Raw genomic sequence first — 49,498 nt, forward strand, 5'->3', positions numbered from 1 at the left:
GTTTTGCCCCCCGCGCCGCCCGGTCCCCCGCGGATCGTGCGGCTGCCCTACGAGGGACCGGACCCGGCGGAACCGCTGCGCGTCCGACTCGCCTCGGCCCGTTCTTCTGCCGACCAATTAACCGCCGCGGTTCGAGCCGCGGAGGCCGAGCGCACCGCCGCCGCATCCCGAGCCGAAGCGACGCGCATGGCCGCCGCGGAGGCGACCGCGGCCCTCGCCGCCGCCCAAGCGCGATTCCGGGCCTTGGAGCGTTCTCGCGTCGAGGAGGAAGCGGCCGCGGCCCGAGCGGCGGGGGATGTCGCGGGTTTTCAGTCGGAGATCGAAGCGGCGGCGAACGACGATTCGCCCCGGTCGTTGCTGCCCGTGATCCGCACCGCCGACGGCGTGACGGCGGACCGGCCGATCCTGGTCGAGTGCATTGCCGCCGGGGCGACGCTGCACCCGTACGGCATCACGATCCCCACGGAGGTCGCCGGCCCCGCCCCGAACGACCTCGCCCCGATCGTCGCGGGAGTCAAAGCGGCCTCGGCGGCGACCGGCGAAAGCTACGTCCTGTTGATCGTGCGCCCGGACGGGCTGCCGGCGTTCTATCGCGTCGCCACGGCGCTCTCCGCCGCGAACGTGCCCTTCGGCTATGAGTTGCTGGACGAAGAGGCCGAGATCGCCTGGGGCGACGCGTCCCCCGACGCCTCCACGGCGGTCGCCGCTGCGGTCCGCGACGCGATGCGACGCGTCCCCGCGGTCCCCGTCGCCGTCGGCGGCTTCGTCAACGGTTCGCAGACACGTTTCCCGGGGGCCAAAGGCGGACCCGGTTCCTCGCAGGGGTCCGGCATTCACGACGGACCCGGTCCGTTCGTAGACGGCGAGGCGGACGTCGCGACCGGTGGGGGGCGCGGCGTCCCTGGAGCTGACAGACAGGGCATCGCCGCCAACGGAACGCCGGGGAGCGGCAATGGGAACTTCGCCCCGTTCGGCCCCGGACTCGAAGCCTCCGGCGCGAGCAGCGGTCGTGCTGGCCGTGGCGATCTCTCGAAGAACTTCCCCGGCGGCTCCCCCGCGGATCGCCTCTCGGTGGCCGGCCCTATCCCCGGGCCTCCGGCACGCCCTCAGCCGATGCCCCGCCCCGCGGGCCGACCGGGCGGGGGCGGCTCGAACCCGCCGACCTCGGATCGAGCCGGCTCGACCGAAGTGCCGCCCGGCGGTTGGCCTGCGTCCGACGACCCGTTCTCTCCGCCGGCCGGTGTGGCAAGGAATGGCGGGGAAAATCTCGCAACCGACGCTAGCGCCGGTGGAGCCGGTGGAGCGGGTCCGAGCGGACGGTCGCGCAGCGGAAACGTCGCCCCAGACGGCGAAGCCGGCCGCAGCCAACCACGCGACAGTTCTTCTCGCGACGGCACCTCGGATAGTCGGGCCGATAGCGGTCGCGTCTCGGACGGCAGCGCCCCGAGGGGCAGCGCGTCCGGCGCTCGGGCCGCGGGCGAAAGTCGTGGGCCCGGGGGCGGTCGCGGCGGGGGAGCGAGCGGCACTGACAATCGCATTCGATTCCTGGTGCGGACGTCCGCGACGGTCGCGGCGTCGCATCTGTGGATCGGCGGCCGCTGGGCGCCGCTGCCGGAGAACGACGATCAACTCGCCTCCATGTTGCGGGGAGAACTCGACCGCGTTCTGGCGGACCGCGGCGAGCCGCCCGCGGGGTTCCGCTGGAGTCCGGAACTCCGCTTGAGCGTTCGATCCGACGGCCGCGGACAGGTGCAGCGAATCCGAGATGCGGCGGAAAAGGTCAGTGCGACCGTGAAACTGGAAGGAGGCTCGCGATGAGTCGTCGCCGCCATGAACAGGAGGACGGGGGGAGCGACAGCTTCCTCGACGTGCTGGCGAATCTGGTCGGCATCCTCGTGGTGCTGGTGGTGATGACCGCTCTGCAGGCGGCCGTCGTGCCTGCCGCACCCGATGCGGAACCGATCGAAACGCCGGCGGTCGCGGTCACGCCGCCGCCGGCCCCGGAACCCGTCCAGCCGGTGCGGGCGCCGTTGATCGCGCCGAAACCCAACGTCGTCTATCTCCCGACGCCCGCCCCCGCCATTCCCGCGGGCTTGGAGCGGGAGGTGGCGTCCAAAGAATCCACCCTCGCCGCGTTACGCCGCCGGCTGGACGAAGCAAAGGCCGCGGCCGAGATCGCTCGCGAGGCGGCGGATGCGGAGCGAAGCGGGGTCGCCGCGGCGATCGAGCGACTCCGTCGCACGCGCACCGCGGAGGAAGCCGAACGAGCGAAAGCGGAACTTGCTGCGCGGGCCGCCGCCGCCGCACGACTGGACCGCGATCTGTGGGCCGCCAAGGCGGCCGCCGCGAAAGACAAGCCGTTGGAACGCCTGGAGCATTCCGCGTTGCCGGTCGGACGGAGGGTCAGCGGCGACGAACTGCACTTCCGCCTCACCGGCGACCCGAACGATCCCAAGGGCGGCCTCGTCCGTCCGGTCCCGATCGATGCGCTCACCGAGCGTCTTGAGCGGGACGTGCAGGGGCGCCGCATGGCGATCGTCGAAGCCGGCGGGTACGACGGCACGGTCGGACCGATGTCCGGCTACCTGATGAACTATCGGATCGAGCAGGAAGGCCGGGACGTGGTCAGTCGGGTTCGGACCGGCGGCACGCAGATCATCCGCTTTCGCTTGGCCGGTTGGACGCTGGCGGACTCCGGCGACGACCCCTCGGTCCCGGTCGCCACGGCGTTGAAGGAAGGTTCCGACTTCCGCTTCCTGTTGGCGACCGCCGGCCCGGGGGCGACGGCGACGTTCTGGGTCGCCCCCGAAGCCTTCGGGGCGTTTCGCACGCTGCGGGAAGCGGCCCGGACGGCGGGCCTGCGCGTCGCCGCCCGGCCGTTGCCGGCCGGCGTTCCGATCTCCGGCAGCCCGGACGGCACGCGATCGGTCGCGCAATAGGCCTTCATTCGACTCGGTGTCCGCCGCCGGCCTATCGCGTGGGTAGATCGCCCAGGCGTTCGACCGTGACGTAATACGCTCCGCGAACCGAGCCGTCCTTTGACTGGAAGTTCGCGTGCAGCTTCTTGCCGCCGGGTTGCGGGATCTCGACCGTCAGAACCGCCGCCGCTGCATTGGGATCGATCTGCGAGTCGATGGACTGGGCACTGATCGGTTCCTCCCGCGGCGCCAGCGCCGCGTTGAGTTCGACCCAGGTTTCGCCAATTTTCACCCGACGAGGTTCCGTGAGGAGGACGCCATTCGGATCGGCGAGCGTGACCGCGGCGTACATGGCGCCGGTCGGGGTCGCGTCCGCCGCGGCTGGTCGCGACCGTAGCGTGAACCGATAAACGCCCGGGTCGGCGACATTCACGGCCCACCAGCCGAGGGACTGCGGATCGTTTCGGATCGCCGATTGACTCCACGGCACCGGCCGATTCTCCGGCTCGTGCCAATCGTGAGCGCAGAGCTCGGTCGCCGCTTCGCCCAGTTCAATGCGAACGAGATCATCCGACATCGGTTCGTCGAACGACGGGCGCAGGCTCTCCCACCAGTCGTCGTACGCCGCACTGAGCCGCTCCGCGACCTCGGCGTGTTCCTCGGCGACGTTCCGCTTCTGACCGGGGTCGGCGACGATGTCGTACAACTCGTTCCCACCGACGAGCCGCCAACGTTCCGTCATCACAGCGGCCTTGCGCCACTTCTCCGGCACTTCGATTCGCTGCGAATGAACCGCCAGCGTGCGAGCCGGCCACTCCGCCTCGCCGTCCTTAAGCAGGGGCGTCAGGTCGGCGCCGTCCAGCGGCGGGCCGTCCGCGGCGGGGGAGCCGCAGAGACTCGTGAGGGTGGGCAGCACATCAATATGAGCGGTGAGCCGATCGACGTCCCGGCCCTCGTCGAACCCGCCGGCGGGCCAGTGCAGGAAGAACGGAACCCGGTGGCCGCCGTCGTATTCGCTGCCCTTGTTGCCTCGCATGCCGGCGTTGAACCCGCCGTCCCGGTGACCGGCGGCGGTGCCGTTGTCGGTGGTGAAGATCAGGATCGTGTTCTCGGCGAGCCCTAATTCCGAGAGTCGCTCGCGGAACTCGCCCAGACGGGCGTCGATGCAGGCGATCATGCCGTAGAAGTCGGCCCGCGGTCCCTTCACGCCCGCTTCGCGATACGGCTCGGACCACTCCGGCGCGACGAGATAGGGACCGTGCGGGGCGTTGGTGGCGAGCGTCAGGAAGAACGGTCTGCCGGTCTCCGCGGGGTTGTTGTCTGTCACAAATCGGTCCGCCGCGGCGAACCATTCGTCGGTGCAGTAGCCGTCGACCTGCACCTTCTCTTCGGTTCCCTCCGGGTTCGCCGCGTTGCGGACGAAGCGGAAGTAGGTGTCGCCGAAGTAGTCGTTCCCCCAGTAATCCGGCGCCTGTCCGACGCCGCCGCCGCCGTGGATGAAGACGTCGTCGAACCCCTGATCGCGGGGCCGCAGGGGGGCGTTGTCGCCGAGGTGCCACTTGCCGATCATCCCGGTGCGGTAGCCGGCCTCCCGCAGCCGTTCGGCGATCGTCACCTCCGCGGGGTTCATCAGCGAACGGCCCTGGATCGTGTGCCAGACGCCGGTGCGGGTGCTGTAGCGGCCGGCGTAGATCGCGGCCCGCGTCGGGGAGCAGGTCGGGTCGACGTGGTAGTCCGTCAGCCGCACGGATTCGCCGTGGAGGCGATCCATATGCGGCGTTTTGAGGACCGTGTTGCCGTGGCAGGAGAGATCCCCGTAGCCCTGATCGTCCGTGATGATCAGCACGACGTTCGGTCGCTCCGCCGCGTCCGCGATCGGACCGACGACGAAGGCGAGGAGCAGGGCGAGCGCGGGACGTTTCATTCGGTCTCTTCCTCGGGGGGTTGCGGGGGCTCGGTCGGCTCCGCCGGCTCGGGTTTCGGCGCGACCACGGCGCCCTTCGGTTCGGGAGGCAATTCGACGCCGACGAATTCCGTTTCCGGCAACGCCTCCCGCAGGGCGAGCACGCCGTCCGTCGTGACCTGAGTGTCCCAGAGGTACAGCGAACGCAGATCGGGCAGCGCCCGCAGGTTCGGCAGGCCGGCGTCCGTCACGGCGGTGCCGTAGAGGTTCAGGTACTCCAGCTTCTCGAGCGTACCCACGGCGACGAGCGCGTCGTCGGTGATCTTCGTGCGCTCCAGGTGCAGACGCCGCAGGGTCGGCAACAAAGTGAGTTTGCGGCTGAGCTTGTCGTCGAACGCGGTGCCCCGCAGGTTCAACTCCCGCAGGCGATTCGCGAGGGGGACGAGGGCATCCAGATGCTTCGCTTCCAGCTTCACGTCGCCGAGGTGATAGGAGACGTCCAGTCGGGCGTCGGTCTGGGAGAGCGGCACGACCTGTCCGCCGAGCGCTTCGACCGCGGCGATCGCCGCCCGATCGGCGTCGGAAAGCGGCGGCACGTCCGCGGGATCATCGGGACTCTGACCGAGCGGAGTCAGCAGTGCGGCGGCGAGACAAGCGGCGAGAGGCATCATCGGTCCCTACGGGGGCGGGGCGATGCACCGTAACAGTCGCTCCCGGGCCGCGGGAGCGTCCGCGGATTCGCGATTCCGGCTCAAGTTCCGGGTTCGAGTCGCCCCCCAGTTCTGCTATGTCGCCGTCGTGTCCACCGGCTCGCCCTCCGCCGTCCCGAACGCCCCGTTCGCGGGGGCGGCCTCCGGGCTGACGGAACCGGTTCGCTGGCTCGGCGCTGCGTTACTGAACGTCACCCGGGACGTCGGCGGACTGACGACTTTCGCGTTCGCGGTGGCGTTCTCCCTGCTGCGCGCTCGTCCGTCAAAGCGGGTTCTGCTGCCCTGCCTGTACGAGATCGGCGTGCGGAGCATCCCCGTGGTGCTGATCACCGGCGGGTTCATCGGCATGGTGCTGGCCGTGCAGAGCTACGACCAACTGGCGATGATGCACCTGCAGAATCGGCTGGGCGCGGTGGTGAACGTCTCGCTGGTCAAGGAATTGGGGCCGGTGTTGGCCGCGGTGATGCTTGCCGGTCGGGTGGGCAGCCGGACCGCCGCGGAACTGGGCACGATGCGAGTCACCGAACAGATCGACGCCGTGAAGGCGCTCGGCGCCGACCCGATCGGGCATCTCGTCGTGCCCCGCGTCGCCGCCTGCGTGCTGCTGATCCCGCTGCTGACCGTACTGGCCGACGCCTGCGGGATGTTCGGCGGGTGGCTGTTCAGCGTGAAGCTGCTGGGCATCCCGGACTTTCATTATTGGCACCACACGCTGAACTTCATCACCGCGTACGACTTCGCCAGCGGGCTGGTGAAGAGCCTTGCCTTCGGAGCGTCGATCGGCGTGATCGCCTGCCATCGCGGCTTCCACAGCGGCGCCGGCGCCGAGGGCGTGGGCGCCGCGGCGACCGAGAGCTTCGTGCTCTCGTTCATGGCGATCCTCTGCCTCGACTTCCTGCTGGGGGTGGTGCTCGGCCGGCTGTATTGGATTCTGTGGCCGGCGCCCATGACGTTGATGTGAGGGCGTTCCCGCCATGACGGCCCCAAAACTCGAACTTCGCTCCGCCTACAAGCGGTTCGGCACGAATACGATCGTGCACGGCTTGAACCTGTCGGTTGCCGTGGGGGAGACGCTCTGCCTGATCGGCGAGAGCGGGTGCGGCAAGAGCGTCTCGATGAAGCTCGCCGCGGCGCTGCTGCCGCCGACCTCCGGCGAGGTGCTGTGGGACGGCGAGCGGGTCGACGACCTGTCCGCCGCGGAGTTCCGTCGGCGACGGATGAAGTTCGGCTATCTGTTCCAGGGGGCGGCGCTGTTCGACAGCATGACGGTCTTCGAGAACGTCGCCTTCGGCCCCCGCCAGCTCCACGCTGCGGACGGGCCGGCGTTGGCGGCGCTGGTCGCCGCCCGCATCCGGGAGGTGGGATTGCCGGAGCACGTCATGCACCGCAAACCGGCCGGCCTCTCCGGCGGACAACGGAAACGAGTCGGTCTCGCGCGGGCGTTGGCTCTCGACCCGGACGTGATGCTTTACGACGAGCCGACCACCGGTCTCGACCCGGTGATGAGCGACGTCATCAACGAACTGATCCTCCGCGTCGCCGCCTCCCGGGACGATGATCCGAGGCCTGATCGTCCGCCGGTCACCTCGATCGTCGTCACCCACGACATGCACACGGTCCGCCGGGTGGCGGACCGCGTGGTGATGCTGCGACCGGCGCCGAATCTGGCGCCGCACGAGTCGCAGGTGCTGTTCGACGGCCGCGTCGAGGATCTGTTCGTCAGCGACGACCCCGCCGTCGGCCCGTTCGTGCGGGGCGAGGCGGGGGAGAAGCTGCGGGAACTGGCGGCGTAAACGAAGGCGTCACTCCGCCTCGGCAGTTTCGGCGATCGTCGAATCGCTCTCAGGGTCCGGGGCTGCATCGGCGGCTTCAAGTCGCTTCAGCATGCCCAGCAGGTCGCTGTCGGTGGTGAGGATCAGCCGCGTGTCGCCGGAGAGAGCCGTGCGATACAGCTCCAATTTCTTTTGGAAGCTATAGAAGTCGCCGGTCTCCGTAATGGCGGCCGCGAACTCCTTGATGTTGCGGGCGTCGACCGTGCCGCGGATCTCTTTGCTCTGGCGTTCGCCGTCGCCCTCGATCTTCTGCACTTCGGCTTCGGTCGCGTTGAGGATCTCCTGTTTGAGACGCTCGCCGGAGGTGCGGTTCGCGGTGGCGTAGCTTTCCAGTTCGGTGCGGAAGCGGTCGAAGCTCGCCCGACGCACGTCCGGGACGAATTCGATGCTGCTGATCCCCACGTCCACCAATTCGACGCCGCGATTCAGCGTGGGTTCGCCCTCTTCTCCGGTCAGGCGGGCGGTAATCCCTTGGCGGATGCGTTCGGTCAGCTTCTCGCGGCCGATCTCGATCGAAGTCACTTCGCCCAGCGCGGCCGGCTCGCCCTCGACGGTTTGCTCTTCCTTCGCGGCGCCCTGACTGCCGAAGCTGTAGGTCAGTTCGCGGTTCGTGCTGCGAACCGCTTCCGCGAGGTCCACGCCGGTGACGACGTTGCGAATCTCGCTGCGGACCCGCGTGCGGATCACCCGATTCTCCGCGTTCTCAACGGTGCGAAGCACTTTGAGGAACTCCATCGGATCGGTGATGCGCCACACGGCATAGGCGCTGACTTCGATCTTTCGCGCGTCCGCGGTCGGCAGATCCTTCAGCTTGTCGCTCTCGCCGGTGCGGTAGAACTGAAAGGTCCGTGGGAGCCGGCGGACGTCCTCGATAAACGGGTACTTCCAATAGAGGCCCGGCTCGGTCCGGCTGGCGACCGGTTCGCCGAACTGCACGACCACGGCGTACTCACGCTCGTCGACCGTGTAGGCGGAGGAGTAGAGCAGCACGAGCAGGACCACGACGAGCGCGGCGGCGCCGGCGAGCGCCGTGGCGGCAAGGGAGGAGCGTCGACGGTTCATCAGTTCGCCCCGTTCTGGAGGTTCAACAACGGAAGCAGCGATTCGAGATCGCTGTCGAGAATCGTTTTCGAGGAGACGCCGGAGAGCACCTCCTGCATCGCTTCGAGGTACAGCCGCTGCCGGGTCACGTCCGGGGCGGCCCGATAGGCTTCGTAGCGGGCGCGAAGGGCGACGATCTCGCCGTCGACTTCGGCCTTTTCGCGGTCGGCGTAGCCTTCCGCCTCGCGGACCAGCTTGTCCGCCTCCGCCTTCGATTCGTTCAGCTTTCGAGCCCGCTCCCGGTTCGCTTCACTCTCGAACTTACCCTGATCCTGGATCGAGGCGACCACGTCATCGAATGCCGACTTCACCTCCGCGGGCGGGGTGACGGTTTGCAGCTGAAGATCGGTGATGGTCACGCCGCACTCGTAGCCGTCCAGAATCGCCTGCGTGCCGATCTCCGCGGCGGCTTCGATTTCTCCACGCTCGCTGGTGAGCACTTCGTCGATGCTGTAATCGCCGACCAGGCGGTTCATCACCGTCTGCGACACGGTCGCGATGATCCGGCCGAACTCGTCCGGCGAGCCGGCCCGGTCGAAGGCGAACAGGTACTTATCGGCCTCCGCCTCGTTCACCTTCCATTGCAGCGTCCACTGCACGTCGGCGGCGTACAACTCGCCGGTGAGCATCAGATCGTCGGAGGAGGCGACGCCGGCCATGCCGTTCAGTCGAACGCCCTCCGGCAGGTTCAGTTCGTGTTCTTCGACGGAAACGATCTCGACCCGATCCGCGAACGGGACGCGGAAATGCAGTCCGGACGAGGCGATCTTGGAGAATTCCCCGAACCGCAACACGACGGCCCGCTCGTTCGGTTCGACGGTGTAGACGCATTGCACCGCTGCAAGCAGCAGGAACAGCGCCGCGAGGCCGATCAGCGTCGGCTTCACGAAGCGGGTCAGGTCGATCTCGTCGGGCGGTCGCCGGGTCGGGCGGCCGAACGGGTCGGTGGGCATCGGGAGCCTTTGGAGAGGACGAGCGATTCGCGAGCAACGAGTCGCGAACGAAGAAACCGGTCCGTCGGTTCAGAACTCCATCCTAGGTCACGGAGGTCGGCCCGGCGGCGGTCGTCGAGCGGTACGCGGCAAGGAGGACGTCGAAATCGCTCGGCGGACACCGCACCGTCAACGGGGCGCCGGTGATCGGGTGGCGAAATGAGAGCGACGCCGCGTGCAGCGCATGTCGGCGGGCCGGGTTCGGACATTCCCCCGGCGGCCACTTCAATCCGCCGTCGGCGGCGTAGAAGGCATCGCCGACGACCGGGTGCCCCAGCGACGCGAGGTGCACGCGAATCTGATGGTTCCGCCCGGTATGTAGATCGCATCGCAGCAGCGTCGCATCGCCCATCCGCAGCAACACCTGCCAGTCCGTGCGGGACCGTTTGGCCCTGCGGGCGTTCGGCCCGCAGGTCATCAACGCGGAGTCCAGCCGCCGGCCGATCGGCGCAGAGCAGCAGCCGGCGTCGGGGCGAACGTCGCCTTCGACCAATGCGAGATAGGCCTTTCGCGTCTGACGATCTTCGAACTGCCAGCAGACGCCGGCGTGGGCGTCGCCCGTTTTGCAGGTCAGCAGCACGCCGCTGGTCGCCCCGTCCAGACGGTGCACGATCCCGGGACTGAGCAACCCCCGCGGCGCCTGTCGATCGAGATGCGCCTGGATACGGTTCAGCAGCGTTCCGCTGGTGGTCGCGCCGGTCGGGTGGCAAATCACGCCGGCCGGTTTATGCACGGCGAGCAGCCACGGGTCTTCGTAGAGCACGTCCAACGGGTCGTCCTCGGCTTCCTCGGCCCAGTCCGGCGGATCGCACAGGCGGACGAGAAACGTGTCTCCCTCCGTCACCCGCCGCCGCGGGCCGACCGGGGCGCCGTCGTCCAGCGTGACGCCGCCGGTCGTCGCCGTGCGGGACAGCCGCGCCGGGGAATGATTGCGGAAGTGCTTGTGCAGAAACGTGTCTACCCGCACGCCGTGCGCGGCGGCGGGGACGGTCAGCCGGATCGGTCGCGGACCTTGGGCGCGGTCAGTAATCGAGATAGCTCGCCACGAGCATCGTCCACGGCCACGCGATGAGCCCCATCAGCGTGGCCCACACGAACGATCCGGCCAACCGGAACGGCCATTGGCAGGGCCATGTGGCCAGCGGATAAACGCCTGCGGCGACGGACACGCACCCCGCGGCGAAGATCAGCGACATCGTCGTCGTCTCGTCGGAGATCGCGTCCAGAGCGAACAACCAGCACGCCAACAGCGGCGTGTAGATCCAGAACGGCAGCATCAGAGCGAGGATCAGCCGCAACGCCCCCCGCCACCAGCGCCCCAGCGGCGGGACGGGACCGAGCACCAGATAGCCCCGCACCCGCCGCGCGGCGAACAGGCGTCCGGATCGGTTCTCGCCCGGCGTCATGGCTGCGAACCCGCGGCGGCGATGCGTTCCAGTTCCGCCCGATCCGGGGCGAACACAGTCCAGACGTCGCGGGCCCGCGTCTCGACGCCGGCGTCGAACAGTTTCAGCGCCCGCTGTGCGTCGACGGCCGCCTGCCGTCGGTTCCCCTGTTTGAACCGCACCAGCGCCCGCCCGCCGTAATCGGCCGGGTCGGGTTCCGCGGATTCGTCCATCAATGCTTCGGCGTTGATCGATTGCGGCGGGGGGCGATCGCCGAGGGCCTGATCGAACAGGCGTTCGGCCTCGCTGAGCTCGCCGTTGCGGCGCTTGACCTCCGCCAGCCAACCCACGGCGGCGGTGCGGACGATCCCGGTGGAGATGCTCTCGGCGAAGGACTGTTCCGCGATCTTCCACTCCGCCTGCTCTCGCTTCTGGAGGGCGACCGCTTCTTCGTCGTTTCCGGCGGCGGTCTCTTTGGCGATTCCCTCGCGGAACATCGCGATCCGCTCCAAGGCGCCGAGGCCGTCGGAGTAGCCGAGCGCCGAACGATTCAGCACGTTCGGATCGCCCCGCATGAACTTCACCGCGGTGAAGCCGGCGGTAATCAGCAGCGAGCCGATCGCGACCCCGATCACGATGTACTTTCCCGGGATCCCGCCCGGCTTCGGCGGACCGGGGGCGGGGGCGTCGGGATCGACCGCCTGCGTCACCGCGTGATCACGGCGGTCGGCGGGCGCGGGAGAGGGCGAGTCGGGCATGGGGGGATGATACTGCGGCGGCTCACGTCGGCAGCCCGCCGGTCTGTCGCACCGCCTCGTAAAGCGCGGCGGTCGCCGTGCTGGCGAGGTTCAGGCTGCGAACCTCCGGGCGCATCGGTAGGGTGAGGTTGCGGTCGGGATCCCGGGTCATCAACGGCTCCGGCAGTCCGCTCGATTCGCTGCCGAACAACAGCGTGTCGCCGGGGGCGAACTCCGCCTCCCACATCGGACGGGACGCGTGTTTGGTGAACGTCCAGATCGTGCCGCCCGGTTGCCGCTCGCGATACGTCGCCCAATCGTCCACCGCCTCCCAATCGAGCAGCGGCCAGTAGTCCATCCCGGCCCGCTTGAGATGCTTCTCGTCGAGCCGAAAGCCGAGCGGTCGAATCAGCCACAGCTTCGCCCCCACGGCCAAGCAGGTCCGGCCGATGTTCCCCGTGTTCGGGGGGATCTCCGGCTGATGCAGGACGACGTGAAAGCGGGGTTCGGTCATCGCGGGGCGTCGTCGGGCGTGCTGCCGACACTCTACAGACAGGCCGCGGCGGGGTCGCCCGCGGCCGGCGGGTTCGGTTCGCTCTCCGCGGCGCTCGCCGCCGTCGAGCCGGTTCTGGCGAACGCGTCTCGCATGACCCAGGTCGCGAACAGCCCCGCGAGAAGATTGCCCGCCGCGATCCCCCACAGGAATCCGACGAAGCCGCCCCAATGGATTCCCAGCCACGCCAGCGGCACGCAGAGCGCGAACAGCCGCACGGAGATCACCAGTACGCTCCGGGACGGCTGCTTCAAGGCGTTGTAGACCCCGCTGACCAGCGCCGTCGCGGCGAACCCGGCGTAGCCGGCGGGGACGATCGCGAAGAACAGCGTCGCGGCGGCCACCGTGTCGGCGGCTTCGGGGCCGTCCTTCACGAACAGCGCGGCCATGGGGCGGCGAATGAGGAACAGCAGCGCCCACATCGTCAGGCCGTACAGCAGCGCGAACCTCAGCACGAGCGTCGCCGCCCGTCGAACGCGGTCGCATTGGCCGGCTCCCCAGTTCTGCCCGACGAAGATCGAGTTCACCCCGCCCAACGCCATCACGCCGACCAGCGCCAGCGACTGCACCCGTCCTCCCACGCCGAACGCCGCCACCGACGCGGTTCCGAACCCCGCGGCGAAGCGGGTGAGAATCGCGCTGCTGACCGGGATCAGCAGGTTCGTCCCCACCGCCGGGAGACCGATCACCAGCACCTCCGTCCAACTGTCGCGCCACCCGCCGCCGGTCGCCGCGGTCCAACTGACCAGCCCCCGCCTGCCGAGGAGATATAGCGATGCGAACAGGGTGACCGACCAACTGATGACCGTCGCCCACGCCGCGCCCGGCAGTTCGAGACGGGGGAACGGACCGAGGCCGAAGATCAGGCAGGGATCGAGGACGGCGTTGATCGCCCCGGCGACCAGCATGACGACCGTCGGGCTGACGGTGTCCCCCACGCCCCGCAGCGCGCCGTTGCCGACCATCGGCACCACCAGTAGCAGGATGCCGCCCAGCCAGACCCGCATGTACGGCTCCGCGAGCGCCTTCAGGTCGTCATCGGCCCCCATCGCCGTGAACGCCGGATCGAGGATGACGAACCCCACGGCGACGATCGCCGCGACCGCGATCAACGCCAGCCCGAGGCTGTGCGTGCCCAACCGGCAGGCGGTGTCGTCGTCCCGTCCCACCGCTCGCGCGACGGCCGTACTGGCGCCGACGGACAGCCCCATCGCCACGCCGCTGACCAGAAACGTCAGTGGAAAGGTAAACGCGACCGCGGCCAGTTCCTCCTCGCCCAACTGACCGATGAAATAGGCGTCGACCAAACTGAACGCCAGCACCGCGACGATGCCCACCAGCATCGGCCCCGTCAGCCGGGCCAGCACGGGGACGATCGGGCCGGAGAGAATCTCGTCGCGGGTGGGGCGGGGCATGGGCGATGTTAGACGCCCTCGGCTCGCGAGCCGCTACTGCCCCGCTTTTTGCCCGTCGCTCCCCACGATGGCGCCGCGGACGCCGATCAATTCCGGGTTTCGAGCGATCTTGTCGCTGAACACCCGCAAATCGCGCATCACGGGGCCGAGGTTCGTCAGCAGCAAGTTGAGGTTCTCCGCGCTCGCATCGAGGTTGCGATACAGCGACGGGTCGGCGGCCAATTGCCCCAGGCTGCCGTCCTTCTTTTTCAGCAGAGTCGTGAGGTCGGCGAGGTCCGCGGAGACCTGCTCGAAGTTCGCCAGCGTGGCGTCCATCCGGGTGGCGACGCTCGTGCCCTTCGTGGCGAGGGGTCGGGTGAACCCTTCGACGTTCGCCAACGTGGCGTCCGCCCGGACGACTGCGGAGCGGGTCGCGGTGATCGTGTCGCGGGTTTCTTCCACCAACGACGGCAGCGCGGCCATCGTGCGGCTCAGATCACGCTGGATGTTCGGATCGCCGACCAGCTTCGCGGCGCTGTCCGCGGTCTGCCGCAGCGCCTGCATCGACTTGGCGGTCTCCTCCAACGCGACGGAGGCGTTGGCGATCGCGGCGTTCAATTCGCCGCGGTTGTCGCCGAGCACGCCGTTGACGTTGTCGCCGACCTGAGCCCACTGCGTCGCGGCGTTGTCGAAGCCGACGAGGGTGCGGTCCAGGCGTCCGCCCAGATCCGTCACCAGCTTCATCGGATCGACGGGGGAGACGCCCTCCAATCGGGCGCCGGGTTGATGAAAGCTGCTTTCCGTCCCGGGCACGAACTCGATGGAGCTGTCGCCGAGCAGACCTCGCGAGAGGTGCGGGACGGCGTCGCTGCGGAGGCGATACTGCGGTTCGATCGACACCGCGACCAGCACGCCGCCGCGTTCCTGATCGAACCGAACGGCGGCGACTTCGCCGATAATGATCCCGTTCTTGGAGACCGGCGTGCCCGTGAACACGCCCGGAGCGTGATCGAAATGCACCGCCAATGGGTAGCGTTCCTTCAGCAGCGAGGCGAGATCGCCGAACTTCACCGCCATCACGGCCGCGAGGCAGAAGGCGACGATCGCCATCAGGCCCACGCGAAACTGCATCTGCTGTTCGGACATGCGATCGCCGGGCGGAAGAGAAGGACGATCGCGTCCTAGTTCATCTCGCTCTCCTTCGGGTACCCCGAGCCGGGCGACCTTAAGGGGGGAAACCGATGGTCTCGCGAAGGGGACCGCGGAGCGCCGAAGTCGAGGCCGTGACGGATCACGCCGCCCGCCGCTGCGCCCTCGTCCTGCTCATCGCGGCGGGGATCAGCGTGCCCCTCTTCGGCGTGCTGGCCGCCGGACTGCCGGTGAACAACGATCCGGAGGCGTGGCTGCCCGCCGACGGATCGAACCGCACCGCGTACGACGCCTTCCGTCGCACGTTCGGCACCGAGGAGGCGATTCTCGTCGCCGTCCCCGCGGACACCTCCCCGCGGACTGTCGCCGCCCTGCGGCAGAGGTTGGAAGCGTCCCCGTTCGTCCAACACGCCTGCACACCCGCGTCGATTGCGGCGGTGATGCGGGAGATGAACGTGCCGGAGGATCAGATCGAACCCCGGCTGACCGGTCTGCTGCGGAGCCAAGACGGCCGATGGTCGACCGTCGCCGCGGCGCTGTCCGCCGAGGGCGCAGCCGACCGAGCGGGCGCCGTACGAGCCGTGCGGAACGCCGTCGCCGCCGCTCGGCTGACCTCCGAAGCGAAGGTCGCGGGCGGGCCGGTCGTCGTGGGGGAACTGGACCGACTCAGCCGCCCGGAGGCGGTGACGCCCTATCTGGCGGGCATGTTCGCTCTCGGCTTGGTCGTCCTGCGGCTGGTGTGCGGCCGTTGGGGTTTGGCCCTGGCGCTGGGCGGGACGGTCGGTTGGTCGGTGTTGGGAGCGTTGGCCGGGGTGCGGCTGGCGGGGGGCGAGATGAACCTGATTCTCGCGGCGCTGCCGGCGCTCGTGCTGGTGTTTGCACTCACCGCGAGCGTGCACTTCCTCCACTACCACGCCGATGCGGCCGGCGACGGGGTCGCAAGAATCATCGTGGCCGTGCGGGCCGCGGCGAAGCCGACCGCTTGGGCCACCGCGACCACCGCCGCCGGGCTGCTGAGCCTCGGCTTGAGCGAAGTGCGGCCGGTCGCCTGGTTCGGTCCGGCTGGAGCGTTGGGCGCGGTCTTGGCCGCGTTCGGCGGATTGGTCCTCACCCCCGCCGCGGTCCTGCTATGCGGCGGGCTGAAGCCTGTGACGCCTCATGCCGCGCCGCGTATCGACTGGGCCGGGTGGGTCGTGGGACGCCGACGGGCCGTGTTGGCGCTCAGTGCCGCGGCGGTCGCCGCCTGTGCGATCGGACTCCCGCGGCTCTCCGCGAAGGTGGACGCCGCCGATCTGCTGCCGGGTTCGGGGCAGGTCTCGCGCGATCACCGCTTCGTCGGCGAGCGCATCACCCCTGCGGAGTCGCTGGAGATCGTGCTGCGGCCGACGCCGGGAACTCCCTTCGGCGAAACGCTGGGCCGCGTTCGCACGATCGCGGAGGCGTTGGGCGAACGTGATTCGGTGCGACACGTCGCCAGCGCGGCGCTGTTTCTCGGCGAAGTCGAGGGGATGGGCGGGGCGCGGCGGATGTCGCAGGCCCGCACGTTGCCGGAAGCGGCGGCGTTCGTCACCGCCGACGGCGGCGCCTGGCGATTGAGCGTCCGGGCGATCTGCCCGCCCGGCAGACGGGCCGCGGTGGTAGAGGATCTGCGAGCGGTCTGCCTCGCCCATGCCAGAGCCGACGAGATTTCCGTGACCGGTCTCGCTCCGCTGCTGGAAGCGGCGGAGGTGGCAATCTATGTGGGGTTCCGCGACAGCTTGCTCGCCGCGACGTTGCTGATCGCGTTGGCGGTGCTGTTCGCCACCGGCGACTGGCGGGTCTGGCTGACCGCAGGGATCGCGAATCTGGTGCCGCTAGTCACGATCTTCGGCCTGCTCGGCTGGGCCGGACGTTCGGTGGACGTGGGCATGATGATGACGGCCTCCGTGGCGCTCGGACTGGCGGTCGACGGGACGTTCCATCTGCTGGTGCGGCATCGCGCCGAGGTCCGCGGCGCCGAAGGCGAAAATCGCGGAGCGGACTGCGCCGCCGCGGCGGCGACCGCGGCGGGACCGGCCGTCGTGCAGGCGGCGGTGATCGCCGGCGTCGGGATGCTGGCGCTGACGGCGTCGCCGTTCCCCCCGACCGCGCGATTCGGTTGGCTCACCGCGGCGTTGATGGCCGCGGCGGTGCTCGCCGATCTGCTGATCCTGCCGGCGCTGCTGGCCGGATTGTCCGTCCGCGGTCGGGTCGTGGAGAGGGCGACGGTGCCGTTCCACCCGCTCATCGAATACGTCGGGCTGACGACGGAACCGCTCCGTCAGGCCGCCTGACCGGCTATTGCAGCAGGCTGCGGGTCAGCACTTCCTTCGCCGGATCGAAGTAGTCCTTCCACTCGATCTCCGGCTTACCGTCGCGGAGGCAGTCGCGGGTTTTTTGCAGCGTGTTGCGAGCCATGTGCGGGCAGCGGTTGCAGGCGCAGGTCTCTCCGCTGTCCGTCATGATGCCGGGGACCGGGATGAACGTATGCCGCGGGGCCGCCTTCTCCAGCGGGTGAATCATCGCGGCCTCGGTGGCGACGAGGAACGTCCGCGGCTCCTCGATGCCCATCACGTACTGCTTGAGCCGCTCCGTGCCGCCGATGAAGTCGCTCTCGGCGAGGATGTTCTGCGGACACTCCGGGTGGGCGATCACCTCGCTGCCGGGGTTGTTCTTCTTGGCCCGCCGCATGTCGGTCAGGCTGAAGATCTCATGCACCATGCACGAGCCGGGCCAGAGGATCATCTCCCGACCCGTCACCTCGACGAGGTAACGCCCGAGGTGCTGGTCCGGGACGAAGAGAATCTCCTTGTCCTTGGGAACCCGATCCTCGATCACCTCGCGGGCATTGCCGCTGGTGACGATCCAGTCGCACAGGCTCTTTACCGCGGCGCTGGTGTTGATGTACGCGACGGTGACGACGTCGCGGCCCTCGGCTTTCAGCTCCTCCTGCCGCGCCTTCAGCGCCGGGTAGGTGCAGCTCTCCGCGAGGGAACAGCCGGCCAGCAGATCCGGGAGCAGCACGCGCTTCTCCGGGTTCAAGATCTTGGCGCTCTCCGCCATGAAGTGGACGCCGCAGAACACGATCGTCCCTGTCGTCACTTTGGTCGCGTCGCGGGCCAGTTGGAGGCTGTCCCCGCAGAAGTCGGCGACGTCCTGGATCTCGCCGTCCACGTAGTAGTGGGCGAGGATTGTGGCGTCCTTCTCCTTCTTCAAGCGGTCAATCTCGTCCATCAGGTCGAGCGGGTCCTCCTCCGTGCGTTCGTCCGCTTCGAACGACCGTGGATCCATCACGGGGAGCGGCGAACCAAGGGTGGCGGTGGTCATCGGGAGGAACCTGAGTCGCGAGGCAATATGGGTGCGGCATTGTATCGTCCGGCCGCCATGGACGGCGACGGCCCTACAATCAGCCGCCCCGTTCCCGACAACGCCGCTGCCGTGCTGCCGGTTCATCTTGCGCTGCTGATTCTCGCCGCCGGTCCGGCGGACGTCGTGCCGTCTTCCGTACGGGCCGGCGACCCGGATCGCGGATATGAGGTGCTCCGCAGCAAACCTCTCCTTCCCCCGGACTTCGACCGGGAAACGCTACTGCGGCTCGGTCTGACCTGGCCGGGCGAGATGAAGGCGAAGGCGAAAGCGGCCGGCGAGGAGGAACGCATCGCGATGGCCCTCGCCCGTTACGGCCTGGTCGCCCCGCCGGCGGACGACCCCATCGGCGGGGAGGTGTTGAACTACGTCGAGACCCCGAACGGCTGGGTGATGAACTGCTTCGCCTGTCACGGCGGAAAGGTAGCGGGACGCACGATCCCCGGGCTGCCGAACTCCCACTACGGTCTCGCGACGCTGACGGAGGAGGTTCGCACCGTGAAGCTGATGACAGGCAAGTCGCTGAGCCATCAGGACGTGGGACAGATGAAGATCCCGCTGGGCGCCTCGCACGGCACGACGAACGCGGTGGTGTTCGGCATCGTGCTGGACGCCTTCCGCGAGCCGGATATGTCTGTGAACACCGGCCGCGATCCCGGCCCGCTGCTCCACCACGACATGGACGCCCCGCCGTGGTGGCACGTGAAGAAGAAATCGCGGCTGTACATCGACGGATTCAGCCCCAAGAACCATCGCGTCCTGATGCAGTTCATGCTGCTGCCGACGACGGGCCGCGAGACCGTGCTCTCGTGGGAAGACGACTTCCGCGACGTGCTCGCTTACATCGAAAGCGTCGAAGCTCCCCCGTACCCCTACGAAGTCGACGCCGCCCTCGCCACGAGCGGCAGATCGGTTTTCGAGAAGAACTGCGCCGAGTGCCACGGCACCTACTCGACAGATTCGTCTGCGGAGACCTACCCGGAGGTCACCGTCCCGATCGAGGTCGTGGGCACCGATCGCGTGCGGCTGGATGCGCTCTCTGTCTCCCACCGGCGGCACCTCGGCACGACTTGGATGAGCCGGTACGGCGAGGACCCGGTCGTCGAAGACCCCGGCGGCTACGTCGCGCCGCCGTTGGACGGCATTTGGGCAACCGCTCCCTACTTTCACAACGGCAGCGTGCCGACGCTCGCGGGGGTGCTCTCGCCTGAGGAGCGCCCTACGCGCTGGCGACGCACGGAGAACGGTTACGACCGCGATCGAGTCGGGCTGGAGTTCACCGCGGTGAACGAGGTTCCAGAGCTCGACGCCCGCTACGTGTTCGACACCCGCCGCGCCGACATCGGCAAGACGAACGGCGGCCACACCTTCGCCGCGGACCTCTCGCCAAGCGAGAAGCGGGCGTTGCTGGAGTATTTGAAGACGCTCTGATTTGCTTTGGCGAGCGGTGGGCGTCAGCCCTCCGTGTCTTCGGGAGCGGGACGTCACACGGAGGACTGACGCCCACCGCTCGCCTTCTACGCAGCGGCTCGCTCGCAGATGGCCGTCGCCTCCGCGGCGAGCGCCTCGGAGACGTCGGCGCCCGGCGCTTCGGCGATCACGCGGGCGATCGGCTCGGTATTGCTTGCTCGCACCTGCACCCAGCGGTCCGGCCAGTCGAGCCGCAGGCCGTCGCCCCACTTAGCCTCCGCGTCCGGGTAGGCGGCCGCGAGCGCGTCACAGGCGGCGTTCACCCGGTCCGGCGAGGGCACCGCGAATTTCTTCTTGACGATCGCGTATTGCGGCAGCGAGTCCGCCCAGGCGCCGACCGAACCTCCCCGCTTCGCAAGGCCGTCCAAGAGGTAGGCAATCGAAACCAACGAGTCCCGCACCGGGCCGACTTTCGGCTCGATCACGCCGCCGTTCCCCTCGCCGCCGAGCGCGGCGCCGACCCGGTTCATCTCCCCCACCACGTTCGCCTCGCCGACCGCGGAGCGGTGGAAGGCGCACCCGCGCCGCTCGGCCACGTCCGCATTCACCCGGCTGGTCGATCCGTTCACGACCAGCGGCCCCTTGCAGGTCGCGAGCACGTGGTCCGCACACAACGCCAGCGTCAGCTCCTCGCCGATATAGCGTCCGTTTTCGTCGACTACCGCGAGCCGGTCGGCATCGGGATCCTGAGCGAAGCCGACGTCGGCGCCGTGCCGGCGGACTTCGTCGCACAGCCCGGTGAGATTCGCCTCGGTCGGTTCCGGCGTGTGCTCGAACAGCCCGTCCGGCGTTTCGCCCAGCACCACCACTTCGCAGCCGAGTTCGTCCCGCAGAAATCCGGGCGTCGCTGCCCCGCCGCTTCCGCGATTGCAGTCGAGCACGACCTTGAACCGCTTCGCCCGGATCGCTTCCCGGTCGACCAGCGCCAAGACGCGGCGGAGATGCGGCCCGTGCGGGTCCGCGAGCGTTTCGACCGAACCGACGCCGTCCCATCCCGCGGCGGCGAACTCGCCCGACTCCAGCAGAGCGACTAATTCTTGGCCCTGCTCCGCGTTCAACACGCCGCCGGACGGGGAGAACGGCTTGAGGCCGTTCCACTCCAGCGGGTTGTGCGACGCCGTGATCTGTAGCCCCGCCGCGGCGCCGTGATGCTGGACGAGGACGCCGCAGGTGGGGGTCATCGCGACGCCGCCGTCGAGCACCCGACAGCCCGCCGCCAGCAACCCGCCGACCACGCAGTGCCGCACCATCGACCCGGTCGGTCGGCCGTCGCGGGTCAGCACGACGAGACCGCGGTTCACGCCATCGCGGACCGGCTCCCGCATCGCCAGCGTGCCGACCGCCTGCCCGAATCGGGTGAGGAAGTCCGCGTCGAGTCCATCCCCGACGACGCCGCGGAGACCGGAAACGGACAGGATGCGGGGCACGGCGCGGCTCAAAGAGGGGGGCGGGGCGGGGGGTTTATCCCTTCGAGCCGATCGCGTCCACGCCCCCCGGCTCTTCGCCTGTCTCCCGCCAAGACACCGCAAGCGCGTGGGCCGCGGCGATCCGTTCCGTAACGAGCGACACGATCCCGGCGGCGCCGCCGGCCGCGGCGATCTCTTCAGTCGGGATCGGCTCCCCGAAAACGACGCACACCCGCCCCGGCGACGGCAGGGGAATCCGTCGCGAACGGGGCAGACATTCAAACGCTCCCGCGATGCCCACGGGATAGATCGGGGTCTTTCCCCGCCGCGCGAGCGTGACGAATCCCGGCTTCAAATCCCCCAACGAACCGTCGGCCGTGCGCGTTCCCTCGGGGAACAGCCCCACGAGTTCCCCGCGTTCCAACGCAGCCAAGGCGTCGCGCATCACGGCGGTCGCGGGGGCGTTCCGCGCGATCGGCAACGTCTTCATCGCCTTCAGGTAGCGACCGAACAGCGGGACGCGGAACAGGCTGTCCCGGGCGAGAAACGTAATCGATCGATCCAGCGGCAAGCCGAGCACGACCGGGTCGAGAAAGCTCTGGTGGTTCGAGAGCAGCAGCCCGCCTTGGTCCGGCCGGATCTGTTCCTGCCCGACCGCCCGCACGCCGAGGTACGGCGCCGCCGAGAGTCGCAACACGGCTCGGCTCCCGGTCCACGCGGCCCCCTGCGGGGGACGTGGATTTGAAGGCGCACTCGAGCGCGTGTTGGAGGAGGGGGGCGGATCGCTCACCCTCGCAGAATGTCACGCCCGGCGGTGCATGACGACCCTGCAGGAATCGCGACGAACTCAGAATCGCGGCGAACCCGAAGCGTTGCGAAGGTGTCCGCAGACGGTACACTACCCGACCGGTCGCATCGCGGCCGGAAAGAGTCGCCCCTGTAGCTCAATCGGTAGAGCAACTGACTCTTAATCAGTAGGTTCAAGGTTCGATTCCTTGCGGGGGCACTGGCCGGGCAAACGCCCGGCCTTTTTCGTAAACACCGCCGAACGTTGAGTTTGCGTACCGCCGGGAGTTCCGGCGAGCGGCCCCGACAAGCATCACCCGAGGGTCGTAGTACTCTCGGCAAGCCCGGACCGCGTCGTGCTCGACATACCCCCAAGCTCTGTCACCACAAGGCGAGCGGACAAGCCCGGGTTCGCCTGGACGGACGCGACATCGACCTCGGTAAGTTCGGCGCTCCCGAAGCCGAGGCCGCCTACCACACCGTGATCGGGCAGTGGCAGGCTACGGGGCAGACCCCGGCGAAGGCGACGACCGCGACGGTCCGTTCCCGCCGCATCGCCGCGGAGGTCGGCCCGCCAGTGAACGACGTGATCCTCGCGTTCTGGCAGTGGGCGGCGCGTCGTTACCCCGAGCGCCAGCCGGGACGGATGAACGGCGAACCGGTCGGCTACAAGATCGCTCTCAAGCTGCTGCGGTCCGGCCGGGAACCGACGTCGGCCACGTCGTTCGGACCGATCGCTGTCCGCGAATGTCAGCGGATGATGGTCGCCGAGGGGCGATCGCGGACCTACTGCAACATGAACCTCTGCCGACTGAAACGGGTGTTCAAGTGGGCGGTTTCGTGGGAGATGATCCCGCCGTCCGTGCTGACGGCGCTGCAAACCGTCGAGGGTCTGCGGAAAGGCGAGCCGGAGGCCAAGGAGCCGGAGGCCAAGGAGCCGGAGGCCAAGGAGCCGGAAGCCAAGGAGACGGCAGCCCGCCGCGGCGTCGACCCGGAGCACGACGCCTCGGCGTGGAAGCGGCTGGGGCCGCGGAATCGCGACCTGATCCACCTGCAGCTGTGGACCGGATCGCGTCCGGCCGAACTGCTGAATCTGACGACGCGAGACATCGACCGAGCCGGCGTCGTCTGGCTCGCCACGCTGGGCGACCACAAGACCGCCCACCTCGGCAAAGCCCGGACGCTCTGTTTCGGTCCGAAGTGTCAGAAGATCCTCGCGAAGTATCTGGACGATCGGGCGCCGGACGTGCGGTTGTTCCGTACGTCGGTCAACACGTTGCGACAGGCCGCCGCGGGCGCCTGTCGGCGGTCGGGAGCGCCCAGGTGGACGCCGTATCAACTGCGGCATTCATTCGCCTACCGGGCGCGAGCCGAGGCCGGGCTATACGCCGCTCAGAAATTGCTGGGGCATTCCTCGGCCAAGATGACGGAGGGCTACGCATCGGCCGACCTCACGTCCGCGATTCAGTCCGCCGCGAAAGCGGGCTGAGCGAATGCGGACATGCTGCCAGGTTTCACCCTACGCCCCCCGGAGGGCGGGGCGGCGATAGCCAGCCGCCTCCGGTCCACAGACCGCAGACCGCACATTGCTGCTGTCGGAACGGGTGTCGCCCCACGTGAAAGGTGCAACGGCGGAGGCGAACAATCCCCGCTGCTGCGCCGCGTTGGTGCCGTGCCTGATTCACCATGCGAATCGGCGGCCTCTGGGCGGACGCCCTCGATCGCCGCGGCGATCGCCTTCGCCACGCCGGCGACCTTGCGGGCGGACAGATTGTCCATCACCACGACGTCGCCGCGGTGGTGCGCCGAACGCGGGGTGAAGGGCAAGTACAGCGTGGTGCCGAACCCCGCCTGCGTGGGCTGGCTGGACCGCACGCTGCCCGGCTGGTCTGCAAAGGCCCTCGCCGACAGCCTGTCGCTGGTCCGCGAACTCATGCTGCCGAACTGGGACCTTCACCCGGAGATGCTCACCCACACCCGGATGATCGATCTCAAAACCGGCCGCCCCCGCCCGCTGACCGGCCCGGCGGACATGGAGAACTGGTACCCCGGCCGGGGAGCCGACGTCTCGACGGACGAACTCACGGCGTACCTCGCCGCGGCGCTGCGGGTGTTGAAGAACTGCGGTCTGCCCTGCGCGGGCGTGACCACCCCGGGCGGCTTCGGCAACGGCGTGGAGGATCGACTCGCCGTCGCCGTGCGGGAGGCGGTGGGCGACGTGTTCGGAACCGAAAACGAACGCGACTCGGACGGGCTCGTGCGGCATTTCTTTAAATACGTCCGGCTGGGCGAGGACCCGGTCGCCGCGGAGGTGCGGGACGTGCGGGGACTCGACACGGGTCGACCGGAGTGCGTCGTCACCGTGCCCGCCGCCACGGGCGACTGGTTCGGCGGGTGGACCGGCGACGATCCGCTGCGCGACGCCCTCTATTGCAACGTCGACGCCGACGCCGGGCGGATGGTGGAGCTGATCGAGCGCGGCGACCCGGCGGTGATGCTCTGCCACTGGCCGGGGCTTTATAATCACGGCGCCGAGACCGGCTTCGCCGCCTTCCGCCGGATCGTCACGGCCCTCGACGCCCGGTTCGGGGAGCGGACCGTGTGGATGAAGCTCAGCGAGATCGCCCGCTACGCCGCGGCGAAGAACTCTACGACAATCGCCCGGCAGGCGGCCGGCGGCGTCCGCTGGTCCGTCGACCGCGGGACGCTCTACGTGCCCTCGCCGGTTCTCGTGGACGACCGCCTGTATTTCACGCAGTCGAACCGGGGGATCCTCACCTGCCTCGACGCCGACACCGGCGGGACGATCATCGATCGCACGCGGCTTGCCGGACTCAGCAACGTATATGCCTCCCCCGCCGCGGCGGACGGGCGGGTGTACGTTACCGGGCGGGACGGCCGGACGGTGGTCTTGGAGTACGGGGCCGCGATGAACGTCCTCGCGAGCAACGCGATCGACGGTCGCGTCGACGCTTCGCCGGCCCTCGCGGGGGACGCCCTGTTCCGCCGCTCGCACGCCGCGCTGTACTGCTTGGCGCGTCCGGCGGACCTATCCAAAAACCGGTGAACCCGTCCGTCCGGAAACGCTGTCCGCGCGGCGTTCGCGCGACAGGCCGGGACCGACCGGTCAGAACTCGCCGGCGACTTCGCCGCCGGCGCGGGTGAGGATCGACTGCCACACGCCCGGCCGGGCGGGGCAGCCGGTCTCATTCGGGTCACGATCGAGGGCGGAGTCGGCGTCGATCGTGTCCGCCACGTACCGCACCCACCCGTCGGCCAAGTCGATGTTCCCCCCGCCGGCGTGCAGGCCTCGGTGCAGTCTCCCATGTCGTTGGAGTTTCGGCCGGGGCGGTTCGGCGTGCCGGCGTGTTTGAACAGGGCGGCGGCGCCGGCGGCCAGCCCCGACATCGTGGGCTTCAGCCTGTGGAAGAGATCGGGGAGGGATGAGGCCGGGGCGCCTTCAATCGCGGCGCCCCGGCTGGAACGCAGCGGCCGGTCAGTCGTCCTCACCGCGTTCGAGTTCACGTTCCTGAAGATCCAGTTCACGTTCCCGGAGCTCCAACTCGCGTTCCTGAATATCCAATTCCCGCTCGCGGAGCTCCAACTCGCGTTCGCGGAGGTCGAATTCACGTTCGCGGAAGTCCAACTCACGTTCCCGGGACTCCATCTGGAAGTCCCGCATCTCCCGTTCGCGGTCCCGCATGTCGGCTTCATGGGCCTGCACCTCAGCGGTCTTCTCTTGGAGCATGGCGACCTTCCGCTCTGCCTGCTCGGCGGTGATCTTGCCGGAGGCGGCGGCCGCCCGCGTTTCGGCGATCGCCCGCAGGATCCGCCGCTCGACGTCTGATCCGGCGCTGCTGCTGACGTGGTCCGCTCGAACGGCTTCCAGCTTGGCCCGGGCTTTGTCCTCGGTCAGCTTACCGGCCCGCAGAGCCTCACGAATTCGGCGGGCGACGTCGCGTTCGGCACGCTCGCCAGGTTCGTCCTCGCGGAGCAGGTCCGTGCGGACGATGTCCATTTTCCGTTTCGCCTCCTCGGGGGAGAGGTCGCCGGACTCAACGGCGTCGCGGATCTTCCGGGCCACGTCGCGGAACTCTCGCTCGCGGTCCGGCGGCTCGGCGGCGAACGCGGACGCCGTCAGGCCTGCGGCGGCCATCAGACAGGCGGCGAACGGAGACAGAATGCCGCGGGAAGGGCGATTCATCAGTTTCTTCAACTCGGTGGGGGGAAAGGAAGTAGAACGACGCGCCGCGACCCGGCCGAGCAGGTCGGCTGCCGCCTAGGCGTCGGGGTCACATTCACCATGTCAGTTCGCCGGTACTTGGGCCGAACTGCTCCGCCGGCAGGCCAGCCCGGTTCAGCAGAGTGACGAACAGGTCGCTCAGCGGCACGTCGGCGTTGTGCTTGACGAACCGGCCGTGGTCGAACCCGCCGCCGGCCAACAGGATCGGCAGGTTCGTCGCGTCGTGGGCGTCCGCCGGTCCCCCCGCGTCCGCCGCCGGCGCCGCCAACGGCGCCGCGAGGACGGTCAGCGCCAAGCTCAAGGACACTTCAGTCGGCCTTGCAGTTGCTGCCATGTCATTGACTACCCGGGCGGCGGTCCGTCGGTTTCGCGGGCCGTGCGTTTCCTCTTTGTGACGGTCGCGTTCTTCCGACCCGTCTCGGCCGGCCGGCGCAGGATTTTCTCCATTTTGCGGCCGCGGGCCAGTTCGTCGACCAGCTTGTCGAGGTAGCGAGCCTGCCGAGTCAGCGGGGTGACGATCTCTTCGATCCGGTAGCCGCAGATCGTACCGGTGATGAGCTGTGCGTGCGGGTTGAGGTCGGCCTCGGCGAAAAATCGCTCGAAGGTGGCTTTCTCACTGATCAGCCGCTCCAGATCGGCCGGCTCGAACCCGGTCAGCCATGTGATGACCTGATGCAATTCGTCCACGGTCCGCCCCTTTTTCTCCACCTTCGAGATGTAGTGCGGATAGACGGAGGCGAACGTCAAGTTCGCGACCCGCTCGTCGTGGTCCTTCGTGGTCGTCATCGAGAAGTCCGGGGTGCGGGTGAGGAGCTGCGGAACGCCAGCAGGCGACCGGCGGTGCGAACGTACAGCGTCTCCGCATCGAGAGCCGGCGTGGCGGCGACGGGCCCGGGGAACGTCGCCCGATGCACGACCTCCGGCACTCTCCCCGCTTTGAGAACAGTCATCGCGCCGGCCTGTGACAGCAGGAACAGATGAGCCGCGCCGTCCGGTCCGATCGCCGCGACCGGCGAGGCCCGGTAGTGCCCCCCGGCGCCGATCCGCCGACGATCGACGACCTCCCCCTCCGCGAGGCTCACGACCGTCAGCACGCCGCCGTCGGCGATCTGGTAGAGCAGGCCGCCGAAGGCCAGCGGCGTGGGGATCTCCGCCACGCCCCGCCGCACCGTCCAATCGAGATGCGAGTCGCCCACGTCGCCGGTCCCGCCGGGCCGCACGCTGACCAGCTGCGGGCCGCCGCGGTCGAAGTTCAGCCGGGCGAGGAACTCCTCGCGGGTCCAGGCGCCGTCGCCGTCGGCGTCGACGCCGGCGTGCATCCGGTCCAGCGATGCCGCCCGCTTCGCCGGGTCCTTCGGCAGCGGCATGCCGAACCCCGGGTGGCCGGGCGGCAGGTGCGGACGGAAGGGGAAGGTGAAGTGACCGGTCATCTCCGACCGCCGCAGTCGGCCGTCGCCGTCGGCGTCGAACGCGATCACCGCCTCCCAGAACGGCGCCGGGTCCGGGGAGTCGTCCGCCACCCCGCCCAGCATCGCCGCCGACCCGATCGCCCGCGTGCCGCCCCCGTCCAGACGCACCACGAGCGGCCGGGCGATCGTCTCCCGGCTGAAGCCGCCGACCGACCACAGCTCCCGGCCGTCCGCCGCGTCGTAGCCCCGCAGCCGACCGTTCCCCAGGACGACCAGTTCGGTCCGTCCGCGGTCGTCCCCGTCGGGCCGCTCCCAGATCGTGGGCGTGCTCCACCCGCTGCGGTGCGTGGGCCGCGGGGCTTCCCAGATTGTTTCGCCGGTCTCCGCATCGAGGACCAGCAGCCGCGACCGGCTCAGTTTCGAATCCGGCAGGGTCGCGTCGTCGTCCCGCGCGACGAACACCCGCCCGCCGTGCACAATCGGGGAGGCGGACGTTCCGTACAGGCTCTTGGGAACCGGCAGCGGCCTCCGCCACAGCTCTTCGCCGTCGGCATCGAGGCAGAGCACGCCGAAGGAGCCGAAGTCCACGCACAGTCGCTCGCCGTCGGTGCAGGGCGTGGAGGCCGCGGCGCTGCCGGAGGCGTGCACCGATTCCAGCGGCACGTCGGGGCCGCGGTACGTCCAACGTTCCGTCCCGTCGCCGCGGTCGTGGGCGCGGACGAGGAACCGGCCGTCTTCGACGCCGGTTAACACGACGGCGTCGCCGAACAGGACCGGCGAGGACTGCCCCGCCGGCGCCGCGACCGCCCAGGTCGGCGCCGCCGGGTCCGGGTCGGCCGGGGCCGCGCAGTTTCTCTGCACGCCTGACCCATTCGGGCCGCGAAACTCGCCCCATGCCGGGCCGTCGGACGGCAGGCCGGCGAGCAGGAGGACGCTCATCAGGGGGATCGCGGTCACAGCGGCTTCGTCCGTTTCAGAGGGACGACGGCGACGGGGGCGTCGCCGCCGGGAACAAAGACCCGCATCGTCAGCCGATCGTCCGTCTCAAACCGGTAGCGGATGATGAGAGCCCCCTCCCGTCCTTCGCCGTCACGGTAGCCGAGGCGGTGCACGGCCTGCCCCCCTTCGAACGCGACCCCGCCGAGGGTCGCCGTCCCGGCCGCGTCCGCGGAGAACCAGCCGACCTCCCGCGCGCCGCCGCGGAGCGACAGCAGCCCCATGGACTTCTTGCCGCGTTCGTCGCTCGTTTGCTCCAGCACGCAATCCTCGATCGCCCAGCGAAACGTCGTCCGATAGTCCTCGCCGCCGCTCTCCCGATCGACCCAGGCACCGATCAGCCGGTCGAACCCGGTTTCTTTCAGCAGTTCGCCGAGCGTTTCGGACGGGGCGTCGGCGGCGGGTTCTTCGGGCCGTGCGGCGGCGGGATCGGCGACGGTGAAGAGGAACTCGTTGCTGGACCGGCCGCCGGGGTTTTGCACCTGCAGGAAGTGCGTGCCCGGGGGCTGAAGATCGTCGAGAGCGACCGTGAGGGTCTCGCCCTCCCCGAACGACAGCGCCCCCTCCGCCCGTCGCCCGTTCACCAGCAGGAAGGCGTCCGATTCGACGTGACGGGCGCTGAGGGTCATCGCAGTTCGCCCTTCTTCCTCAGAAATCGGATCGAGAACCGGGAACTCCTGCCGGCCGCGTTGTTCGTGCAGCGGGCCGAGCGTCCAGAGGGCGGGTTGCGGGGCGTTCGCGTCGACCTTGGCCCCGTGTCGGCCGGTGAACGTGCCGACGAAGACGCCGTCCGCCGCCGCCGCGGCCAGTTCCTCCCGGGTGAACGTCCCGTCGGCTCCGGCATACGCCTCCGCGGCCGGATCGAACCGCAGCCGCACCGGCGTACCGGCGTCTTCTCCGATCCGCACGCCCTCGCAGGTGAGGACGACGGCGCCGTCGTCCGCGGCCCGTTCAATCGCGTCCAGCAGATCGGCGGCGAGGTCGTCGCCGGCCGTGTCGCGGTTCAGCGTGACCTGTCGGCCGAACGCCCCGCTGAACCCGGTGCTCATCTGCATCACCATGTCCCAGATCGGATCGAACCGTTCGTTCCCCCGCCAGGAGAGCCGCCACAGTTCGCGTTCGGGCACGCCGCGTTCGGCCAGCGAGCGGAAGAACGGAAATTCGACGAGGTTCAGCCGCCCCTGCGGGAGGATCAGCGGTCGGTCGTAGGCGCCCCGCCAGGTGGGGGCGTCCATCCCGGTGCCGGGCGTATTCGTGCTGGTGAGGAACGGCAGCCGGTGGCAGTCGCCGCAGACGTTCGGCCGGGGTTCGTCCAGTTCGATATTGCCCTCGACATGGAACAGTTCAAACCCGCGACGGGCCCGGTCGGACAGTTCGTCCGTGTAGGCCCGCTCCGGGGCCGGCGGGTACGGGACGGCGGCGAGGAACACGGCGAGGTCGTCGCGTTCGGCTTCAGTCAGGTTCCCGGCGAGGCCGGCGTCGTTCGCGCCCTCGTCGCCGACACGGGCCATCGTGCCGCTCAAGCTGCCGTCGATCAGGTGCCGCACCGCGGCGAGGGCGTCGCCGGGAGCGATGTTCGGATCGACGCTTCGATGAACGCTCGCCGAGTTCGTCCCCCCGTACGGGTCGCCGGGGATGCCGTCCCAGTGAAACGGCTCCGTGTCCCGCAACCCCCGCAGCGGCATCGTGGACCGCGGCATGATCTGATCGCCGCCGCTGACCACCGGCGTGTTCAACACCCAGAGCAGTTGGTCGGTGTGGCCGTCCGGATGGCAGCTGGCACAGCTGAACGTATTCGTGCGAGAGGAGGAGGCCGACTCGAACGCGATCCGCCCCCGCTTGATCGCCGGGTCGGTCGGGTCCGTCAGCGGGATCGTCTGAACCGGCTTCGGCGCGGCGGGGTCGGACAGGTCCACCAGCGACACGCTGTTCTCGACGGCGTTCAACACCCACGCACGGCAGGCGTCGCCGGTCTCCTCCAGCACCACGCCTCGCGGCACCGCTCCGACGGTGGCCCGGCCCAGCACCGTGCCGGTCTCCGCATTCACGGTGAACAACGTATCCGATCCGGCAGCGGTCGCCACGACCGTGCGATCGTCCGCGGTCACGGCGACCGCGTACGGCGTCGCCAGCGCGGCGCCTGGCTCGGGATCGACCGGCGGGGGCGGTTCGAGGTCGAAAAAGGTCGGTTCGCCGCCCTCGACGTTCACCCTCGTGATCTGGTTGAGGAATGCGCGATTCCCCAGTTCCGCGAGACCGTGTTTCTTCGTGCCCGCCCGGCCGTTGGCGTCGTTGCGGGCGTCGGTCTGGGCGAGGAACGCCCGGCCCCGCGAATCGACCGCCAGCCCGTACAGCAGCGTGCCGAGCGAATCGACCGTCGCGACCGGCTCGTCGGTCGTCACATCGAACACGAACAGGTCCCGGTCCGGCACGTCCGGCCGTTTGACGATGTCCACCACATGCCCCAGCGACAGCACGTTGTTGTGAACGATCGAGTGCTCCCAGGCATCGAACGTGACGAGGTCACCGTCGTCGTCGTCCGCATCGATCGCGTCCGCCGACCCGCCGGAAAGCTGCGTGCGGTTGCCGGACTCGAACGGCGCCACGTACAGCCGCCCGTTTCGTACCGCGAGCGCTCGCGGATCCTGAGCCGGGATCTCCAAGTGATCGACGACGCGGCGATCAGCCACGTTCACGACGGCGACGCGGTTGGTGGAGGACAGAGCGACGTAAGCCTTGTCGTCGCTGGCGAACGCGATTCCGACCGGCTCGTCGAACGCGGTGGCGCGGGTCACGGGGTCGAGATCCTGCACCGTGGCGACGACGTGCAAATAAGTCAGGCTGCCGGGGCGAACGTCGATCACGCTGACGGAGTCCGAGACGTGATTCGAGATCCACACCTCGCCTCCGTCCGGGCGGACGGCCAACCCCACCGGATCGATCCCCACCGGCACGCGAGCGACGACCTCTCGGGTGTCCGCATCCAGCACGTCCACCGTGTCCGCCGGCGTGTTGCACACGAACACCCGCCCGCCAACGACCGCGACCGGGTTCGCGTGCGGGCTGGCGAATGTCGGGCGCCCGACCGCCGCCGGGGCGGAAACCCTTTCAGGCAGCGGGGGCGAGGCCGGGGCGGACCGCCCGTGATCGGCAGGCATAGGCCCAATCGCCAGCCCGCAGGCGAGACTCACGCTGAGAGCCGCGAGCGGCAGCGAGACGAACGCGTTCGGCATCGGCGGGCCTCTCTTCTTGCTTGGTGTGATCGAGGGCGGACCGAAGAAAGACAGCCATACACCAAGCGGTGCACGCGATGCGGCAAGTTCCCCCCGACGTAGACCTCGGTACTTCGAACGAACGCCTTCGGTTTCGCAGAATGCGGCTGCCGTTTCGTGCGACGCGCGACAGCGTCGACGTTTGGAAGCGTCCCAGCAGAACGGAGGATTGGATTCCGCCGAGGACGCAGACGGGCGGTCGGGCGACGATCCGACCTCGTTCGGACTTCCCTCCGACCTCCGAGAATGCCGGCTGCAAGTCCACGACGGGCGACGGCCAGACGCATTCGATCGTCTTCGGCGTGCGGCCAAACGCTAAAAAGAAAACCCCGCCCCGCCCGGAAGTCCGGGCGGGGCGGAACTCGGCGGCGGTCAACTCGGTGAGGGTCTCGCTCGCTCTTTGAATCGATCAATGGCTTCGCTCGCCTGCCGGCGGTTCAGTGGCGCCGCGGTGGTGACGCCGAGCCGCCGCAGTTCCTCGGTCAGCTCCACGCCGGCCCTCCGGACTCCGACCAATTCGTGCGTTGACTGCGTCGCCGCGTCGTCAAACACTCGATCCGTCGACGCATCGATGCAGTCGACGCAACTCACGGCCGAATTCCGGAACGCCACAGCGGTTCGCGACGACTTCAGCCCACCTCCCGCATCATCCGCTCCGCGGCGACGAGGTCGCGTTCGGCGTAGATCTCGCTCGTGCCGATGTCGCTGTGTCCGAGGCAAAGCCGGACGGCTTTTTCGCTGTCGGCGGCGGTTGGCTTTGGGGGCGCCGGAATCGACCGCCGGACTATAAACGATGCTGTTTCCAGTCGGTCCGTCGCTTCGGGGCGCCGTGGGAGGACGGCTCTCCGCTGCCGGCAGGGTTCACCGTTCCCGCGTGGGTCCATAGGACGGTATCGCGTGTTTCGGAGCCTCGTTCGAAAATTGGTTGTGCTCGGCGGCTCCACGGGGCTTCCATCGCTTTGACAGCACAATGCCCGTTGACGCCTCGCTCACTCCGCGGCGCTGCCTTGAAGCGAGGGCAGTCGAATATGCCGGGCAATTCCATGGGGACCGCCAACCAGCAGGGCGGTCCCGGAGGGGTGCACCGCCACGGCGTCGACCCAAGCGTCGAACGCCGGGAGATCGGCGACGACGCGGACCGTCAGCGGGTCGATCAGTCGGACACGACCGTCGCGGCAGCCGACGGCGAGCCGCGTTCCATCCGGCAGCCACGCGGCGGACAAGCCCGGCGACGGCAGGCGAGCGAACCGCACCATCCGTCCGATCGTCGGTTGCCAGAAACGAACCGTTCGGTCGTCCCCGACTGATGCCACAATCGGCAGTTCGTCGGCGGCCGGTCGGACTGCCACAGCGTGAATCGGGCCGATGTGCAACGACAAAGATCGCAGCAGTTCTCCGCCTTCGATCGCCCACACTCGCACGCTGGCGTCGACGCCGGCACTGACCAGCGCTTCTCCGCCCGGCAACGCGGCCAACGCGGTCGCCCCTTTTGAATGGCCTTCCATGATTTCGGGCGAAACATCGGCCCCGTCGACGCGTCGCACCAGCACGCGGCGATCCAGCGACGCGGTCGCGAGCCGATTTTCGTCGAGCCAGAGAACGGCAGTGATGGAGTCGTCGTGCCGGCTCGGCAAGCGTTGGACGACCTCGCCCGACGGCCAAGTCAGGATCGCGACGGCGCCGGCTTCCGCGGGTCGGCCGCCGACGACGGCCAGCCGGTCGCCCGAAGGGGAGAACGCCGCCGCCCGCGGATCCGCGACGTCGACTGCCAGTCGCCGCCGGACGGCGAGGGTCGGCCAGTCGATCTCCCGCACGCCGTCCTGGGAGCAGACCAACGCCGAGTCGCCGGCCGGCGCGAAGAGCGCCGCGGCGATCGGTGCGCGAGGCGGTTCGATCTGGTCGAAGGGCGTGAAGGCCAGTAGCAGGGCGAGCATCGAGCAGGGTCGATTGCCGGGGGGAACGAGGGTGACGGGGCGGGGCTGACTACGCGAGCAGATCCGTCAGCACGCGAGCCCCGTCCGGGGCGACGCGGACGGGACGGCCGTCGGCGGTGTGAAGTTCACGGGCGGGGTCGACGCCGAGCAGCGTGAAGATCGTCGCCGCCAGATCAGCGGGTGTGACGGCGTCCTCCGCGGGGAACTCGCCCAGTCGATCGCTCGCCCCGTAAACCTGACCGCCGCTCACCCCTCCGCCGGCCATCAGCATGCTGAAGGCGTTGGGCCAGTGGTCGCGTCCGCCGGCGGCGTTGATCCGCGGAGTCCGACCGAACTCGCCCGCCACGACCACCAGAGTTTCCTCCAGCAATTGACGCTCGTCGAGGTCGGTCAGCAGCGCCGCGAGCGCCCGGTCCAGCGCCGGCAGCTTCGCCCCGCCGTCCCCCGGATAACGAGAGGCCAACGCAGCGACGTTGCTGTGGGTATCCCACCCCGAGGAATAAACGGTCACGAACGGCACCTCCCGTTCGACGAGCCGTCGAGCCAATAGGCAGCCGGCGCCCGGACCGTTTCCGTTGCCGACCCCGTAGCGGTTGTGAATCGCAGCCGGTTCTTCAGTCAGGTCGAACGCCCGCTTCGCAGCTGCCGAGGCGATGAGATCGTAGGCCCGGCGAAGGTCGGGGTTCTCGCCGACCGCCGCGTCGGCGTCGCCCGCACGGGAAAACCGGTCCAGCGCCGCCGTGATGCGCTTCCGTCGGGCGAGACGGGGTAGGTCGAGGCCGGCGTACGGATCCAGGTCCGGCACGCGGAACTGCCCCGGCGGCCGCTTGCCGGCCGCCTCCCCGCCGACGACGAACGGCGTCGTGTCGGTTGGCAGATACCCGCGGCCCGACACCGCCCCGGTGAACCCGCCGACCGCCATGTGCGGCGGCAGTGCCGTGCGGCCGACGTTGTCCGCGCTACCGCGGACGTGGGCGAGCGTGGCGCCGAACGTCGGGTACTCCAGCGCCGGCGTGGGCCGGTAGCCGGTCATGAGGTAATGCGTCCCGAAAACGTGTTCGCCCAGCGGGCTCGTCATGGAACGCACCACCGCCAGCCGATCGGCCAGTCGGGCGGTTTGCTCCAGACACTCGCCGAACCGAACGCCCGGCAGGGCCGTTGCGATGGAGCCCAGCGGACCGCGGACTTCGACGGGGGCGTCCGGCTTCGGGTCGAACGTCTCCAGGTGGCTCGGTCCGCCGTCCAGCCAGATCAAAACGCAGGACTTCGCTCGCGGCTCAGGACCGGTCTGATTCGCCGCCGCGGCGGGCCGGGCGAGGTCCGCCAAGCTAAGACCAAGGGCCGACAGGCCGCCCACTCGGACGAAATCGCGGCGTCGCACGCCGTCGCAGCGGATCGCGGAGATCATCTCGGTCGCCGGGTTAGTGGTTCGTGACGAATTCGTCGCAGGTCAGCAGGCCCCAGACGAAGTCTTCGAGGAATGTCGTCCGGGCGGCTTCATCGGAGATTCCGGCCAACTCCGCCGTCCAATGGGCGGCCTCCGAGGCCGTCGGCTTCCGCGTCAAAGCGACGAGGTAAAACCGCTCCACAATCTTCTCGGGCGACGTCCCGGCGGCGAGCAGTGTGCGCAATCGCCCGTTCGGAGCGGTAATGCGGGCGTTCAACCACGGCCCGTTGAAGAGGTGCAGGCCCTTCCGCAGGCCGTCGGGCGTCGCGGTCGATTCGCAGGACTCCTCCCGCCCGCACCGACCCAACAGGTCCAACGTGAGAGAGGCCGCGGTCGCATCGGCGAGTTCCACCGCCCGCGTGCCCGGCGGGGCGTCGCCGTACCGCTCGCCGACGCCCAGGACGTCCGTCACCGCGTCTGCCAGCGCCGCGGGCGGCAACGGCGTCCGCGGAAAGTGCGAGAGGAACCGGTCGTCCGCGGCGTTGCCCGGCAGGGCGGCGGCCGACCGGGCGTACGCGGCGCTAAGGGCGATCGTTCGGAGCGTGTGCCTTAGGTCGTAGCCGTGAGCGACGAAATCATTCGCCAGTTCTTTCAGCAAAGCGGGGTGCGTCGCGGGGTTCGTGGCCCGAAAATCGTCCGCCGGCTCGACCAGCCCGCGACCGATCAACGCTTTCCACAAGCGATTGACGAACGCCTCGGCGAGGTACGGATTCTCCGGCGAGACCAGCCAATCCGCCAGCGCCTCGGGTCCGTCGTCGCCGGCCGCAAGGTAGGCCCCGCCCGGCAGCTTGGGGCGGGCCGGCTCGCCGGTGCCCGGATGGAGAACCTCCGCGCCGGGGTCCGGCCGCACGACGGATCCAGCTTTGAAGCGGGCGAGCGAAGCCGCGAGGCCGTGGAAGTCGTCTTGGGTCCAGCGATCGAGCGGATGGTTGTGGCAGTTCGCGCACCGCAGCCGAACGCCCATCAACGCCTCCGAGACGAATTCCGCACGGCCCCGCGGGTCACCGCCGACGCGGTGAAAGTTCGGCGGGCCGTTCTCCCGCGCATCGCCGGTCGCCCGGAGAGCCGCCCTGACGATTGAGTCCAACCCGGCGCCCTCGCGGAGACGGTCAGCCAGCCACTCGTGATAAGCCTGCGCGTCCGCTCCGCCGGGTTCGCGGGGGCGAACGCGGAGCAGTTCCGCCAGCTGGTGCGTCCAGTACTGCACGAACGCTTCCGAGGCGAGTAGGGCGTCCACCCGCTTCGCCCGCTTGTCCGGGTCGCGGTCGGCGAGAAACGTCTCGGCGATCGCCGGGGTGGGCAATCGGCCGGTCAGGCCGAGCGTGACCCGACGGAGAAACGCCGCGTCGCCCGCCGGCGGGGAGGCCGGCAGATGCAAGTCGGCCAATGCAGCCAGCACGTGATCGTCGATGAAGTTCGCCCGCCCGACTGCGGAAAGATCAGGAGCGGCGCCGACCCGCGGGGCGATCAGTTCGACCGCATGCACGCGGTCGCGGTGCCGAGCGACGACGACGTGTCGCCCCGGTCGCAGCGCCGCGGCCGTCGGCGCCGCGGGGTCGGCGTCCGCCTCGACCCGTACGACAGCGGGATCCTCCGCCGTGAACGAGGTCCACCGGGTCACATCCCGCTCCGTGCCGTCGTCGTACTGCGCAAGTGCCCGTAGCGGCGTCGCCTGATTGACCGGAACGGTCCGCCGCTCCGGGGTCACGGTTAGTCCGATCAGCGACCGCGACGGCGATCGAACGGCTCCCGCGGCGATCCAACGTCGCAGCAGTCGATGGGCCTGCCCGTCAAATTCCAGCACGGGGCCGCCGCCGTGCCCGATCGACTCCGTGCTTTTGAGCAGCAGTAGACTGTCGTTCGGCCGGCCCGGATTGACCCGGCGACCCTTCAACTCTCGGGCGATCGCCGCATAGTCGGCCGCCGGATCGCCGCCGTAGAGCGACAACGAAAAGCCGCCGCGACCCGCTGCGGCCCCGTGACACGCCCCGGCGTTGCAGCCCGACCGGGTGAGGATCGGCAGGACGTCCGTGTCGAAGTCGACTGCGATCCCCGGCTCACTCGCCCCGGCCGGATCGGCCGCGGCGGCGAGGATGAGCAGGGCGAGCAAGGGGAGCATCACGTGCGGCGGATCCACGCTTCAGTTGCGAGCGTCACGACCCGGCGCCCCGTCCGGGTCCGGCGCGCCATCGCGATTACGCATTGGGGCGTCGGGCGGGGCGGCGGCGTTCAGCTTCGCCTGCAACGCTGCCGGGGTTTGTCCGATCGCTTCCGCGACCGCACCCAGCAGGTAAGGGTCCGGCCGCAGCATGCCTTGTGGGAAGGCGAAGTTATGCGACGTCTTGCCGTCCTGCACGACCAGCACGGTCTGGACGACCTTCCGGTTCAGACCGAGCGCCCCGGGACCGTCGGGACCGTCCGCGGATGCGAACACCGTCACGCCGTTCTTGGGCAGCAGCCGGAACCAACGGCCCGCCTGCTCTTTCAACGTTGCCGGGTCGTCACCCAGCAGGACGACGGAGGTGGAGATTCGGCGGTCGGTCGTCCGCTGCACCTGCTCCAGAACGCGGGTGAACGCGAGCATCCCTCGGAGTGACGTGCCGGACTCATTTTGGAAGAACAGAATCCGCACGCCTTTGCCCGCTCCGGCAGTCGGGTCGGCCGACTCGCCGGCGTTCGGACCCGTCAGGGCGGTGGCTTGGAACGACGGCGCCGGCTCGCCGGGCTGCGGCCCACTAAATACGGGCGTCTCGCCCTCTTTTTTGAAGCCGGACGGGGCTTTCGCCTCAATGGGTCCGCGGCCGCGGCGGGCGGGATCGGCAGCCCGCATTCGGTCGCCCCGCATTCCGCCGCCGGTCGTCTCGGCGACGCGGCGGAGCAGCTCGTTCAGCCGCTCGGTCGCTTGGGCCTTGGTGATTTCGTCGCGTTCGAGGGCGGCCCGAACGTTCGCAACGGCGCCCATCAGTCGGACGGCCTGTTCCTCGGTCAGCGGACCAGCAGGCGCCGTGGCAACCTGTGCGGACGGAGCCGGTTCGTCTTGGGCGAATGCTCCGGGCAGACACGCCGAACACACGGCAAGGACCGAGGCGGCGAGGAAGGGACGGAACATCGACTGACTTTCGTGAGACGAAACGACGCGGCGGAGCAAACGCTGGACTCATCCTACCCGGCATCTTCCGTCCGATGGGAGCCGTCCATCACTAGGACGCAGATTCCGCCCGTCGATCGCCCCGCTGACGACCAGCGGCGCGACCGGGCCGTCGGCCCGCAGTCCGCAGTCAGCACAGAAAAGTGGTGGTGTGCCAGTGGCCGTGCGGGACCGAGGCCAAGAGTCGCCGGCCGCGCACCGCCCAGCCGCGGGTCGGCGTCATGTTCGTTTTCGCCCAAGTCTCGTCCAGAAAGACCAATCGCCCCGCCCGGAAGCCGCCGCGGGCGTACTTCCGACTCCGCCGGGAATCGGCCACGTCGGGGCGGACTGTTCGCAGACGATCAGCGTCTTTCTTTCGGGCGGAATCTCAGCCGGTGCAGCTCCCGCCGCAGGGCCTCCTCGGAGCAACTCAGACCCAGATCGGCCTTCCGCTGGCGGACGGTGCGGTCGGGGTCGGCGGTCGCCGCGGCGGCGATCTCCGCTTCGCGGCCGGCCAGAACCCGCGTTCGACCCGGCGCGGTCCGGGCGGAGGGCACGTCGCCGGAGCCGCTTTCGCGTCGCCGCTGGACCAGCCGCCGCACCCACGCGGGGCTGACGGCGAAGCGGTCGGCGACGACCTTCGTTGGTTCGCCGGAATCGCGGGCGGCCAGCACGCGTTCCTTCAGATCCTTCGAAAACGCACGCACCAGATCGCCTCCATGAGCGGGATGAGCGGACATATTGCCGTCGCCAAACTCGCTACGCCATAGGCCGGCTTGCTCTGAGGTCTACCGCACCGCGAGACGGCGGCCATGATGGTTGTGCTACTCCGGCGGCTTTGTGAAGGACGCCCAAGCTCACGGCGAAGTGGAATGATCGGCCGAACCGAATTCGCGGCGCCGGCGTCAGCCCCGCCGCAGGCGGAGGGCGTTGCCGATCACGCTGACGCTGGAGAGGCTCATCGCGGCGGCGGCGAGCATCGGGGAGAGCAGCCAACCGGTGAACGGGTACAGCAGGCCCGCGGCGATCGGCACGCCGGCGGCGTTGTAGACGAAGGCGAAGAAGAGGTTCTGCTTGATGTTGCGCACCACGTCCCGGCTCAGCCGGACGGCCCGCACGATGCCGCGGAGGTCGCCCTTCACCAGCGTCACGCCGGCGCTCTCAATCGCCACGTCCGTGCCGGCGCCCATCGCGATCCCCACGTCGGCGGCGGCGAGGGCGGGGGCGTCGTTGATCCCGTCGCCGGCCATCGCCACGGTCCCCCCCTCGGCCTTTAGCTCCGCGACGCGGTCGTGCTTCCGCTGGGGGCTGACGCCGGCTTCCACCTCGTCGATATTCAGTTCCCGCGCGACCGCCCGGGCCGTCGCCTCGTGGTCGCCGGTCAACATCACGATCCGCAGGCCCATCGCGTGCAAATCGCGGATCGCCTCGGCGGTGGTCTCCTTGATCGGGTCGGCGACCGCCAGCAGTCCGGCAGCCTGCTTCTCTCCGGACGGAGCCTCGATGGCGACGAAGAAGACCGTGCGCCCGTCGCTTCGCAGGCGATCCGCTGCGGCCGTTAGATCCTCGGGGAGGTCGACGCCGCGATCGGCCAGCAGGGCGGGGGCGCCGACGAGCACGGTGCGTCCCTCGACCGTCGCGGAGACGCCGCCGCCGGTGATCGATTCAAACCCCTCCGCGGCCGAGACCGTCGCCCCGCGATCCTCGGCCCCCCGCTCGACGGCCCGTGCGAGCGGATGTTCGCTGTGCCTCTCGACCGCGGCGGCGAGGCGGAGCAGGTCGTTCTCCTCGAATCCGTTCACGACACGCACCTCCGTGAGCGTCGGTTTGCCCTCCGTGAGGGTGCCGGTTTTGTCCACGACGAGTACGTCGCAGGAGCGGAGCGTTTCCAGGGCGGAGGCGTCCTTGAACAGCACGCCCTCCCGGGCGCCGCGGCCGACGCCGACCATCACGCTCATCGGCGTGGCGAGGCCGAGGGCGCAGGGGCAGGCGACGATCAGCACGGCGACCGCGTTCACCAGCGCGAAGGCGAACGCCGGCTCCGGCCCGACCGCCCACCAGACGACGAACGCCAAGGCCGCGGCCGCCAGCACGAACGGGACGAAGTAGCCGGCGGCCCGATCCGCGACCCGCTGGATGGGGGCGCGACTCCGCTGGGCGTCGGCGACGAGGGCCACGATGCGCGACAGGACGGTGTCCTCTCCGACCCGCTCCGCCTCGATCAGCAGGGAGCCGGCGCCGTTGACCGTCCCGCCGATCACCGAGTCGCCCTCCTCCTTCCGCACGGGAACGGGTTCGCCGGTGACCATCGACTCGTCGACGTCCCCGCCGCCGTCGATCACGCGCCCGTCGGTTGGCACTTTTTCGCCGGGCCGTACGCGGAGCCGGTCGCCGGTCGTCACCTCGTCCAGCGGAACCTCCCGCTCGTCGCCGTCGTCGCTGACCACGCGGGCGGTCGGCGGGGCGAGCGAGAGCAGTTCCCGCAGCGCCGCGCCGGTCTTGCGGCGGGCCCGCAGTTCCATCACCTGACCGAGCAGCACGAGGACGACGATCATCGCCGCTGCTTCGAAGTAGACGCCGATCAGGCCGCTGTGCTCCTCTCGAAACGTCTCCGGGAAGAGGCCCGGGGCGACGACCGCCGCGACGCTGTAGGCGTACGCCGCGGCCACGCCCAGGCCGATCAGCGTGAACATGTTGAGATGTCGGTTCACGACCGACTTCCACCCCCGCACGAAGAACGGCCAGCCGCACCAGAGCACCACCGGCGTCGCCAGAGCAAGTTGGAGCCAGTGGGAGGTTCGGGCTCCAATCCAATCGTGGACCGGCAGCCCGACCATCGGCCCCATCGCCAGCAGGATCACCGGCAGGCCGAGGGCCAAGCCGATCCAGAACCGGCGAGTCATGTCGACCAGTTCGGGGTCCGGTTCGTCCTCCGCCCCGCGAACCGCGACGGTTTTCGGTTCCAACGCCATCCCGCAGATCGGGCAGTCGCCGGGACCGTCCTGCTCGATCTGCGGGTGCATCGGGCAGGTGTAGACGGTCGTCCCGCCGCCCGGCTTCGTCGGCGGGCCGGATCGCTCCAACGCCATCCCGCACTTCGGGCAGTGGCCGGGCTCCTCGGCGACCACCTCCGGGTGACAGGCGCAGGTGTACGCCCCGGCCGCGGTTCCGGGGGGGAGGGGAGACGACGAGCCGCCCTGTCCATGACAGCAACCGTGCGCCTCGTCGGCTTGGTTTGACGGGTCGAGGTAACGCTCCGGATCGGCCGTGAACTTCGTTCGGCAGCCGTCGGAGCAGAAGCGGTACGTCTCGCCGGCGTGCCGGACCGTGCGGGGAGCGTCGACCGGGACCGTCATGCCGCAGACGGGGTCGGTGACGGTCCCCTCCGTCGCGGGAGCATCGAGAACCGGAAGGTCGTCGTTCATCGGTTCGAACTGGGCGAAGCGGAAACGCCGGGGCCCGGCCGGGCCCCGGCGTCATGGGACAGAAGGAGCCAGCTTGACTCAGGCGGCCATCGCGCCGCAGGACTCCGCGCACTTGCGGCACTGGGCGGCGCAGTCGCTCATCCCGACCTTCTCGCAGCTGTCCGCGCACCGCTGGCAAACCTCGCTGCAGGCCCGGCAGACGAAGTTGTGCAGGTCGCTGCCGCGGATCATGAAGTCCGCGCAGGTCGCGCAAATCTGGATGCAGTCCAGCATCAATTTGACGTGCTCCTTCTCGACGTGCTCGCCGCCTTTCTCAAGGCAGACGTTCGTAAAGTGCTCCAGGCAGGTGCGGTGACATTCCTGACAGGTATCGATGCACTGTTTCATCGCGGCGTCGCTCATCGTCGGTCCTCGTGGTCTTTGGGGGAACGGGTGGTCCCGGGGAACGGGTGAGTCGCGTCGGTCGCCCGACGCACCGCCTGTTTTTAGAAATACCCACAGAGGGTATGAACCGTGAAACGTCGAGACCTCGGGTGGGGACGTTCCCGGAGTCGAGCTTCCCCGAAGCGCAACGCTTTCCGTAGAGAACTTTTCCGGGCGCGAGCGAGGCGGCCCGAAAGGGCGTCGAACCGGCGCCCGCACGGCGTCAGCGACCGCCGAAGTTGCCGTACCGGGCGAACACGCTCATCAACTCGCGAATCTTCGCCTTCCGCTCCGCGTCGTCCTCGGCCATGAAAGCGGCGGAGACGCAGGTGTCCATGTGATTTTCAAGCACGATATGGCCCACCTTGCCGAGGGCCGCCATCGCCGCCCGAACCTGCATCAGCACGTCCACGCAGTACTTGTCCTCCTCGATCATCCGCCCCACCGCGGCCACCTGGCCCTCGGCGCGGCGGAGCCTTTTGCGGAGGGCCTCTTTCTGGTCGTCGTCGAGATTCACGAGGCTTGCGGACGGCGGACGGGCCGGAGGCTGAGAGAGGATGCTTACCGGCCGTGAGACCGTCAGCCCCTATCCTACCGGACCCGGGTAGGACCGGCGAGGGGTCGCCGCGCCGGGCGGCCTGCAGTCGCCTCGCTGTGCCGCGCGAGACCGCGCGGCAGGGCGGATCAGCGATCCGCTTCGAGGTCCGCGATCAGCCGGTTCATTTCGGCGATCTCCTCCCGCTGGGTTTTGATGATGCGGTCGGCCAGATCACGGACGCGGGCGTCGGAGATCTCCGCCCGCTCGCTGGTGAGGATCGCGATCGAGTGGTGCGGGATCATCGCCTTCATCCATGACGAGTCCTGCACCGTCTCCTGCGAGCGGACCAGCCACAGCGACCCCACGAAGACGACGACGGCCCCGGCGAGAATGCCGACGTTCGCCTTGCGGTTTTCATGCATCGACCACATGAACCCAATCATGATCACAGCCATCACCGCGCCCATCAGCAGCGCCATATAAGCCCGCGTCTCGCTGAAGAGGACGTGATCGAGGGCGTAGGTGTTCAGGTACATCAGGCCGAACATCACCACGGTGGACGTGGCGATCATCAGGCCGAAGCGGACGTAGGCGTTCATGGAATTCGATCGAACGGAGGCAAAATCAGGGAGGGAAGCCGCTCGGAGAAAGCCGGACGGCCTGATACAGCAGGAGTAACGCTCCGGTGGGCGAGACGCCCAGATCTAGGAGCGGCACATCTCGGCACATTTGCGGGAGGACTCCGCGCACCCCGCGACGACGGCGGACTTACCGAAGGAAGCCAATCAAACTTCTGCGGGCCTGTTGTAGCACCCGGGGCTGGGCCGCTGCCTTGAACTCGACAGCGGGCAGGGCGGCGGCGACGGCGGACGGAATGTAACGGCGGTTCATGGGAGTCTCCGGGAGAGAGAACGGGGGAAGATCGAGGGGGCGACGACCCCGCTCGTCTTGAGAAGAACACGCTGACGAATCGGACACGCGACCGGGACGGGGGCCGGCTTCCCTACGCTCATGGGGATACGGCCCGGGGGTATCTTCGATCCGCGCTCAAGGGAATTCGCCGGTCCCCCGCCGGCCGGAGGCGCGTTTGGGTGACGATCGTTTCGTCGCCGGCATCGGCGACCGCATTCCCCCCTCAGGAGATCCGCGTGTTTCAGCTTCTCCACGCCGCGGCGGCCTTGGTGCTCGCCGGCTTGTTCCTCGCTCAATCGGCCGTCGCGGCCCCGCCCGCGCCCGATCCGGCCGCCGCGGAAGTGGCGGAGGGTTACCGCATCGAGGTATTCGCCGACGGATTGGACTATCCCACCAGCGTCGAGCCGGACGGCGCCGGCGGGCTGTTCGTCGCCCTCTCCGGCGCGGCCCCGGGCGATCCGTCTGCCGAGCCCGCCCTGCTGCACTTCGCCGCCGACGGCGCCCGCCGCAGCGTGCCCGTCGACGGCCTCCAGGCGCCGGTCAACGATCTGCTGATGCGCGACGGCAAACTGCTGATCTCGCACCGGACGAAGATTTCGACCCTCGACGACCCGCTCGGCGACGCCCCGGCGCTGCGAGATCTCGTGACGGGGCTGCCGAGTCTCGGGGACCACGAGAACAACCAACTCACGGTCGGCCCCGACGGCGGGCTGTACGTCGGCCAGGGCACGGCGACGAACTCCGGCGTCGTCGGTCTGGACAACAAGAAGTGGCTCAGCAAACGCCCAGACGTCCACGAGATCGCGCCCGTCCCGCTGCGGACCCGCGGCGCGGTCTTCCAGACGAAGGACCCGCTCTCCGACGGCGAAGCCGACGAGACGGCCCGGACCTCCGCCTATCAGCCGTTCGACACGTCCACCCCGGACGGGGCGACGATTCCCGGGGCGACCAAGGCGAACGGGACGGTGTTGCGGTTCGACGCGGACGGCTCGAACCCGTCGGTCTACGCCTGGGGCTTGCGGAACCCCTACGGCCTGTTGTGGGCCGGCGACACGCTGTACGCGACGGAGAACGGCATGGACGTCCGCGGTAGCCGGCCGGTGGCGAACGATCTGGAAGACCTCTATGTCGTGAAGCGGGGCGCCTTCTACGGTTGGCCGGACTTCGGGTCCGGCGATCCGGTGACCGATCCGCGGTTCAAGCCAGAGGGCGAGCCGCAGCCGACGTTCCTGATGGCGGAGCATCCGCCCGTGGAGCGGCCCGCGGCGACCTACCCCAAGCATTCCTGCATCGTGAAACTGGATGCCTCGCCGGGCGGCGCGTTCGGCTTCGAGGGGCAGTTGTTCGTGGCCTTCTTCGGTCACATGACGCCCCGCACCGGCAATCCGCCTGAGGAGCACGGCGGCCACCGCGTGGTGCGGTTCGACCCGGCGACCGGCGAATCGACCACTTTCTTCGGCCCAAAACACCACGGCCACGGCGGTCGCGGCGAGAAGAGCCAAAGCGGACACGGCGATCACGGCCAAGGCCATACGCCGGGCGGATCGGCCGGGCCGCGCCGCCCGCTGGACGTCCGCTTCGCCGCGGACGGCTCCGCCCTGTACGTCGCCGACTTCGGCTTGATGCCGATGGACGAATCCGGGCCGCACGCCAAGCCCGGCACCGGCGTGATCTGGAAGATCGTGCCCGCGAACGCGGACTGAGCGACGCGGGCGATCGCCGCTCCCGCCGTCAGCGGTCGGCGGGAGCGGCGACCTCGTCCCAGTCGTAACGCATGAACGTGGTAAAGCGGCGGACGGTCGCGTTCCACTCCGCCCGCCGCAGCGCATAGCGGGAGAAACCCTCCTCGTCATCCCGACAGGCGACGCCGGCGGCCCGCAGCGTCGCCGCGGCCCGGAGGTAGTGGGCGTGCCAGCGGTCCCGCTCCACCGCGGTTTCCTCCGAGACGTCCTCTGATAGTCGGTCCGGCAGAAAGAGCGGGGCGAGTTCCTGCACCGGACGCAATCCCCCCCGCCACAGCGCTTCGACGGCGGCCGAGTCCGCCAACGTTTGCGCGTCCGGGCCGTCCGGAGCGGAGCGGATCAGCGAGGCGGCGTCGAGGGCGACGAACAGGATGCGGGCCATCGCGTACCGCGGTTTCGGCAGGCGGAAGTAGTGCAGGACGGGGTAGAAGTGGTGCGCCTCGAAGAGCTGGGCGAGTTCCCCGGACAGCGTCGTCAGATCCTGCGAGGCGACCGCCGGCGGTCCGGGCAGGAGGCCGGCGAGGTAGGTCGCGGCGTCGCCGGTGTCGCCGGTTCGTTGATGCAGGCCCAACGCGAAGACGTTCCGTCGGTTCAGGGCTTCATAGACGGACATCATGTAGGTCAGGGCCAGCGTCAGATAGCTGAAGCCGACCGCCGCCTCCGCGACCATCAGCAGGCGGTAGGCGTCGGTGCGGGGGACGAGGTCGCCGGTGCCGAGCGTCGTCAGGTTGAACCCGGAGTAGTACAGGGCCGCAACGAAGTCGGTCGGCGTCTCCGCGTCGCCGCTGGCGGTCACCCCGTTGCCCAACGCCGGCCAGGTGACGAGCGCGAATCCGAACGCCAATAGCGCCCCCCAGGCTGCCACGCCGGCGACGACCGTGAGCGGGCCGGCTTGGCCCTTCGCACGATCTCCGCCCAGCGACGCAATCCACCAGACCCCGCGGCAGACCCCGCGCGTCACGGGCCCGCCGCGGCCCCGCGGCATCAGGACCGTGCGGTACAGGTCAAACGCCGCCAGCAGAACCAGTAAGCCGCCTGCGACCGAGCACAGGGCCTCGCTCATCGCCCCGTCCCGACGCTCCCCGTTGCGCCGCCACCCATCGCCGCGTCGTTCATTCCGCCGCCCATTTCCATCTCCATCGGCGCCCAGTCGTAGCGGTCGTAGTCGCCGAAGCGGCGGACGATCTCGGCGAAGACGGCTCCTTTTTCGACCGGCTCGTCGGTTTCCATCACCAGCCGATACAGATCGTCCGGCAGCACGCGGAGGGCGGTGAACAGGCCGCTGATCGTCTTGGGAGCGGTCGCCCGCATCCCCCTCATTTCGCGGCGGCTCCAGACCTTCTTCATCGCGGCCGGGTCCATTTTCATCCCCTGCATCATCTGCGGGTAGCCGGGGGGAACGTCGCCGAGCGCCTTGGAATTCAGATCGACCGCGGGGCGGGTCTCCAGGTTGGCGGTATAGCGACTGGTGTCAGTCTGTCCCCGCATCCGCGGGCCGACGTGCTGCACCATATGGTTCATCATATGGTGCGTCATATGGCAGTGCAGCGCCCAGTCGCCGGGGTTGTTGGCGATGAACTCCAGGTTCGAGGCCTGGGCCACGGCGATCAGCTCCGTGTTCCGCGGAATCCAGGCGGTTTTGGGAACCCGAGCTCCCTCGTGACCGGTCACCCAGAAGGTGTGCCCGTGCAAATGAATGGGATGATGCTGCACCGGGCTGAAGTCCAAAATGCGGATTCGCACCCGCTCCCCGTGCCGGCAGACCAGCGGCGTTGTGTAGGGCCCGCTGCGGCCGTTGATCGTGTGCCAGTTAAAATCCATCCCCCAGCTGTCGACCACGGTGGTCATCGGGTCGATGCGGAAGTTTTGAAAGATCAGCCCGAAGTCGCGGTCCACCGGCGGATCGAACGGCTTTTGGGGATGGACGATGAACCACCCCACCATCCCGAACGTCTCCTGCATGGCGACGTGGGAGTGATAAAAGAACGTTCCCTCCTCGTGCACCTGGAACTGATAAACGTATTCCTTCCCGGGCTGGATCATATTCTGGGTGAGGTGCGAAGCGCCGTCCTCCTGGACCGGTAGTTCGAACCCGTGCCAGTGCACCGAGGTCGGTTCCGGCAGATCGTTTTTGACGACGAACCGGACCCGGTCCCCCTGCGTCACCTCGATCGTCGGCCCGGGCATCGACCCGTTGAAGCCGTAGACGTTGATCTGGTGGCCCGGGAGGAACTCCCGGCTGACGGGCGTGCAGCTGAGATGGAAGACTTTCCAGCCGTTCTCCATCGTATACGGCAGTTTCTCGACGTCCGGAGCGACGAAGGGCGCCGGCCCGTCGACGCCTTTGCGGAAGCCCGGCACCTCTTTGCCGAGATACCATTTGGAATCCGGGTCGTGGCCGCGGCTGGGCTTATAGCGGGAGAAGCCCTCGTAGTCCGCCCGCACCTCGTGCTCGTCCTGCGGTCGGGAACCGCCGGGCGGATCGGTCGGGCCGCCGGGGACGCGGAGCGGATCGTGCTCCGGGCTCTCCTGAGCGACGGCGCGGGCGGCGAAGGCTCCGGCCGCGGCCGCGGTCCCGGCTTTGAGGAAGGAACGACGAGCTTCGGCGGCGGACATCGAAACGCTGGGGCAGGGAAAAGAGCGAGAGGTCGGATTGTACCCCGTGGGGGTACCCGCGGGTCGCCCGTTCCGGGGCGCCGCGGCTTGGTCGCCGGGGGCGGATCACCGCGGCTGGGCGGTCACGTCCAGGTGCCCGGGCGGCAGCGGGGCGGGGACGTTCAATCCGTCGTGGAGGAGGTATCCCCGGATCAGCGTCTCGCTGGTCCGCAGGGCGACGAGGTGCCCGATATAGCGTTGCCGCAGATCGAAGTAGCTGCTCTGCACTTTGAGGACGTCGGTCCACTGCTGGCGGTCCTCGGCGTAGGCGTCGAGCTGATTTTTATACGCCGCTCGGGCCTCCGGCAGGATCACCTGAGCGAACTGCTCGACGTGCTGACGGGCGGTGAGGTAGCGGCGGTATTGCATCGCCAGATCGCGGCGGAGCAGCATCTCCGTCCGCTGAATCTCCCGCCGCTGCCGCACCAGATCCGCTTCGGCCCGGCGGATGTTGCCCTGGTTGCGGTCGAAGATCGGAATGTCGAGCGACACGCTCAGGGCACCCGTCGTCTCCAACGCCTCGAAGTTATACCCGCTGCCCGCCTCGACGAAGACGTTGGGGATCGGTTCGACCAGTTCCCTCTTGAGCGTGATCTGATCTTCACGCAGCTTCTGCTTGGCCATGATGACCTGCGGAGCCTCTTCCAGGTACTCCTGATACACCTGCTCGAAATCGATCTCCGCGGTCTCGCCGTCCAACTCGCCGACCACCGCCCCGGTCTCCAGCGGCAGGCCGATCAGGGAGGCGAGGGTTTGGAACTGCTCCAGATAGTCGTTCTCCGCCATCAGGAGGTTCAGCCGCGCCTCTTGCAACGCGACGTTCGCCAGGTGCAGATCGGAGCGCGTCGCCTGGCCGAGGTTCCACTGTTCCCGGGCGGTGACGAGGGCGTCCTCGGCGGCTTTGAGCAGATCTTCGCGGATCGCGACGGTCTGCTTGGCTCCGAGCGCCTGATAAAAGTGCACCCGCACGTCGTTGCAGACCCGCCACTGCTGGGAGACGGCCGCCCACTCCGCCACGCGGGTGCGTTGGAGGAACTTCGCCCGGCTGATGTCCCGCTTGTCCGCGGTAACGAACTCCTGCGTGATCGTCGCCCCCTGGAACTCGCCGGGGGTGTCCGTCTCGCCCTCGCGGTCGACGCCGATCTGCTCGCCGATATAGCGGAACGTCGGATTCGGCCACAGTCCTGCCTCGACGGCCAGCCCCAGCGTACCCTGCACCTGGGCGCGGGCCTGCACGAGCGTCGGGTTGTTGGCGGCGGCCATCTCCAACGCCTCTTCGAGCGTCAGCGGGACCCCGGCGAAGGCGGCGTTCCGCCCTCCGTCCGTCGCGACGTCGAGGCTCCACGGGGCCTCGGGAACCGGCGGCGGCTCCACGAACGACCGCCCGATCGGGCCGTCGTCGTCCGCGTGCAATTCGGGGATGTCTGACGGGACGGGGAGGTTCCCCCGCGTCGGGACCGGCGGCGGCGCGGCGAGCGGGCCGTTCAGCGACGCGCGGCCGAAGTCCTGAGCGACGACGGTCGAGGTCAATGCACCCGCGGCGACGGCAGAGGCGATTGCGTGGCGGAAGAGGAAGGGGCGGGGCATCGGGACGTCCGTGTCCGGGGGGGCCGCGGCGGGCGGCCGAGAGGGGAAAGCGTGCGGGAGCCTCGGGA

39 protein-coding genes, 1 tRNA gene and 2 pseudogenes are annotated in these 49,498 nt (G+C 69.1%); 10 read left to right on the plus strand and 32 right to left on the minus strand.

Translation table 11 applies throughout. From position 1 onward, the window contains the following. Together LzC2_RS04645 and LzC2_RS04650 are read left to right on the plus strand one after the other, a co-directional pair. Positions 1 to 1,818: pseudogene (locus tag LzC2_RS04645) on the plus strand (hypothetical protein); the annotation flags it as partial. Next, a complete protein-coding gene (locus LzC2_RS04650; protein ID WP_171184269.1) occupies positions 1,815 to 2,939 on the plus strand; it encodes a hypothetical protein in 1,125 nt (374 codons plus the stop codon). The pseudogene LzC2_RS04645 and the gene LzC2_RS04650, both read left to right, overlap by 4 nt. Before the next feature lie 31 nt (positions 2,940 to 2,970). On the opposite strand, the gene LzC2_RS04655 is transcribed toward LzC2_RS04650, so the two are convergent. Together LzC2_RS04655 and LzC2_RS04660 are read right to left on the minus strand one after the other, a co-directional pair. Next, entirely contained in the window at positions 2,971 to 4,842 is a 1,872-nt protein-coding gene (locus LzC2_RS04655) for an arylsulfatase (protein ID WP_171184271.1), read from the minus strand. Next, entirely contained in the window at positions 4,839 to 5,489 is a 651-nt protein-coding gene (locus LzC2_RS04660) for a leucine-rich repeat domain-containing protein (RefSeq protein WP_171184273.1), read from the minus strand. The genes LzC2_RS04655 and LzC2_RS04660 overlap by 4 nt, the downstream gene beginning before the upstream one ends. Before the next feature lie 25 nt (positions 5,490 to 5,514). On the opposite strand from LzC2_RS04660, the gene LzC2_RS04665 reads away from it, so the two are divergent. Then, positions 5,515 to 6,492 (plus strand): MlaE family ABC transporter permease, encoded by a 978-nt coding sequence (locus LzC2_RS04665; protein ID WP_171184275.1) that lies wholly within the window; start codon positions 5,515 to 5,517, stop codon positions 6,490 to 6,492. Positions 6,493 to 6,505: 13 nt separating this feature from the next. Next, positions 6,506 to 7,324 carry an ABC transporter ATP-binding protein gene (locus LzC2_RS04670; RefSeq protein ID WP_171184277.1) on the plus strand — a complete coding sequence of 273 codons (819 nt, stop codon included), beginning with the start codon at positions 6,506 to 6,508 and terminating at the stop codon, positions 7,322 to 7,324. 9 nt (positions 7,325 to 7,333) lie between these two features. Here LzC2_RS04670 and hflC read toward each other — a convergent pair whose 3' ends face one another. The 8 genes from hflC to LzC2_RS04710 all read right to left on the minus strand — a co-directional run bounded on the left by hflC (position 7,334) and on the right by LzC2_RS04710 (position 14,656). Next, entirely contained in the window at positions 7,334 to 8,425 is a 1,092-nt protein-coding gene (gene hflC, locus LzC2_RS04675; protein WP_171184279.1) for a protease modulator HflC, read from the minus strand. Continuing rightward, entirely contained in the window at positions 8,425 to 9,417 is a 993-nt protein-coding gene (hflK, locus tag LzC2_RS04680) for an FtsH protease activity modulator HflK (RefSeq protein ID WP_171184281.1), read from the minus strand. The genes hflC and hflK overlap by 1 nt, the downstream gene beginning before the upstream one ends. Before the next feature lie 82 nt (positions 9,418 to 9,499). Then, positions 9,500 to 10,423 (minus strand): RluA family pseudouridine synthase, encoded by a 924-nt coding sequence (locus LzC2_RS04685; protein WP_171184283.1) that lies wholly within the window; start codon positions 10,421 to 10,423, stop codon positions 9,500 to 9,502. A gap of 55 nt (positions 10,424 to 10,478) precedes the next feature. Further along, positions 10,479 to 10,862 (minus strand): hypothetical protein, encoded by a 384-nt coding sequence (locus tag LzC2_RS04690; protein ID WP_171184284.1) that lies wholly within the window; start codon positions 10,860 to 10,862, stop codon positions 10,479 to 10,481. After that, entirely contained in the window at positions 10,859 to 11,599 is a 741-nt protein-coding gene (locus LzC2_RS04695; RefSeq protein ID WP_171184286.1) for a hypothetical protein, read from the minus strand. The genes LzC2_RS04690 and LzC2_RS04695 overlap by 4 nt, the downstream gene beginning before the upstream one ends. 22 nt (positions 11,600 to 11,621) lie before the next feature. Beyond that, positions 11,622 to 12,092, minus strand: coding sequence for a tRNA (cytidine(34)-2'-O)-methyltransferase (locus tag LzC2_RS04700; RefSeq protein ID WP_171184288.1), 471 nt, complete (start codon positions 12,090 to 12,092; stop codon positions 11,622 to 11,624). A 32-nt stretch (positions 12,093 to 12,124) separates the two neighbouring features. Continuing rightward, complete coding sequence (locus LzC2_RS04705; RefSeq protein WP_171184290.1) at positions 12,125 to 13,546, minus strand: MATE family efflux transporter; 1,422 nt, start codon at positions 13,544 to 13,546, stop codon at positions 12,125 to 12,127. Between the two features lie 33 nt (positions 13,547 to 13,579). Continuing rightward, positions 13,580 to 14,656 (minus strand): MlaD family protein, encoded by a 1,077-nt coding sequence (locus LzC2_RS04710; RefSeq protein ID WP_206678556.1) that lies wholly within the window; start codon positions 14,654 to 14,656, stop codon positions 13,580 to 13,582. 152 nt (positions 14,657 to 14,808) lie between these two features. On the opposite strand from LzC2_RS04710, the gene LzC2_RS04715 reads away from it, so the two are divergent. Beyond that, on the plus strand, positions 14,809 to 16,986 hold the full coding sequence (locus LzC2_RS04715) for an MMPL family transporter (RefSeq protein ID WP_171184294.1): 2,178 nt from the start codon (positions 14,809 to 14,811) through the stop codon (positions 16,984 to 16,986). 4 nt (positions 16,987 to 16,990) lie between these two features. On the opposite strand, the gene nadA is transcribed toward LzC2_RS04715, so the two are convergent. Continuing rightward, positions 16,991 to 17,983, minus strand: coding sequence for a quinolinate synthase NadA (gene nadA / locus LzC2_RS04720; RefSeq protein WP_171184342.1), 993 nt, complete (start codon positions 17,981 to 17,983; stop codon positions 16,991 to 16,993). 75 nt (positions 17,984 to 18,058) lie between these two features. On the opposite strand from nadA, the gene LzC2_RS04725 reads away from it, so the two are divergent. Then, a complete protein-coding gene (locus LzC2_RS04725; protein ID WP_246254755.1) occupies positions 18,059 to 19,489 on the plus strand; it encodes a c-type cytochrome in 1,431 nt (476 codons plus the stop codon). 86 nt (positions 19,490 to 19,575) lie between these two features. Here LzC2_RS04725 and glmM read toward each other — a convergent pair whose 3' ends face one another. Both glmM and LzC2_RS04735 read right to left on the minus strand, forming a co-directional pair. Beyond that, positions 19,576 to 20,955 (minus strand): phosphoglucosamine mutase, encoded by a 1,380-nt coding sequence (glmM, locus tag LzC2_RS04730; RefSeq protein WP_171184296.1) that lies wholly within the window; start codon positions 20,953 to 20,955, stop codon positions 19,576 to 19,578. Positions 20,956 to 20,989: 34 nt separating this feature from the next. Next, a complete protein-coding gene (locus tag LzC2_RS04735; protein ID WP_171184298.1) occupies positions 20,990 to 21,631 on the minus strand; it encodes a lysophospholipid acyltransferase family protein in 642 nt (213 codons plus the stop codon). Positions 21,632 to 21,867: 236 nt separating this feature from the next. On the opposite strand from LzC2_RS04735, the gene LzC2_RS04740 reads away from it, so the two are divergent. From LzC2_RS04740 to LzC2_RS22760, 3 genes are all read left to right on the plus strand, one after another. Further along, positions 21,868 to 21,940, plus strand: a tRNA-Lys gene (locus tag LzC2_RS04740). A 51-nt stretch (positions 21,941 to 21,991) separates the two neighbouring features. After that, positions 21,992 to 23,209, plus strand: coding sequence for a tyrosine-type recombinase/integrase (locus LzC2_RS04745; protein WP_171184300.1), 1,218 nt, complete (start codon positions 21,992 to 21,994; stop codon positions 23,207 to 23,209). A 183-nt stretch (positions 23,210 to 23,392) separates the two neighbouring features. After that, positions 23,393 to 24,787, plus strand: coding sequence for a PQQ-binding-like beta-propeller repeat protein (locus LzC2_RS22760; protein WP_174977603.1), 1,395 nt, complete (start codon positions 23,393 to 23,395; stop codon positions 24,785 to 24,787). A gap of 60 nt (positions 24,788 to 24,847) precedes the next feature. Here LzC2_RS22760 and LzC2_RS04755 read toward each other — a convergent pair whose 3' ends face one another. From LzC2_RS04755 to LzC2_RS04830, 16 genes and pseudogenes are all read right to left on the minus strand, one after another. Further along, entirely contained in the window at positions 24,848 to 25,000 is a 153-nt protein-coding gene (locus LzC2_RS04755) for a hypothetical protein (protein WP_171184304.1), read from the minus strand. 216 nt (positions 25,001 to 25,216) lie between these two features. Continuing rightward, entirely contained in the window at positions 25,217 to 25,924 is a 708-nt protein-coding gene (locus LzC2_RS04760) for a hypothetical protein (RefSeq protein WP_171184306.1), read from the minus strand. A 94-nt stretch (positions 25,925 to 26,018) separates the two neighbouring features. Continuing rightward, positions 26,019 to 26,270: a hypothetical protein gene (locus LzC2_RS04765; RefSeq protein ID WP_171184308.1), complete on the minus strand. Its 252-nt coding sequence runs from the start codon at positions 26,268 to 26,270 to the stop codon at positions 26,019 to 26,021. Positions 26,271 to 26,392: 122 nt separating this feature from the next. Further along, a pseudogene (locus LzC2_RS04770) lies at positions 26,393 to 26,749 on the minus strand (DUF2200 domain-containing protein); the annotation flags it as partial. Then, complete coding sequence (locus LzC2_RS04775) at positions 26,746 to 28,329, minus strand: outer membrane protein assembly factor BamB family protein (protein ID WP_171184311.1); 1,584 nt, start codon at positions 28,327 to 28,329, stop codon at positions 26,746 to 26,748. The pseudogene LzC2_RS04770 and the gene LzC2_RS04775, both read right to left, overlap by 4 nt. Next, positions 28,326 to 31,601, minus strand: a complete 3,276-nt coding sequence (locus LzC2_RS04780; protein WP_206678557.1) for a hypothetical protein — start codon at positions 31,599 to 31,601, stop codon at positions 28,326 to 28,328. Before LzC2_RS04780 ends, LzC2_RS04775 begins: the two co-directional genes overlap by 4 nt. A 1,028-nt stretch (positions 31,602 to 32,629) precedes the next feature. Next, entirely contained in the window at positions 32,630 to 33,574 is a 945-nt protein-coding gene (locus tag LzC2_RS04785) for a WD40 repeat domain-containing protein (protein ID WP_171184313.1), read from the minus strand. 49 nt (positions 33,575 to 33,623) lie between these two features. After that, on the minus strand, positions 33,624 to 34,982 hold the full coding sequence (locus LzC2_RS04790) for a DUF1501 domain-containing protein (RefSeq protein ID WP_171184315.1): 1,359 nt from the start codon (positions 34,980 to 34,982) through the stop codon (positions 33,624 to 33,626). A 13-nt stretch (positions 34,983 to 34,995) separates the two neighbouring features. Then, complete coding sequence (locus LzC2_RS04795; RefSeq protein ID WP_206678558.1) at positions 34,996 to 37,158, minus strand: DUF1549 domain-containing protein; 2,163 nt, start codon at positions 37,156 to 37,158, stop codon at positions 34,996 to 34,998. A gap of 3 nt (positions 37,159 to 37,161) precedes the next feature. After that, positions 37,162 to 38,130 carry a hypothetical protein gene (locus LzC2_RS04800; RefSeq protein WP_171184320.1) on the minus strand — a complete coding sequence of 323 codons (969 nt, stop codon included), beginning with the start codon at positions 38,128 to 38,130 and terminating at the stop codon, positions 37,162 to 37,164. Between the two features lie 169 nt (positions 38,131 to 38,299). Further along, positions 38,300 to 38,485 carry a hypothetical protein gene (locus LzC2_RS04805; RefSeq protein ID WP_171184322.1) on the minus strand — a complete coding sequence of 62 codons (186 nt, stop codon included), beginning with the start codon at positions 38,483 to 38,485 and terminating at the stop codon, positions 38,300 to 38,302. Positions 38,486 to 38,510: 25 nt separating this feature from the next. Next, a complete protein-coding gene (locus LzC2_RS04810; protein ID WP_171184324.1) occupies positions 38,511 to 38,888 on the minus strand; it encodes a hypothetical protein in 378 nt (125 codons plus the stop codon). A 165-nt stretch (positions 38,889 to 39,053) separates the two neighbouring features. Further along, entirely contained in the window at positions 39,054 to 41,573 is a 2,520-nt protein-coding gene (locus LzC2_RS04815; protein ID WP_171184326.1) for a heavy metal translocating P-type ATPase, read from the minus strand. 78 nt (positions 41,574 to 41,651) lie between these two features. Next, on the minus strand, positions 41,652 to 41,975 hold the full coding sequence (locus LzC2_RS04820; protein WP_171184327.1) for a four-helix bundle copper-binding protein: 324 nt from the start codon (positions 41,973 to 41,975) through the stop codon (positions 41,652 to 41,654). A 244-nt stretch (positions 41,976 to 42,219) separates the two neighbouring features. Further along, positions 42,220 to 42,513, minus strand: a complete 294-nt coding sequence (locus LzC2_RS04825) for a metal-sensitive transcriptional regulator (protein WP_171184329.1) — start codon at positions 42,511 to 42,513, stop codon at positions 42,220 to 42,222. Positions 42,514 to 42,680: 167 nt separating this feature from the next. Next, positions 42,681 to 43,133, minus strand: coding sequence for a DUF305 domain-containing protein (locus LzC2_RS04830; RefSeq protein ID WP_171184331.1), 453 nt, complete (start codon positions 43,131 to 43,133; stop codon positions 42,681 to 42,683). A 549-nt stretch (positions 43,134 to 43,682) separates the two neighbouring features. Here LzC2_RS04830 and LzC2_RS04835 point away from each other — a divergent pair. Continuing rightward, positions 43,683 to 45,149 (plus strand): PQQ-dependent sugar dehydrogenase, encoded by a 1,467-nt coding sequence (locus LzC2_RS04835; protein ID WP_171184333.1) that lies wholly within the window; start codon positions 43,683 to 43,685, stop codon positions 45,147 to 45,149. Between the two features lie 28 nt (positions 45,150 to 45,177). Here LzC2_RS04835 and LzC2_RS04840 read toward each other — a convergent pair whose 3' ends face one another. The 3 genes from LzC2_RS04840 to LzC2_RS04850 form a co-directional block, all read right to left on the minus strand. Continuing rightward, positions 45,178 to 46,251 (minus strand): potassium channel family protein, encoded by a 1,074-nt coding sequence (locus LzC2_RS04840; RefSeq protein WP_171184336.1) that lies wholly within the window; start codon positions 46,249 to 46,251, stop codon positions 45,178 to 45,180. Beyond that, positions 46,248 to 47,804, minus strand: coding sequence for a copper oxidase (locus tag LzC2_RS04845; RefSeq protein WP_171184339.1), 1,557 nt, complete (start codon positions 47,802 to 47,804; stop codon positions 46,248 to 46,250). The genes LzC2_RS04840 and LzC2_RS04845 overlap by 4 nt, the downstream gene beginning before the upstream one ends. A 105-nt stretch (positions 47,805 to 47,909) precedes the next feature. After that, a complete protein-coding gene (locus LzC2_RS04850; RefSeq protein ID WP_171184340.1) occupies positions 47,910 to 49,430 on the minus strand; it encodes a TolC family protein in 1,521 nt (506 codons plus the stop codon). Positions 49,431 to 49,498: the final 68 nt, after the last annotated feature.

Source organism: Alienimonas chondri, assembly GCF_013036045.1.
Classification (GTDB): Bacteria; Planctomycetota; Planctomycetia; order Planctomycetales; family Planctomycetaceae; genus Alienimonas; species Alienimonas chondri.

What these genes read in the sequence shown, in the direction of transcription:
- LzC2_RS04650 (WP_171184269.1), top strand. Translation starts at nt 1,815, where the DNA reads ATGAGTCGTCGCCGCCATGAACAGGAGGACGGGGGGAGCGACAGCTTC.
- LzC2_RS04760 (WP_171184306.1), bottom strand. Translation starts at nt 25,924, where the DNA reads ATGAATCGCCCTTCCCGCGGCATTCTGTCTCCGTTCGCCGCCTGTCTG.
- LzC2_RS04780 (WP_206678557.1), bottom strand. Translation starts at nt 31,601, where the DNA reads ATGCCGAACGCGTTCGTCTCGCTGCCGCTCGCGGCTCTCAGCGTGAGT.
- LzC2_RS04690 (WP_171184284.1), bottom strand. Translation starts at nt 10,862, where the DNA reads ATGACGCCGGGCGAGAACCGATCCGGACGCCTGTTCGCCGCGCGGCGG.
- LzC2_RS04670 (WP_171184277.1), top strand. Translation starts at nt 6,506, where the DNA reads ATGACGGCCCCAAAACTCGAACTTCGCTCCGCCTACAAGCGGTTCGGC.
- LzC2_RS04840 (WP_171184336.1), bottom strand. Translation starts at nt 46,251, where the DNA reads ATGAGCGAGGCCCTGTGCTCGGTCGCAGGCGGCTTACTGGTTCTGCTG.
- LzC2_RS04850 (WP_171184340.1), bottom strand. Translation starts at nt 49,430, where the DNA reads ATGCCCCGCCCCTTCCTCTTCCGCCACGCAATCGCCTCTGCCGTCGCC.
- LzC2_RS04845 (WP_171184339.1), bottom strand. Translation starts at nt 47,804, where the DNA reads ATGTCCGCCGCCGAAGCTCGTCGTTCCTTCCTCAAAGCCGGGACCGCG.
- LzC2_RS04820 (WP_171184327.1), bottom strand. Translation starts at nt 41,975, where the DNA reads ATGAGCGACGCCGCGATGAAACAGTGCATCGATACCTGTCAGGAATGT.
- LzC2_RS04655 (WP_171184271.1), bottom strand. Translation starts at nt 4,842, where the DNA reads ATGAAACGTCCCGCGCTCGCCCTGCTCCTCGCCTTCGTCGTCGGTCCG.
- LzC2_RS04800 (WP_171184320.1), bottom strand. Translation starts at nt 38,130, where the DNA reads ATGTTCCGTCCCTTCCTCGCCGCCTCGGTCCTTGCCGTGTGTTCGGCG.
- LzC2_RS04660 (WP_171184273.1), bottom strand. Translation starts at nt 5,489, where the DNA reads ATGCCTCTCGCCGCTTGTCTCGCCGCCGCACTGCTGACTCCGCTCGGT.
- nadA (WP_171184342.1), bottom strand. Translation starts at nt 17,983, where the DNA reads ATGGATCCACGGTCGTTCGAAGCGGACGAACGCACGGAGGAGGACCCG.
- LzC2_RS04695 (WP_171184286.1), bottom strand. Translation starts at nt 11,599, where the DNA reads ATGCCCGACTCGCCCTCTCCCGCGCCCGCCGACCGCCGTGATCACGCG.
- LzC2_RS04810 (WP_171184324.1), bottom strand. Translation starts at nt 38,888, where the DNA reads ATGTCCGCTCATCCCGCTCATGGAGGCGATCTGGTGCGTGCGTTTTCG.
- hflK (WP_171184281.1), bottom strand. Translation starts at nt 9,417, where the DNA reads ATGCCCACCGACCCGTTCGGCCGCCCGACCCGGCGACCGCCCGACGAG.
- LzC2_RS04710 (WP_206678556.1), bottom strand. Translation starts at nt 14,656, where the DNA reads ATGCAGTTTCGCGTGGGCCTGATGGCGATCGTCGCCTTCTGCCTCGCG.
- LzC2_RS04830 (WP_171184331.1), bottom strand. Translation starts at nt 43,133, where the DNA reads ATGAACGCCTACGTCCGCTTCGGCCTGATGATCGCCACGTCCACCGTG.
- LzC2_RS04665 (WP_171184275.1), top strand. Translation starts at nt 5,515, where the DNA reads ATGCACCGTAACAGTCGCTCCCGGGCCGCGGGAGCGTCCGCGGATTCG.
- LzC2_RS04700 (WP_171184288.1), bottom strand. Translation starts at nt 12,092, where the DNA reads ATGACCGAACCCCGCTTTCACGTCGTCCTGCATCAGCCGGAGATCCCC.
- LzC2_RS04785 (WP_171184313.1), bottom strand. Translation starts at nt 33,574, where the DNA reads ATGCTCGCCCTGCTACTGGCCTTCACGCCCTTCGACCAGATCGAACCG.
- LzC2_RS04705 (WP_171184290.1), bottom strand. Translation starts at nt 13,546, where the DNA reads ATGCCCCGCCCCACCCGCGACGAGATTCTCTCCGGCCCGATCGTCCCC.
- hflC (WP_171184279.1), bottom strand. Translation starts at nt 8,425, where the DNA reads ATGAACCGTCGACGCTCCTCCCTTGCCGCCACGGCGCTCGCCGGCGCC.
- LzC2_RS04790 (WP_171184315.1), bottom strand. Translation starts at nt 34,982, where the DNA reads ATGATCTCCGCGATCCGCTGCGACGGCGTGCGACGCCGCGATTTCGTC.
- LzC2_RS04815 (WP_171184326.1), bottom strand. Translation starts at nt 41,573, where the DNA reads ATGAACGACGACCTTCCGGTTCTCGATGCTCCCGCGACGGAGGGGACC.